Annotated in this window: 60 protein-coding genes and 10 pseudogenes; 48 read left to right on the top strand and 22 right to left on the bottom strand. The window is 34.4% G+C overall.

All coding sequences use genetic code 11. The features are described 5' to 3' along the window. Window positions 1–282: 282 nt before the first annotated feature. Window positions 283–858, bottom strand: a complete 576-nt coding sequence (locus JCM19055_RS12695; protein ID WP_042359992.1) for a helix-turn-helix domain-containing protein — start codon at window positions 856–858, stop codon at window positions 283–285. A gap of 345 nt (window positions 859–1,203) precedes the next feature. On the opposite strand from JCM19055_RS12695, the gene JCM19055_RS12690 reads away from it, so the two are divergent. The 29 genes and pseudogenes from JCM19055_RS12690 to JCM19055_RS12565 all read left to right on the top strand — a co-directional run bounded on the left by JCM19055_RS12690 (window position 1,204) and on the right by JCM19055_RS12565 (window position 21,667). After that, window positions 1,204–1,419 carry a gallidermin/nisin family lantibiotic gene (locus JCM19055_RS12690; RefSeq protein ID WP_042359991.1) on the top strand — a complete coding sequence of 72 codons (216 nt, stop codon included), beginning with the start codon at window positions 1,204–1,206 and terminating at the stop codon, window positions 1,417–1,419. Between the two features lie 15 nt (window positions 1,420–1,434). Next, complete coding sequence (locus JCM19055_RS12685; protein WP_042359990.1) at window positions 1,435–1,995, top strand: lantibiotic dehydratase; 561 nt, start codon at window positions 1,435–1,437, stop codon at window positions 1,993–1,995. 25 nt (window positions 1,996–2,020) lie between these two features. After that, window positions 2,021–2,275, top strand: a complete 255-nt coding sequence (locus tag JCM19055_RS31820; protein WP_370543116.1) for a lantibiotic dehydratase — start codon at window positions 2,021–2,023, stop codon at window positions 2,273–2,275. After that, window positions 2,268–2,711 carry a lantibiotic dehydratase gene (locus JCM19055_RS12675; protein ID WP_081833671.1) on the top strand — a complete coding sequence of 148 codons (444 nt, stop codon included), beginning with the start codon at window positions 2,268–2,270 and terminating at the stop codon, window positions 2,709–2,711. Before JCM19055_RS31820 ends, JCM19055_RS12675 begins: the two co-directional genes overlap by 8 nt. Continuing rightward, window positions 2,689–3,336 carry a lantibiotic dehydratase gene (locus JCM19055_RS31815; RefSeq protein WP_081833670.1) on the top strand — a complete coding sequence of 216 codons (648 nt, stop codon included), beginning with the start codon at window positions 2,689–2,691 and terminating at the stop codon, window positions 3,334–3,336. Before JCM19055_RS12675 ends, JCM19055_RS31815 begins: the two co-directional genes overlap by 23 nt. Then, complete coding sequence (locus JCM19055_RS12670) at window positions 3,305–3,721, top strand: lantibiotic dehydratase (RefSeq protein WP_042359987.1); 417 nt, start codon at window positions 3,305–3,307, stop codon at window positions 3,719–3,721. Before JCM19055_RS31815 ends, JCM19055_RS12670 begins: the two co-directional genes overlap by 32 nt. Continuing rightward, window positions 3,687–4,379, top strand: a complete 693-nt coding sequence (locus JCM19055_RS12665) for a thiopeptide-type bacteriocin biosynthesis protein (protein ID WP_042359986.1) — start codon at window positions 3,687–3,689, stop codon at window positions 4,377–4,379. Before JCM19055_RS12670 ends, JCM19055_RS12665 begins: the two co-directional genes overlap by 35 nt. Further along, on the top strand, window positions 4,322–4,591 hold the full coding sequence (locus JCM19055_RS31810; protein ID WP_152549874.1) for a lantibiotic dehydratase C-terminal domain-containing protein: 270 nt from the start codon (window positions 4,322–4,324) through the stop codon (window positions 4,589–4,591). The genes JCM19055_RS12665 and JCM19055_RS31810 overlap by 58 nt, the downstream gene beginning before the upstream one ends. A gap of 22 nt (window positions 4,592–4,613) precedes the next feature. Continuing rightward, a complete protein-coding gene (locus tag JCM19055_RS12655; RefSeq protein WP_042359984.1) occupies window positions 4,614–5,951 on the top strand; it encodes a lanthionine synthetase C family protein in 1,338 nt (445 codons plus the stop codon). A gap of 12 nt (window positions 5,952–5,963) precedes the next feature. Further along, window positions 5,964–6,344 carry a flavoprotein gene (locus JCM19055_RS23920; protein WP_052366294.1) on the top strand — a complete coding sequence of 127 codons (381 nt, stop codon included), beginning with the start codon at window positions 5,964–5,966 and terminating at the stop codon, window positions 6,342–6,344. A gap of 1 nt (window position 6,345) precedes the next feature. Continuing rightward, window positions 6,346–6,600, top strand: coding sequence for a hypothetical protein (locus JCM19055_RS23915; protein ID WP_052366293.1), 255 nt, complete (start codon window positions 6,346–6,348; stop codon window positions 6,598–6,600). A gap of 59 nt (window positions 6,601–6,659) precedes the next feature. Beyond that, window positions 6,660–7,371, top strand: a pseudogene (locus tag JCM19055_RS12645) (ABC transporter ATP-binding protein). A 1,658-nt stretch (window positions 7,372–9,029) separates the two neighbouring features. After that, on the top strand, window positions 9,030–9,704 hold the full coding sequence (locus tag JCM19055_RS12630; RefSeq protein WP_042359981.1) for a response regulator transcription factor: 675 nt from the start codon (window positions 9,030–9,032) through the stop codon (window positions 9,702–9,704). Beyond that, a complete protein-coding gene (locus tag JCM19055_RS12625; protein ID WP_042359980.1) occupies window positions 9,697–10,260 on the top strand; it encodes a hypothetical protein in 564 nt (187 codons plus the stop codon). The genes JCM19055_RS12630 and JCM19055_RS12625 overlap by 8 nt, the downstream gene beginning before the upstream one ends. Beyond that, window positions 10,253–11,116 (top strand): HAMP domain-containing sensor histidine kinase, encoded by an 864-nt coding sequence (locus JCM19055_RS12620; protein ID WP_042359979.1) that lies wholly within the window; start codon window positions 10,253–10,255, stop codon window positions 11,114–11,116. The genes JCM19055_RS12625 and JCM19055_RS12620 overlap by 8 nt, the downstream gene beginning before the upstream one ends. A gap of 602 nt (window positions 11,117–11,718) precedes the next feature. Continuing rightward, a complete protein-coding gene (locus JCM19055_RS12615; RefSeq protein ID WP_042359978.1) occupies window positions 11,719–12,129 on the top strand; it encodes a nucleotidyltransferase domain-containing protein in 411 nt (136 codons plus the stop codon). Further along, the gene (locus tag JCM19055_RS12610) at window positions 12,119–12,523 is read left to right on the top strand and encodes a DUF86 domain-containing protein (protein ID WP_042359977.1); all 405 of its coding nucleotides are present in this window, start codon (window positions 12,119–12,121) and stop codon (window positions 12,521–12,523) included. Before JCM19055_RS12615 ends, JCM19055_RS12610 begins: the two co-directional genes overlap by 11 nt. A gap of 87 nt (window positions 12,524–12,610) precedes the next feature. Continuing rightward, window positions 12,611–12,988: a hypothetical protein gene (locus JCM19055_RS12605; RefSeq protein ID WP_042359976.1), complete on the top strand. Its 378-nt coding sequence runs from the start codon at window positions 12,611–12,613 to the stop codon at window positions 12,986–12,988. A gap of 839 nt (window positions 12,989–13,827) precedes the next feature. Continuing rightward, window positions 13,828–15,309, top strand: a pseudogene (locus tag JCM19055_RS31805) (spore germination protein). A 12-nt stretch (window positions 15,310–15,321) separates the two neighbouring features. Continuing rightward, window positions 15,322–15,612, top strand: a complete 291-nt coding sequence (locus JCM19055_RS23910) for a GerAB/ArcD/ProY family transporter (RefSeq protein ID WP_052366292.1) — start codon at window positions 15,322–15,324, stop codon at window positions 15,610–15,612. 7 nt (window positions 15,613–15,619) lie between these two features. Continuing rightward, on the top strand, window positions 15,620–15,856 hold the full coding sequence (locus JCM19055_RS31800; RefSeq protein WP_370543115.1) for a GerAB/ArcD/ProY family transporter: 237 nt from the start codon (window positions 15,620–15,622) through the stop codon (window positions 15,854–15,856). Further along, a complete protein-coding gene (locus JCM19055_RS25515) occupies window positions 15,825–16,382 on the top strand; it encodes a GerAB/ArcD/ProY family transporter (RefSeq protein ID WP_370543114.1) in 558 nt (185 codons plus the stop codon). The genes JCM19055_RS31800 and JCM19055_RS25515 overlap by 32 nt, the downstream gene beginning before the upstream one ends. Further along, a complete protein-coding gene (locus tag JCM19055_RS12590; RefSeq protein ID WP_042359975.1) occupies window positions 16,340–17,467 on the top strand; it encodes a Ger(x)C family spore germination protein in 1,128 nt (375 codons plus the stop codon). Before JCM19055_RS25515 ends, JCM19055_RS12590 begins: the two co-directional genes overlap by 43 nt. Before the next feature lie 480 nt (window positions 17,468–17,947). Continuing rightward, window positions 17,948–18,445, top strand: a complete 498-nt coding sequence (locus JCM19055_RS23905) for a spore germination protein (RefSeq protein WP_052366291.1) — start codon at window positions 17,948–17,950, stop codon at window positions 18,443–18,445. After that, window positions 18,430–19,389 (top strand): spore germination protein, encoded by a 960-nt coding sequence (locus JCM19055_RS23900; protein WP_081833666.1) that lies wholly within the window; start codon window positions 18,430–18,432, stop codon window positions 19,387–19,389. Before JCM19055_RS23905 ends, JCM19055_RS23900 begins: the two co-directional genes overlap by 16 nt. A gap of 14 nt (window positions 19,390–19,403) precedes the next feature. Continuing rightward, window positions 19,404–20,492, top strand: coding sequence for an endospore germination permease (locus JCM19055_RS12580; RefSeq protein WP_042359974.1), 1,089 nt, complete (start codon window positions 19,404–19,406; stop codon window positions 20,490–20,492). Next, window positions 20,489–20,917: a hypothetical protein gene (locus JCM19055_RS12575; protein ID WP_042359973.1), complete on the top strand. Its 429-nt coding sequence runs from the start codon at window positions 20,489–20,491 to the stop codon at window positions 20,915–20,917. Before JCM19055_RS12580 ends, JCM19055_RS12575 begins: the two co-directional genes overlap by 4 nt. Beyond that, window positions 20,883–21,203, top strand: coding sequence for a hypothetical protein (locus JCM19055_RS12570; protein WP_265182103.1), 321 nt, complete (start codon window positions 20,883–20,885; stop codon window positions 21,201–21,203). The genes JCM19055_RS12575 and JCM19055_RS12570 overlap by 35 nt, the downstream gene beginning before the upstream one ends. A 5-nt stretch (window positions 21,204–21,208) precedes the next feature. Continuing rightward, window positions 21,209–21,667 carry a Ger(x)C family spore germination C-terminal domain-containing protein gene (locus JCM19055_RS12565; protein WP_265182102.1) on the top strand — a complete coding sequence of 153 codons (459 nt, stop codon included), beginning with the start codon at window positions 21,209–21,211 and terminating at the stop codon, window positions 21,665–21,667. 223 nt (window positions 21,668–21,890) lie between these two features. Here the strand turns inward: JCM19055_RS12565 and JCM19055_RS12560 are convergent. The 11 genes and pseudogenes from JCM19055_RS12560 to JCM19055_RS31795 all read right to left on the bottom strand — a co-directional run bounded on the left by JCM19055_RS12560 (window position 21,891) and on the right by JCM19055_RS31795 (window position 29,400). Continuing rightward, window positions 21,891–22,705 (bottom strand): annotated as a pseudogene (locus JCM19055_RS12560) (hydroxymethylglutaryl-CoA lyase). A 62-nt stretch (window positions 22,706–22,767) separates the two neighbouring features. After that, on the bottom strand, window positions 22,768–23,973 hold the full coding sequence (locus JCM19055_RS12555; RefSeq protein WP_042359970.1) for a CaiB/BaiF CoA-transferase family protein: 1,206 nt from the start codon (window positions 23,971–23,973) through the stop codon (window positions 22,768–22,770). Further along, a pseudogene (locus JCM19055_RS12550) lies at window positions 23,927–25,488 on the bottom strand (tripartite tricarboxylate transporter permease). Before JCM19055_RS12550 ends, JCM19055_RS12555 begins: the two are co-directional and overlap by 47 nt. Window positions 25,489–25,741: 253 nt before the next feature. Further along, window positions 25,742–25,963: a hypothetical protein gene (locus tag JCM19055_RS12540; protein WP_042359967.1), complete on the bottom strand. Its 222-nt coding sequence runs from the start codon at window positions 25,961–25,963 to the stop codon at window positions 25,742–25,744. Between the two features lie 12 nt (window positions 25,964–25,975). Further along, complete coding sequence (locus JCM19055_RS12535) at window positions 25,976–26,230, bottom strand: hypothetical protein (RefSeq protein WP_042359966.1); 255 nt, start codon at window positions 26,228–26,230, stop codon at window positions 25,976–25,978. Next, a complete protein-coding gene (locus JCM19055_RS12530; RefSeq protein WP_042359965.1) occupies window positions 26,221–26,967 on the bottom strand; it encodes a tripartite tricarboxylate transporter substrate-binding protein in 747 nt (248 codons plus the stop codon). The genes JCM19055_RS12535 and JCM19055_RS12530 overlap by 10 nt, the downstream gene beginning before the upstream one ends. Before the next feature lie 12 nt (window positions 26,968–26,979). Next, complete coding sequence (locus JCM19055_RS30925) at window positions 26,980–27,228, bottom strand: hypothetical protein (protein WP_305047347.1); 249 nt, start codon at window positions 27,226–27,228, stop codon at window positions 26,980–26,982. Next, window positions 27,197–27,370, bottom strand: a complete 174-nt coding sequence (locus JCM19055_RS30920; RefSeq protein ID WP_305047346.1) for a hypothetical protein — start codon at window positions 27,368–27,370, stop codon at window positions 27,197–27,199. Before JCM19055_RS30920 ends, JCM19055_RS30925 begins: the two co-directional genes overlap by 32 nt. Window positions 27,371–27,481: 111 nt before the next feature. Continuing rightward, window positions 27,482–28,717: a 3-isopropylmalate dehydratase large subunit gene (locus JCM19055_RS12520; RefSeq protein ID WP_042359964.1), complete on the bottom strand. Its 1,236-nt coding sequence runs from the start codon at window positions 28,715–28,717 to the stop codon at window positions 27,482–27,484. Next, the gene (locus JCM19055_RS12515) at window positions 28,698–29,318 is read right to left on the bottom strand and encodes an IclR family transcriptional regulator (RefSeq protein WP_042359963.1); all 621 of its coding nucleotides are present in this window, start codon (window positions 29,316–29,318) and stop codon (window positions 28,698–28,700) included. Before JCM19055_RS12515 ends, JCM19055_RS12520 begins: the two co-directional genes overlap by 20 nt. Continuing rightward, the gene (locus tag JCM19055_RS31795; protein ID WP_370543123.1) at window positions 29,305–29,400 is read right to left on the bottom strand and encodes a helix-turn-helix domain-containing protein; all 96 of its coding nucleotides are present in this window, start codon (window positions 29,398–29,400) and stop codon (window positions 29,305–29,307) included. Before JCM19055_RS31795 ends, JCM19055_RS12515 begins: the two co-directional genes overlap by 14 nt. A 931-nt stretch (window positions 29,401–30,331) precedes the next feature. On the opposite strand from JCM19055_RS31795, the gene JCM19055_RS25510 reads away from it, so the two are divergent. Next, a complete protein-coding gene (locus JCM19055_RS25510; protein ID WP_081833665.1) occupies window positions 30,332–30,811 on the top strand; it encodes a transposase in 480 nt (159 codons plus the stop codon). Between the two features lie 220 nt (window positions 30,812–31,031). Here the strand turns inward: JCM19055_RS25510 and JCM19055_RS12500 are convergent, their stop codons facing one another. The 5 genes from JCM19055_RS12500 to JCM19055_RS31780 all read right to left on the bottom strand — a co-directional run bounded on the left by JCM19055_RS12500 (window position 31,032) and on the right by JCM19055_RS31780 (window position 33,292). After that, window positions 31,032–31,487, bottom strand: a complete 456-nt coding sequence (locus tag JCM19055_RS12500; RefSeq protein ID WP_042359960.1) for an STAS domain-containing protein — start codon at window positions 31,485–31,487, stop codon at window positions 31,032–31,034. Beyond that, complete coding sequence (locus JCM19055_RS12495) at window positions 31,462–31,863, bottom strand: hypothetical protein (protein WP_042359959.1); 402 nt, start codon at window positions 31,861–31,863, stop codon at window positions 31,462–31,464. The genes JCM19055_RS12500 and JCM19055_RS12495 overlap by 26 nt, the downstream gene beginning before the upstream one ends. 508 nt (window positions 31,864–32,371) lie before the next feature. Further along, on the bottom strand, window positions 32,372–32,614 hold the full coding sequence (locus JCM19055_RS31790; RefSeq protein ID WP_370543122.1) for a hypothetical protein: 243 nt from the start codon (window positions 32,612–32,614) through the stop codon (window positions 32,372–32,374). Between the two features lie 28 nt (window positions 32,615–32,642). Next, window positions 32,643–32,825 carry a phytanoyl-CoA dioxygenase family protein gene (locus tag JCM19055_RS31785; protein WP_370543113.1) on the bottom strand — a complete coding sequence of 61 codons (183 nt, stop codon included), beginning with the start codon at window positions 32,823–32,825 and terminating at the stop codon, window positions 32,643–32,645. A 281-nt stretch (window positions 32,826–33,106) separates the two neighbouring features. Continuing rightward, a complete protein-coding gene (locus tag JCM19055_RS31780) occupies window positions 33,107–33,292 on the bottom strand; it encodes a hypothetical protein (protein ID WP_370543112.1) in 186 nt (61 codons plus the stop codon). A 472-nt stretch (window positions 33,293–33,764) separates the two neighbouring features. Between JCM19055_RS31780 and JCM19055_RS23895 the strand changes: the two genes are divergently transcribed. The 8 genes from JCM19055_RS23895 to JCM19055_RS29580 all read left to right on the top strand — a co-directional run bounded on the left by JCM19055_RS23895 (window position 33,765) and on the right by JCM19055_RS29580 (window position 40,016). Further along, window positions 33,765–34,217 (top strand): hypothetical protein, encoded by a 453-nt coding sequence (locus JCM19055_RS23895; RefSeq protein ID WP_052366289.1) that lies wholly within the window; start codon window positions 33,765–33,767, stop codon window positions 34,215–34,217. A gap of 1,602 nt (window positions 34,218–35,819) precedes the next feature. Further along, window positions 35,820–36,212, top strand: a complete 393-nt coding sequence (locus JCM19055_RS12480; RefSeq protein ID WP_042359958.1) for a helix-turn-helix domain-containing protein — start codon at window positions 35,820–35,822, stop codon at window positions 36,210–36,212. Between the two features lie 49 nt (window positions 36,213–36,261). Continuing rightward, on the top strand, window positions 36,262–36,441 hold the full coding sequence (locus JCM19055_RS12475) for a hypothetical protein (RefSeq protein ID WP_042359957.1): 180 nt from the start codon (window positions 36,262–36,264) through the stop codon (window positions 36,439–36,441). A 957-nt stretch (window positions 36,442–37,398) separates the two neighbouring features. Beyond that, complete coding sequence (locus tag JCM19055_RS12470; RefSeq protein WP_265182101.1) at window positions 37,399–37,956, top strand: MerR family transcriptional regulator; 558 nt, start codon at window positions 37,399–37,401, stop codon at window positions 37,954–37,956. A 202-nt stretch (window positions 37,957–38,158) separates the two neighbouring features. Next, window positions 38,159–39,103 (top strand): hypothetical protein, encoded by a 945-nt coding sequence (locus JCM19055_RS12465; RefSeq protein WP_265182100.1) that lies wholly within the window; start codon window positions 38,159–38,161, stop codon window positions 39,101–39,103. Beyond that, a complete protein-coding gene (locus JCM19055_RS29585) occupies window positions 39,100–39,288 on the top strand; it encodes a hypothetical protein (RefSeq protein ID WP_265182099.1) in 189 nt (62 codons plus the stop codon). The genes JCM19055_RS12465 and JCM19055_RS29585 overlap by 4 nt, the downstream gene beginning before the upstream one ends. Next, window positions 39,288–39,566 (top strand): hypothetical protein, encoded by a 279-nt coding sequence (locus tag JCM19055_RS12460; RefSeq protein ID WP_042359955.1) that lies wholly within the window; start codon window positions 39,288–39,290, stop codon window positions 39,564–39,566. The genes JCM19055_RS29585 and JCM19055_RS12460 overlap by 1 nt, the downstream gene beginning before the upstream one ends. A gap of 288 nt (window positions 39,567–39,854) precedes the next feature. Then, entirely contained in the window at window positions 39,855–40,016 is a 162-nt protein-coding gene (locus JCM19055_RS29580; protein ID WP_265182098.1) for a hypothetical protein, read from the top strand. Between the two features lie 1,865 nt (window positions 40,017–41,881). Here the strand turns inward: JCM19055_RS29580 and JCM19055_RS12455 are convergent. The 4 genes and pseudogenes from JCM19055_RS12455 to JCM19055_RS12440 all read right to left on the bottom strand — a co-directional run bounded on the left by JCM19055_RS12455 (window position 41,882) and on the right by JCM19055_RS12440 (window position 47,000). Next, window positions 41,882–42,994 (bottom strand): hypothetical protein, encoded by a 1,113-nt coding sequence (locus JCM19055_RS12455; RefSeq protein WP_042359954.1) that lies wholly within the window; start codon window positions 42,992–42,994, stop codon window positions 41,882–41,884. 1,312 nt (window positions 42,995–44,306) lie between these two features. Further along, window positions 44,307–45,407: a hypothetical protein gene (locus tag JCM19055_RS12450; RefSeq protein WP_152549871.1), complete on the bottom strand. Its 1,101-nt coding sequence runs from the start codon at window positions 45,405–45,407 to the stop codon at window positions 44,307–44,309. Window positions 45,408–45,495: 88 nt separating this feature from the next. After that, the gene (locus JCM19055_RS12445; protein ID WP_042359952.1) at window positions 45,496–45,729 is read right to left on the bottom strand and encodes a hypothetical protein; all 234 of its coding nucleotides are present in this window, start codon (window positions 45,727–45,729) and stop codon (window positions 45,496–45,498) included. Window positions 45,730–46,095: 366 nt separating this feature from the next. Then, window positions 46,096–47,000 (bottom strand): annotated as a pseudogene (locus JCM19055_RS12440) (manganese catalase family protein). Between the two features lie 502 nt (window positions 47,001–47,502). Between JCM19055_RS12440 and JCM19055_RS12435 the strand changes: the two are divergent. From JCM19055_RS12435 to JCM19055_RS12420, 8 genes and pseudogenes are all read left to right on the top strand, one after another. Next, window positions 47,503–49,027: pseudogene (locus JCM19055_RS12435) on the top strand (BCCT family transporter). A 626-nt stretch (window positions 49,028–49,653) separates the two neighbouring features. Further along, window positions 49,654–49,935, top strand: coding sequence for a transposase (locus JCM19055_RS31775; RefSeq protein ID WP_370543121.1), 282 nt, complete (start codon window positions 49,654–49,656; stop codon window positions 49,933–49,935). Window positions 49,936–50,142: 207 nt separating this feature from the next. After that, the gene (locus JCM19055_RS31770; RefSeq protein WP_370543111.1) at window positions 50,143–50,253 is read left to right on the top strand and encodes a zinc ribbon domain-containing protein; all 111 of its coding nucleotides are present in this window, start codon (window positions 50,143–50,145) and stop codon (window positions 50,251–50,253) included. A 10-nt stretch (window positions 50,254–50,263) separates the two neighbouring features. Next, window positions 50,264–50,350: pseudogene (locus tag JCM19055_RS31765) on the top strand (zinc ribbon domain-containing protein); the annotation flags it as partial. Window positions 50,351–51,207: 857 nt separating this feature from the next. Next, window positions 51,208–51,378 carry a hypothetical protein gene (locus JCM19055_RS27405; RefSeq protein ID WP_193745417.1) on the top strand — a complete coding sequence of 57 codons (171 nt, stop codon included), beginning with the start codon at window positions 51,208–51,210 and terminating at the stop codon, window positions 51,376–51,378. Window positions 51,379–51,730: 352 nt separating this feature from the next. After that, window positions 51,731–52,024 carry a hypothetical protein gene (locus JCM19055_RS12425; protein WP_042359951.1) on the top strand — a complete coding sequence of 98 codons (294 nt, stop codon included), beginning with the start codon at window positions 51,731–51,733 and terminating at the stop codon, window positions 52,022–52,024. Window positions 52,025–52,079: 55 nt separating this feature from the next. Continuing rightward, window positions 52,080–52,220 carry a lmo0937 family membrane protein gene (locus JCM19055_RS26470; RefSeq protein ID WP_152549870.1) on the top strand — a complete coding sequence of 47 codons (141 nt, stop codon included), beginning with the start codon at window positions 52,080–52,082 and terminating at the stop codon, window positions 52,218–52,220. Between the two features lie 168 nt (window positions 52,221–52,388). Further along, entirely contained in the window at window positions 52,389–53,210 is an 822-nt protein-coding gene (locus tag JCM19055_RS12420) for an STAS domain-containing protein (RefSeq protein WP_042359950.1), read from the top strand. 226 nt (window positions 53,211–53,436) lie between these two features. Here JCM19055_RS12420 and JCM19055_RS12415 read toward each other — a convergent pair. Further along, window positions 53,437–54,387: pseudogene (locus JCM19055_RS12415) on the bottom strand (IS30 family transposase). A 1,789-nt stretch (window positions 54,388–56,176) separates the two neighbouring features. Here JCM19055_RS12415 and JCM19055_RS12410 point away from each other — a divergent pair. Together JCM19055_RS12410 and JCM19055_RS12405 are read left to right on the top strand one after the other, a co-directional pair. Continuing rightward, window positions 56,177–56,690, top strand: a pseudogene (locus JCM19055_RS12410) (DUF3231 family protein). A gap of 97 nt (window positions 56,691–56,787) precedes the next feature. Beyond that, window positions 56,788–57,646: pseudogene (locus tag JCM19055_RS12405) on the top strand (manganese catalase family protein). The last annotated feature ends 25 nt before the right edge of the window (window positions 57,647–57,671 follow it).

Below are 57,671 nucleotides of genomic sequence, written 5' to 3'. Positions count from 1 at the left end.
AATTAAATCAATGTATTGTTTATTATTAAACAATTTAATTAACGTAAAAGCTTGAGTGTAATACTCCCTTACATTTTTATAATTACTAGACTGTTGCTCAAGACTTGCACCTTTATAATATAAAAGCTGACCTAAAAAAAGCAGTAAAAGTCGTTTTTAAAGATAATTCAATTCCTAATTCGACTTCAGTTAGAGTACAGTTGTATTCTTTAATTTGGTAAAAGTGCTTAACTTTCTGATACGTCACATAAATTTTTAATAGATCATTGTATGAAGGCGGAACTAACGAGTTATTAGTGTCAGAAGCAAGAAGATCAAAAGACAGTTGAAAATAATGCTTAGTATTTGTTGGCTCGATTTTTTTCTGAATCTATAATAGCTAAAAATAAGTAAGTCCTTGCTAATAAAAAAATTCGTGAGTTGCTGAGATTCGACTAACTTTAATAATCGATTTTCAGCATCTGTCTTATCAATAGAGCTACATTTATACTCAGAGAATATATTATGGATCTTTAAATAGTGAAAATATCTGGTGTTTGTTAACAAAAAGTTACCTAGCTCTGAATTGGTCATTTCTAGAACTTCTAAATACATTTCATTTATAAAACAGTACTCTAAATATCGATATGATTCGTCAACATATTGAGGGTTGTCGTAGCTCAAAAATCTTGAAAAGTAACTACTACCAATGCCAAGTTTTAATGAAATTGATTCTAAAACTTGAAGACTGGGCACATACATTCCATTTTCTATTTTACTAATTGCTGCCTGGGTTACTATGTCTGAGCTGATATTTTCCTGAGTAAGACCTTTTTCTTCACGTATTTTTTTTATTTCTATTCCAATCTGCTTTGACATTTATCATCTTCCTTTGCATAAACCCAGTAATAAACACCTAAATAAATATTAAGAATAAAAAATCAAAAAAAATCAAAAAAAGTAATTTATACTCATTAAAATCCTTCATTTTTTTATTTTTATTTGTTTTTTTTCTAAGTTAATTAGCACTAATTTTTATAACTATTATCATAATTTTTTTAGAAAAATAACGTTAAAAAGAATAATCATTGGTTTTAGTTAAATTAATCGCTAAATTTGCCCTTAAATACAACTTTTCATTAGATCTGAGAGTAATTATCTTAAAGGTGTGAATCGGGAGAGGAAAATCCGGTTCAAAAAAAATTATTAGAGGAGGCAATTATTATGGCAAATCCTTTCGATCTTGATGTTGAGGTAGTAAAGACTGAGGCAAATGATGTAGAACCAGATTTCACGAGCGTAAGCTTTTGTACACCTGGTTGTGGAACACAGGTAGCTTTAACAGCTTCTGTTGTTAATCACAAGGATCGCCTGAACTTTAATTTGATAAAAACAACTTTAAAGGATCCTCAGGCGATCCTTTTCTTTATTTTAACCTAAGGAGTGTGGAGATACATGAATAAATACAGTTCAGGAATCTTTGAAACGACTGACTATTTCATGCTGAGAACCCCCTTACTATCAATATCTAAAGATTACGAGAACATCAATGTGGATGATTTGGTAAAAAGATTAAAAAATTATACAAAAGAACCTTATATCCAAGAAGCTATTGCTATTTCAAGCCCAACATTGTTTAATTCTTTGGAAAAGCTTGATGGTGATCCTTCATCAAAAAAAACTAGAAATACTATTTCCAGCCTTTTAAAGTTTTTAATTAGAATGTCTAGTAGGCCTACTCCGTTTGGGCTCTTTGCCGGGATAACCACTGGGGAATTTACAAATAAGGCCTCGTCAGGCTTTCTGTCTTCTATAAAACATCACAAAAAGCGCACTCGCCCGGACATGGAGTGGCTCTTAGGAGTAATTGCAAAGGTTGAAATGGACGAGAGCATTTCAAAGCATCTAAGAGTAATTAAAAATAGTGCTACATTTTCCACAGATGAAAGAATCCATTTAAGTTATTATTCAAACTTTGGTCAGATACGAAAAAGCAAAGAAAAAAAGAAAAGATAACATTTCAATAAGAAACACTGTAGTTGTGCAAGATGTGCTTTCATTAACAGAAGATTACACTAGCATGAACGAAATAATTAGCTTCTTAACAGAAAAGTATGATACTGCATCAATTAATCAAATCACCAATTTAATTCTACAACTAGTCAAACAAGAATTCCTCCTTAGCGAATTAAGACCCCCCTTTACTAACCATGACCCGTTAGAACATGTCATAAATATAATCGGAAATATCGAAGAAGCTGCAGAGCTTCATCAAAATTTGAAAAAAAATAAGTGATGTAATTACTTCTTACGATAAATTAAGTATTGGAGAAGGACTTCCTGCTTTATCCGAAGCTAGAGAATTAATGCAAAAGATGTACAATAACTCCAACTACTTACAAGTTGATTACAGTGTGAGCATGAAGGAAAAACTAACTTTGAATAACAAAATTAAAGAGGATATAATCAATGCTGCAGATTGGTTATGGAAATTATCTGATGCAAATATTGGGTTAAAACACTTAACTGAATATCATGTTGAATTTCTAGAAAAATATGGTGTTAATAGAGAAGTTCCTCTATTGGAATTATTAAGTGAAGAAAAGGGACTAGGTCCTCCTCCTACCTACAAATACCCTAATGGAACTAAGAGCTATAAAAGCAATCAAGATTCTACTGTTGCTGTAAAATCTTTACTTCAAAAAAAAGATAATAGAATGTCTAAGGGCTAATAAAACGGAAATTAACTTAACTAACGAAGAAAAGGAACTTTTAGCAGATAAAGAGACTGAATACAAATACGCTCCTGACTCAGGAGAAATATATGCAGAGGTCTTAGCTGAGTCGCTAGAAGATATAGACCTGGGGAACTACAAGATCGCTATTGGAAATAATGTAACTTCTTTTGGTATTGGTCATACTTTCGGTCGATTTTCTGACCTATTAGACAACAATGTCAAATCGAAGATAGAAGATTCGAATAACCACATTGACAAAACGTTTAACCATGAGCAGGTTGAAGTTGTTGAAGCAAGCTTTTTACCTCAAAGCGGTAGGGCGAGTAATGTTTCCTTAACGAGTTCAGGTAGGAATTATCAATTTGCACTCTCAACTAATGGTAACGATGACAAAGAGATCATACCTGCAGATGATATTTTTGTTGGAGCTACATTAGGTAAACTCTATTTAAAATCGAGAAAATTAAACAAAAGGTTAATATTCACATCTAACAATATGTTTAACTTTGAGAATTCTCCAAACCTTTTTCGGTTTCTAAGAGAAGTCTCATTAGAGGATACCAAAAATATCCAAGGATTTACTTGGGGTGATCTTGAAAATTTTCCTTTTTTTGCCTAGAGTTACTAGCAATAAAATTATATTAAGACCAGCTATCTGGAAATTAAATAAATCAAACATAGATTTATTTGATTTTGACACTTCATTTAATGAATGGAAGGGAAAATTTAAAGAATGGAAAATGGAAATGAATGTACCAGACAATGTACATTTGACTTTTGGTGATAACCGTTTATTTATAGATTTGAATAACGATACACACCTAAAAGAAGTTAGATTAGAGTTACGAAAAAAAGGACGAATTCAGCTTCAAGAAAAGATTAATAATTATAAGAAGAAATTATGGCTATACAGTAACGACGGAGTGCATAGCTCTGAAATAGTAGTTCCCTTCAAGAAAAAGGACCATATTGAAAAAAAAGCCATATGTTATTTTAAATACTAATCCAGAGATCTCTTTATCAGACAGAGAAAAGGAAATGGGTACCGATTGGTTGTACTATAATCTATATGTCCCGCCATATAAGCAAGAAGAAGTAATATCAAAAGAATTATACCCTTTAATACAAAACCTTTATAAAGAGGGACATATATCAAAGTGGTTTTATATTAGATATTATGAGAATGAACCACATATTCGTCTAAGGCTACAAGGTGAACCACGAATTTTAATAACCAATGTAATACCGATTATTCAATCATGGTATCAAATTAACAAAACTAAAGGAAATATTATAAAGATTGATACTCGTATCTACGAAAGAGAAATAGAAAGATATGGTGGCATTCATTTGATGAATGATATGGAAACTTTCTTTGAAAAAGATAGTAACCTAACCTCTACTCTACTAAGCATGAAAAAGAACAATCAATTAAAGTACTCTCTTGAGATTACTGCAATGATCAATATTGTATATCTAATGGATATACTTTGGAGTTTCGATGAGCAATATGAGTGGATCCAAGGTTTTGACTCCAAGTTATATAGTGAAGAATTTAGACCGATTAGAAATGCTATGTTAAAACTTCTGAACCCAGATAATGGATGGGAGGTTTTAAAAAAAAGGAACAGAGAGATTTGTTTCTACTACTTCAAGATATGAACGTAATCACCACAAAATTAGCCAAGCGATTACGTAGTGAGCCATTATATAACGGTAAAGATAGGATTATTGGCAGTTTGATTCACATGCATTGTAATAGATTATTAGGTACAAATAGAGATGCTGAGATGAAAGTAATGTCATTTGTAAATCAGATCCTAAAGAGTCAAAAACATTTGGTTTATAAAAATATACAGAAGCTGAAGGTGTAAACCAGAAAGGATATAAGAAATTATGACAAATCAAGCGGATATTCTATATAATAGCGATGCCCAAAAGATTATCTCCGATCTAAGCATAAAGCTTAATGATCCTCAAAAGATTAGAGAGATCGTCATGGATAAAAACAACAAAACAATGCTGGGCAAAATTAACCCATGGGATCCAATCACACTATCCCATGGATACCCTGGTACTATACTTTTTTATTCAGAGTTACATCAGCATTTCCCGAATAATCACTACGATTCCATAGCCCATAACCACATTAAAAGCCTAAGTAATTACATTTCGGGAGGAATTAGTTCAATATCTTTGTTTGGAGGCATTGCAGGAATAGCTTTCTCTGTCTTAGGCTCGTCCATCAAAGGACAAAGATATACAAAGCTCCTGCAGAATTTAGATAATGTCTTAGTCAAAGAATCTAAAGCATTAATAGAACAGGAAACAATCCGTAAAGAGGATAGTGCTTCACCTCAATTTTATGACGTTATTCAAGGGTTCTCTGGTGTTGGAAGATACTTCTTGGAAAGAGTCGATTATGTTCAATCACACCAAGAATTAATTGTAGATATCCTAAAATTATTCACTCGATTCTCTGAACCATTTATTCTAAATGATAAAGAAATTCCAAGTTGGTATGTTTCTAAAGATCATCAATTTTTAGAAAAAGACATGCGACTTTATCCAAATGGCAATTTCAACTTAGGACTAGCGCACGGCATTCCTGGACCATTAGCATTTCTCTCATTATGTACACTTAAGGGCATCGAAATCCCAAAACAACGTGAAACTATAGCTATTATATGTGATTGGCTTATTGAAAAATCTACATTAAATAATTATGGTTACACAGTATGGCCACACAGACCGAGTCTAGAAGATATACTTAATAACAATTCCGAGTCAAATAATGAGAGAGAGGGTTGGTGTTACGGTAACCCTGGAATTGCGAGATCGCTTTACCTAGCTGGGCTTGCTCTTAAAAATGAAAGCTATAAAGAGATATCTTTGAATTGTTTTAAAGGGATCTGTGATAAGCCATTTGCAGATTTAGATCTAATTAGTCCTACCTTTTGCCATGGAAAAGCCGGGCTTCTTCAAATATTGAAAAGGATGAAACAAGATACACAGAATAACTTATTTGACAGCCGTATAAAAGAATTGACTAACACATTAACTTCTCAATATAGTTTTGATTCACCTTTGGGATTCAAAGATCTAGAAATTAATGACAATACTAACCGTTTAGATAAAGCTGGGCTCTTAGAAGGAAGCTCTGGAACTATATTAAGTTTGTTACCACTAATAAAGAATGAGACTTATTGGGACAAAGCTTTCCTAATTGCTTAAGGAGGTTTGATTTTGAATAAAAATAAAGCAAATATATTGGTTGGTGTCTCGGGATCAATATCATTAATTAATGTTCCTTCCTATCTTGGTTATCTGAAATATAAATATGGAAATGTCCAAATTATCATGTCACATTCTGCTAACAAGTTAGTACCTGCTTCAACGATGCAGTTATTCTGTGATGCAGTACATTTAAATGAAGAGAATCATGCTTCAAACACAAACACACAACATAATACGATGAGCCATATTGAGCTAGCACGTTGGGCAGATGCTTTTATCATAATACCAGCAACTGCTAACAAAATTAGTGAAGCAGCGGCTGGGCTAGGCGCAGACCTGATGACAACAACATTATTAGCATATAAAGGAAAAGCAATTTTTTTGTCCTAATATGAATGAACTCATGTGGGGAAATCCTTTAATCCAGCAGAATATACGTAAACTTAAAGAAGTTGGACATGTTGTTATGGCTCCTCAAAAAAAAGAAGCATATGAAATTGCTTCCGGGACCCTTAAATTAAACTACATTATTCCACCAATTAATGAAGTTGTAGATGAAATTGAAAAAAAATTTAGACTTAAAATCCTTAAGCAAAGTGTAGTCAAACAGACTACGCTTTGTTTTGTAATTTTTGATTTTTTTTGAAAACCTTTTTCTATAGTTAATAGAAGTACTGATTTATTTTTAAGGAGGCAGGCAAAACAATGAAAAACATGATTGAAACGCATTCTCTGACTAAGACTGTAAAAAGTATCACATTGGTTAAAGATATTGATTTTGCAATTGGAAAAGGTGAAATTTGCGGCTTTATCGGACCTAACGGAGCAGGCAAAACTACAGTTATGCGAATGCTAACTGGATTAATAAAACCATCAAAAGGAACAGTTAAAATTAATGGCTTTGATATAAATGTTGATCGAAGGCAAGCTTTAAAAGGTATTGGGGCAATAGTTGAATCTCCAGTTTTCTTTGAATACATGACAGGGAGAAAAATGCTATTAAACTTAGCAAGGCTCCATGATTTAACCGGAACACAAAAGACAAAAAAAAGTGGAAGAGGTGCTTAATATTGTAGGCCTAGAAGGTAGAGGGAATGACAAAATCAAAAATTATTCCTTAGGAATGAAACAAAGACTTGGTATTGCTCAAGCTTTACTCGGCAACCCTGAGATAATAATTTTAGATGAACCTGCAAATGGATTAGATCCCATCGGTATGCGCCAATTAAGAGAATTGATTATTGAGTTGAACATGGATAATCAAATTACTTTTCTCATCTCCAGTCACCTTTTAGATGAAATTCAAAAGATATGTAGCGATTTAATTATAATAAAAGATGGAAAGATCCTTATGAAGGGGAAAAAGGAAGACATATACAATGCGGAGAATAATGATTTAGAAGAACTCTTTTTTTGAGATGATGGCAAAATGAAAAACTTAATACTGAGCGAATGGGAACGTATATGGGCGAGAAAAGTAATATTTATCCTGTTATTCTCTACTCCTTTTCTAGTTTTAGTAACAGGTATATTCTTCAATAACCAAAATACAAATAAAATTTCAACAGAGGTAGATTATGCAACTACTCTAAATTTTCCTATCCTAAGTATTTCAGAACATTTATTTATCACTTTTAATATCTTAATCTTATTTTTAGCAGCGAATATTGTAACAGAAGAATATCAAACTGGACAACTAAAATTAATTCTCTTGAGATCTTATAATCTTAATCAAATTTTTTTTATCAAAGTTCATCGTAATATCTATAACATTATTCATATTTATTTTGTTATATTTTATATCCTCATTAATTGTTGGTTTATTTCTTTTTGATATTCCAAATCACTCTAAAATGTTCCTCACAGAAGAGCAAATATCAAACGGAACAATGTTTGCTAACACTTTAATATATTACCTTTTAGCGTATCTTACAGGTTTAGCAGTGATGTCATTGGCTGTGTTTTTTTGCAGTTATCTGCAGGTCTATTAATTCAATATTAGGTTTAGGCCTAACCTTCTTATTCTTTTCTACAATAGTACCTCAGTTATTAGAATACTCAACAGCTTTTACAGAAAATTCCTATCAACTAGTTTATATAATTTACTCATCAATCACTAAGATACAGTACACTGGGATTTTATTATTTATGACCGACAATAACTTTAATTGGCTTTCCATTATTGTAATTGCATATCTTATTGTATTTTCTCTACTTGCATATTTATTGTTTACAAAAAGAAGTTACTTTATTTAAAAGGAGTTTAATATGCTTAACTTAGTCATAAGTGAATTTGAGCGGCTTTGGAGTATGCGCTTATTTAAATTATTGGCTTTACTTTTTATCTTTATATCAGGTTTTTCAGTTTATTTTTTAACGTTATTTGATATCGGTTTATACACTGCAGAGAGCGATACACCTTTAAATGCAGTGAATTTTCCTTGGTTTTTACTAAGAGAAGTTTCGTTCTTTATTACACTTTTCTTCATGCCACTACTATATGTTATAGTATTAAATTCATCTTTAAAATCAAGAGCATACAAGTTAATTCTCTACAGGCCTTACAAAAAAAAGTTGCGTTTCTGGTATCCAAATGGATAGTTTTAATAGTAATTACAACTATCGCCACAGGCTTTGTACTAATACTTGGATCGATATCCGGTTTGATACTTTACCCTATTCCTGACTTTATAACGACTTACAACGATTCTAATATCTATTCCGTATTTTCTGGCTACATCTATACTGTTTCTTTATATTCATTATTTTTATTAGTATTAATACTGATACTGTCATTATCAAGTGTAGTTTCACTAATAACACCAAATACAATAATTGCTTTTTTTCACGTTACTAATATTATATGTGGTACCAATATATTTCTCTAATGAGTTCATATTCCTTCTTACACCAACACAATCAATTTTTGGTGTATTATCAGAAGAAGGTTGGAGTCCTCTCTATAGTATATTAATAGTAGTAACTACAATTTGTTCTATCATGGCTTGCTTGATATGGAATAGACATGAAGCTAAGTAAATTTATACACTCTATGTAATGCCTGGGGGATAAATTATGGAGCATATATTATTCGTTGATGATGAAATTGAGATTGCAGCAATAGTCAAAGAATTGCTAGAAGAAGAGGGCTATAAAGTTACCTGTCTTCATAGCCCTACCTCAGTAATAAAGAACGTCAAGAATCATACCTATAATTTGATATTGTTAGATATTATGATGCCGAATATTAATGGATTCGATTTATGCAAATCGATTCGAGAAATTACTGATGTTCCAATTTTGTTTTTAACCGCAAAAACTGGAATGCATGATCAGATAAAAGGATTAAACGTAGGTGCAGATGATTATATAAACAAACCTTTCAGCCATGAGCAACTCTTGACAAGAATTAATGCCCACCTACGTAGAGAAAGACGTTCCAAAACGCCTGTTAAAAATATTACTTATAAGGATCTAACCTTAGATAACTCTAGACATGAACTACAATATAAACAAGAAGCTATTTCTTTAACTAATAAAGAATTTAAACTTTTAGAAGCGTTAATGTCTAGACCAGGACAGATATTTTCTAAAGACCACTTATATGAAATTGCTTGGGGGCGAGAGGCTTCTGGGCAAACACATACAGTTACTGAACACATTAGGAATATTAGAGCGCGAATACAAACAATTAAAACAGATTCAGAGGTTATTCGTACTGTTTGGGGGGTAGGATATAAGGTTGAGTAAAAAAAGAAAATCAATAAAAAGTCAAATTAGTTTATCAATCTTCAAAACCATTTTTTTTAGTTTTATTGCCACTATTTTGTTTACAGCAATAACTTTGTTTTTTGTTTTAAATTTAGATGATCGATATTATGCTAATTACTATGAAAATCAAGTGCCTGAAATAATCTCATTAATTCATACACATGGAGAGGATATTATAGAAGGCAGTAACATTGCACTTGAGAGGTTAGATAATTTCATTCCTTATCCAGGTATGAGATACTCAATAACCGATAGAAATGGTAATAATTTATATGGCACAATTAATGGCGAACTTAATTATACAACTCAAGAAATAATGTATAAGATAAACAGCAGTACATTATATGAGAACGAAGTAACACAGTATATTCCAATTATAGATGATGATGATCAATTGGTAGGTAGTGTTATTTTAACGTACAAGATTGAATCAGAAATTGAAACTTTTTTTTACTGTATTCATAATAATCTGTATTGTATTCCCCTTTATTTGTATATTGTTTTTCACTTATTACTATGGAAATCGAATGGGTAAAAGATTTCATGAAAGGATATTTGAGTTAAAATTTGCAACTGAACAAATTAGGAGAAATAACCTAGAAATTGATATTAAAGATCAAGGTGTTGACGATGAAATGAGTGACCTTATAAACTCTTTTAATTTAATGAAGGACGCTCTTCATGAATCTTTATTGAAGCAATGGAACCTAGAAGAAAGTAGGAATGACTTTTTGAATTCTATTTCTCATGATATTAGAACACCACTAACAATCATTAAAGCAAACGCAGAAATGATTAATAAGAGAGCCGATGCTAAACACCAGCGATATATATCAACCATAATTAAAGAGGTAAATAGAACTGAAAAACTCATTGAAGAGTTTGATAAACTCTATATATTGGAAAAACCAGATTTCACTATGAATTATTCTGAGATAGAACCTCTTAATTTCTTTCAAAGTGAATTAAACAAATATAAATTTATGGTAGAAAAGAAAGGCCTATCATATGTGATAAATTTGCATAAGTCAGAGAACAGAAGTACTGACTTATTAAAAGTTGATATCGCTAGAATTCAACAGGTGCTAGATAACTTAATTTCAAATAGTATACGTTTTAATGAACCTGGAGGCACTATAAATGTTACTTTAAAGGTTGAAAATGATTATTTTTGTTTGAAAATATGCGATACAGGCAAAGGTTTTTACGAAAAAGATCTAAATAAGTTGTTTGGTAAGTATTATCAAAACAACAATTCAGATGAGGAATATCACAAAGGGCTTGGGCTTTATATTGTAGAACAAATTATAAAAAATCATAAAGGGTATGTAAAAGCTTGGAATTCGAATGGTGCTTGCATTGCGATCTTCTTACCGATGGAAGAAGATTAAAATTTCTTTTAATACTTTCACCAATGTAGTAATGAGAGTTTAACTTCATTAATAAAGGAAAGATTAAAAAAATACAAGAAATTTGCATTTAGCGAGGTAATTGAATTGGTCGTAAACTGTTTTCTAATTTGCAAATTCTAGCCTATTTACCATTCAGAAATGATGTAATTGAACCTGGTAAAGGCTTACATTTTGTAATGAATGATCTCAGAATTGAAATGCTCAGCGTTCATGAGAAATTCATTGATATTTGAGGTTACAAATTCGGAAATCTTATTTTAAATTCCGTAAGGCTGCACAAGAACAAGGCGGTGAAAATATTGCTTAAATACTGCATCAATCATTGTATTATACCGACGTAGGTAATGTTCCCGCTGATAGTTCTATTTCTTTATTAGACTCAAAGAACCGTAACAACTCATTTGTTACGGTTCTTTGTTTACCTTTCAGTATTTACATTTAAACACGGGTAATTATAAAGTTTATACTTTAGTTAACGCTATTACCGTTATCCTTCTAACATAGGAGGTAACTTCCTTGATATGTTATTAAAAGAATTTAAACTTTGTTATACTAACACTAAAAAGGAGGGATATTGATGGATGAAAAAAATGAGAGCCGATATCACGAAGTACCTTATTGAAAAACTAAATCCATCCTTTATAATATTATTTGGTTCATTTGCAAATGGTACCCACCGTGAAGAAAGCGACCTTGATTTAGCCTTTTATCCTAAAGAAGGATTCGATCCTCCAACACCATATAAAATATTCATGATATCTCAAGATCTTGCCCATAAATTCAAGCGAGAAGTAGATTTGGTAAACCTTAAGACAGTATCAACCGTTTTTAAAGCACAGATCTATGCAACAGGTGATCTATTGTTTTCAGAGAACAAAAATTTGTTTGCTCATCAACAAATGACAGCATTAAGCATGTACGCTAAGTTAAATGAAGAACGTAAGAACATTTTAGATAAAATTAATGAAAGAGGGTCTATATATGAAAAGTGACGTGATTCTAAATAAAGTTACTACGATTGAGCGTTGTCTTCAACGAATAGAAGAGGTATATGCCGGAAATCCAGACCACTTGAAAGATTACACAAAACAGGACTCCATCATATTGAATATACAACGTGCATGTGAAGCTTCTATAGATTTAGCGATGCATATTGTTTCAGTCGATAGGCTGGGCCTTCCGCAATCAAGTCGGGAAGCCTTTGATATGTTGGAAGTGCATGGATATATTGATACACCTAGCGCCAAAAGCTTAAAAGCGATGGTAGGCTTTAGAAATATTGCTGTTCATGATTATCAATCCATGAACTTGGATATTTTAGAGGAAATTGTAAAGAATCACCTTGCAGATTTTACTCATTATGCAAAACAGATAATAAAAGGATAGTTCTCACACCATCAATTTAGTCAATGTGTTTCTTATAAGAATAATAACTCTAATATATTCAAAAACCTATAGTAAAGGAGCTTAAAAATGTGGATTTTAGAGAATGGCAGACTAACCCAGACAACCGATACATCCCGAGTGAAATTCAGAACAAATGTAAGCAACTCGATTCTAGATCAATTGAATACATTGGCTACTCAATATGACACACATCCTAATTATTTATTAGAGTCAGGTTTGCAAGTTGTTTTAGAGCAAGAAGTCATCCACTTCGACAAAAATAATCGACCAAAAGATCGCATTCAATATAAAACAACCTATGATAAAGATTTGCTTGGCAGCGTAAAGGAATTTGCAAAAGAAAAGAAACTATACGTCAGTGACTTGTTAGAGTATAGCGTTCAGTTTATTGATTTTAATTCTTTGAAGAAAAGAAGCAACAAACACCGAGTAGAAAAGTTATAGGCTTTAAAAGCCTATTTTTACGGCATTTCATAAAACGCCCCGAACATAATGTATCTTATCGGAAGTTAAATAACTGATCGTTGCTATAGAGTTAATCATCTTCATATTACTCTCGCCTGAATGCTGCGCTTTCACTCCGTTTAAGCATTAGTACGATTCCAAGCTTTATTCCATTGCTTCTGCTATATTCTGTTATCTGCATTTATGCTATTGATACACCTCAACAATGGAAAACAGATTGTAATGATTAGCAAAAAGCATATTTTTTTGGTGTTTTTAGCATTCATTTTACCTTTATATAATCAATATTTAGATTTTTCGTCTCCTTACCTACTCACAGTGTTTGAGAAATCCGCAGTTATTGCTTTTCATTTAACACAAACGTTTAGCAATTTATTCTCGAGATAACAAGATTAATTGGCTTATCATCGATCAACCCCTCCTTCTTATTTGTTTACAAATATTTTGTAAGCATCCATTTTCTCTCAACAAAGTTCAGTGTTTCAACCTCTTAATACGTTATATACTGTTTCACTAAAGTATATTATGTTTACTTCATTCTATTTGTATCCCATACCAGCAGGATAAAAAGAGCCATTGGGCTGTGTTCCTACCATTAAGGTTATAAGTTAAAAAGGCCTTTCTTGATATATCATGCTTTTTAAGCACTCTTTTTACACCGGAACATAATCTCTTCTCTTTTAATTTTTATTTTACTAAAGACCTTACCACACCATTCCCCATTCTTTTTATTTATCCAATTAAGGTATAAATTCATAAAAATAGTAAAGCGTAAGTGTATTGATGTAAACCGTGGGTGATCTAATGTTCAAAAAAACATGTACATAAAAAAACTCGAATTACAAAAAGATAAAACATTGGAAGGTCTTATACAGGCATGCCAAAACTCTTTCGACTTTGTCTCATATAACGCAACAGAAAAAGCCCCATTTCAAATCCACTATGTAAAATCTTTAGTGGATGAAAAACAGATCGACTCTCATATCAGTTCATATACGAAAAGCCCTGAGTTACAAACTCTTATTGATCTTAAACGATTGATTCCTATAGAAGGAACCAAAATCATTCGAAAAATTGAAGAGATCGAACACAATTTGTTGAGTGGTCATGTAATTATTCAAGTTACGAATCATGATAGTGAGGTTCTTTCCATACCTGCCCAACAAAAAGAACAACGATCTGTGGACATACCAGAAAATGAATTTACAGTAATTGGTCCTAAGGAAGCTTTTATCGAATCCCTTGATGTAAACCTTAACTTGATTCGCAAACGTCTTCCAGTTTCTGATTTAGTGATTAAAGAATTTATTGTTGGAAGTATAAGTAAAAGTAGAGTTGCGATCCTTCATATAAATGACATTACGAACCCTCAATTGGTTCAAACTTTAACCGAGCGTATTAATAGACTTGATTATGATGAAATCGTCGATAGCTCCCAAATCAAACAATTGATTTCAGATAATCCGAATACCTATTTCCCACAATTGCTAGAGACGGAACGACCAGAAAGGGTAGCATCTGCTTTAGTTGAAGGTAAAGTAGTCTTCACCATGGAAGGATCTCCTCAAGCGATGATTGGACCTACTAACTTATTAGAGTTCTTCTCTTCTCCAGATGACCATTACATGATGTGGCCCCTATCCATGTTCTTTCGATTAATTCGGTTAGCTGGGGTTTTATTCTCAGTTTTAGCAACTTCTGTTATATCGCAGTAACAACATACCATCATGAGGTTATCCCTGATGTTTTATTAAATACAATGGTTGCTTCGAGGTTGGAGGTTCCTTATCCCCCAATCATAGAAGTAGTCCTACTTGAAATTACTGTTGAACTATTAAGAGAAGCAGGAGCACGGCTTCCAAGTCGCATCGGTCAAACCATTGGCATAGTAGGTGGCATTGTCATAGGAACAGCTGTTGTTGAGGCTTCCCTCGCCAGTAGTGTGCTGCTTATCTTAATAGGACTTACAGCGCTCGCTTCCTTCACCACACCAATTTACCAAATGGGGAGTACGATTCGCATTCTTCGTTTTCCTTTTATTATATTTGCTCAGTGGTTTGGCTTTTTTTGGTATGGCCATATGTTTGGCTATTCACCTTCTTCACTTAATTAAGCTAACATCTTTAGGCTATCCTTACTTATCTCCCCTTTACCCGTTTAGGGTCAAAGACTTTAGAGACGAGATTTTCAGGTTACCAATTCAAAAGCTCGAGAATCGACCAGAGGTGTTACGCCCTCAAAAGAAAAAGCGATTCATTTCAAACTCTAAGAAACATCCGCCTAAAGATATTGAAGAATAAGGAGGCGAAGAAGTGAACACTCAAACTAAAGTTACAAAACAGGTTTCACCGTTTTTTGCTTTTTTTATCGTGACTGTTATGCAGGTAGGTGTAGGTATTTTCACCCTTCCACGCACAATGATTGTAGATGCTGGTCATGATGGTTGGATAGCAATTCTGTTCTCTGCAGTTTTAATTAGCATAATCATTAGGATCATATACGCTACCCTGAACAAGGGAGAAACTATCGTCACTATTCAATGTAAAGTATTTGGAAAAAAATTAGGATCATTTATTAGCCTGTTTTGGGTTTTTTTATTTTAGTCTGTTTGTGCTAATTACCCTGGTTGCATATGTCGAAATTCTTCATGTATGGCTTTTCCCAGATGTCTCACTCTGGGTTTTATATCTTATTTGTATGATACTAGCATATAGCTACACTACATCAGGATTTCGAGCAATTATCGGAGGTAGCTTATTGGCAGTTCTCTTCGTCCTTCCTTTTCTTTTTTTTCAGCCACTTACCTCAGAATCAATTGAACTTTGGCAGTTTGTTCCCTGTATTTGATCATTCGCTCCATGAAATGTGGCAATCAACGAAAACGATGACATTTCAATTTTTAGGATTTGAAGTCCTATTAATAGCTTATCCTTTTATTAAGCAAGCACCACGCTCACATAAATGGGCACAACTTGGTTTGGCTTTTAGCATGGTTATTTACCTAATAGCCTTTATTCTCCCTGTTCTTTACTTTCACGAACGTCACCTTTTGACTATTGAATGGCCAACTTTAACAGTTTGGAAAATGGAATACATCGGAATGTCCATGTGGCTACTTGTTTTATTACCAAATATGGCATTAGGCCTGTGGTCCGCCAGTCGTATTGTTAAACAGACATTTAACTTCTCTCAGCGTCATTCCTTAAGAGCAATTTCTATAGCTTTATTCGGCTGTGCTCTATTATTTACGACTCGAATAGAGATTCAATCTCTTTCTACCTTTACAAATCGTTTAGGATTTTACACGATTTTCATTTACCTCCCTATTTTATGCCTTTTGCAAAGATTTATTTTAAAAAGGAGGCGTCTATAATTTATAAAAATTTATGTATTATCACTATCGTTGTTATTTTATTATTGGTCACAGGTTGTAATCCTCAAAGTCATTACATTGAAGATATCCAATACCTTCAGGCAATGGGATTTGATTATATCGATGGGGAAGTTCAGGCAAACGGAACTACCACCATCTTTATGCCTGATGCAGAAATACCAAAAAGCGAAACTATTAACGTTTCTAGAGAAGATCTAGAAGACCTCTATTCACATATGCAAGCAGAATCCTCTCGTTACATAGATACTAGCCGAAGCCGCGTTCATTTGTTTCATAGTGATTTAGCAATAAATGAAGGGATTTTTGGGGTTATAGACACTATTCAAAGGAACCCCATGATCAATCAAGACTTAAAGGTCGCGATTACAAAGGGACCTACCAAGGATATTTTGAGTGCGGATTATCCTTTTCACCTAACTGTCCACGAATATTTAGTAGAGTTAATTGAATTTAATCAAGCTGAACAACTACCTCAAGCCGATTTTCAAGAGTTTTTGTACCATTATTATGCTGAGGGTGCAGATCCGTTTCTCCCACTATTGGAAAAAGCAGAAAATCATGTAGATGTAGTGGGCATAGCTCTATTCAAAGAAGATAAATATATTGATGAATTAAGTTTAGACAAAACTCATGTTTTCAGGAAGCTTATAAATAAAACTGAAGAAGGGACAGTTAATATCGATATTGATGAAAACCATGGAGTGGCTCTTCATCACCTATCTTCCAGTCCCAATTGGACAATTAAACAAGAAGCTGATGAAATTTATGTCAAAGTAAATGTAAATATTCAAGGGCCTCTGCGAGAAGCAAGAAATATTGATGTATCAAGACCGGAAACAATTCTACAATTGGAAGAATTGGCCGCAAAAGATTTCGAAATGCAGATGAAAGAGATTATATATTTCTTTCAAAAAAATGAGATTGATCCACTCGGTATTGGAGAACGTATAGGTCAAAAAGTGAGAAACTTTGATATTAAAAAGTGGGAAGAAGAAGAATATCCTAATTTAAACGTAGATATAGAAGTTAACTTTACAATTGAAAACACTGGTGCCGTTATCTAAGACTTAACTATGTACTAGATCATAAACAACTTTTTAGCAAAAATAAAAATTTCTAGGCTTTTTAGGTTAGCGATTAACTAATACACAAATAATAAACACCTAATAGACCATGAAGGCAAAATCAATCTAACTTAAAATTATTTTTCCATCCAAAATGAGTGGTGTAACATCTGAGAAGCCGGGGAATCAATCTCTTCACACATTCGACTAAATATTTGTTGATCATTTACTAAGAAAAAAAAATTTCAATTATAATATTGTTTGACTTGAGATCAACTATTATTTCTTTCTTCAGGCTCACCTCCCAGAGTAATTTAATTTCATGAAAATCAAATTTTATAACAAAATTCGAGTGTCCGTTGTTCCATATACTTACAATAACTTTTGATTAAAATTCCATATGTGCTTTTTATCTTTCCCAGTGAATAATTCTTATCAATTTCACAAAGGATACTCTAAAAACGAGAAAGGAGAGGCACAATGGTTTCTATTGATGAAATTAAATCTGTTGCTTCTAACTACTTTTATTGCACAGATGATTTGGTAGTACAAGAACTCCCATTTAAAAACCGAAAAGCATTATTAATTTATTTCAATACAATGACAGATATACAGTGGCTTGAACAGTCCTTTGTAAATGTTATTTCCCAAGAAGAGGCTCACAAAAATAACTTCTCTATAACGGAATGCTTATCAGAGTTTCCTTTAAAGCAACTAAATTCTATTACGGAAGGACTTCCAGACCTCCTAACAGGAAGTTATATAGTAATTGTAGAAAATAAAGATCTACATTACTTTTTAGGTAACGCTCCTAAATCAAACACTCGTTCAATTGAGGAACCTATTAACGATCGAGCACTACGTGGTTCACATGCTGGTTTTATAGAAGATTTAACAACGAATATTAATTTAATTCGTTACCAAGCAAAAATAAAAGAGTTAAATATTAAAAAAAACATACAATTGGAAAGACCCTAAAAAAAGATGTAGCACTGCTATACATAGAAGGCAAGGCTTCCCCTAAATTAATTAAAGGTGTGACTAAGAAGTTATTGTCAATTAAACAAGATTTAATTAGCTCGCCGGGATCCCTAGATGAACTTCTGCAAGATCCAAAAAAATCATTCTTTCCCCAATTACTATACACTGAACGACCAGATACTGTGGTAGGAAATTTGCACGAAGGACGAATAATAATATTAATTGAAGGTAACCCTACAGCATTGATCATGCCAGTATCATTTTTCAGCTTTATGCAATCTACTGATGATTATAACTCGCATTTTGTATTAGGGAGTTTCTTAAGAATTATAAGAACGATTGCATTATTTATTTCAGTGTTTTTTCCTTCTATCTATATATCATTGATTGCTTTTCATTTTGAGATAATTCCACAGCCACTCATTATTTCTGTAAAAAGCTCCTTACAGAATATTCCATATCCCCCTATAATCGAGGCAATGATCATGGAATTTACCATTGAATTAATCAGAGAAGCTGGGATAAGATTGCCCGCACCAATTGGTCAAACAATTGGAATTGTTGGAGGCCTTGTCATTGGAGAAGCTGTAGTAAATGCAGGGCTTGTATCAAATATTATGATCATCGTGGTCGCAATAACAGCTGTTTCCTCATTTGTTATTCCAAACCCCGAAATGAGTTCTGTGATTCGACTGTTAAGATTCCCACTTATGCTAGCAGCGGCGACTTTTGGGCTTATTGGAGTAATTTTATGTACATTTACTATTGTAATGCACCTTGTAAAACTTGAGTCTTTTGGAATGCCTTATTTAAGCCCTGTAGCACCATTTGATCGTAAGAAACTAAAAGATACAGTTATACGTTTTCCGATGTGGTTGCTTGAAAAAGACACTATTTTTACTTCCAATAAATTAAAGACAAAAAAAACAAAAAAAAGTTAATGGGAGGTACGTAAGTGAAGAACTCCACTCTTTTGGGAAGAACACAATTATATTGGTTTTTTGTTCATGCACAAATTGGAGTTGGATTATTCTCCTTATCAAATAGTGTCTATAATTTTGCTAAAACCGACGGGTGGATCTCTTTATTCATAGCCGCTTTAATCGTACAAGCAGTCCTTTATTGCTTATACCGATTAAACAAACGGTTTCCACATGACTCTTTATACATGGTTATTGAGAAAGTATTTGGTAAAGTTTTTAGTAAAATTATTATAGTGATTTTACTAAGTTATTTTATTTTGATTGCTGCACTTGTTCTAAAAGGTTTTTCACAATTAATAGCTATATGGATTTTAAACTTAACCCCAGAACCTATATTCTTAACTCTCTTTTTGTTTGCTTGCCTCTCCTTGTTAATGTCATCACTAACTATAATTGGTAGGGTAATGGTACTTACTGCTCCAATCATTCTTTTAATCCCCATAATTGCAAGTTATGCTTTTGTTTATGGAGATTATTTAAATCTCTTACCTTTAGGACTTGCAGATTCACACGGTATATTTCAAGGTATTTTTGCATCTATGTTTGCAATTAATGGTTTTATTGTAACTTCTGTCGTTTTGCCTTATACAGAGGGTACGCCAAAGCAAAAATACAAAGTAATAACTTTAGCTCATTGGAGTGTTACTATTATTTACATCATTGTATTTTTAACTTCATTACTAACTTTTAGTCATGGTGAAATGAAACTTTTACCTGAACCTTATCTATACATGATTAAGTCCTTTTCCTTAACAGTAATTGAACGCCTTGATTTAATTTTCTTATCGATTTGGTCAATCAGTATTATCACCACATATGTAATTTTTGTTTATTGTGGTGTGATGGGGTTAATGAAGATATTTGGTACAACACGCTATCGATTACTTGCTTTTATAACAGTCATCATTACCGCAGTGCCGAATTTAATGCAGATTTCCACTTATCAATATGAGCATTGGCTAAAATTTATTAATATCCCTAGCGCGTACTTAACCTTTTTATTACCCTTATTTTTATTTATTATCGCCAAACTGCGACGTATTAAGGGGGCAAGTCTATGAGAAAAGTGCTTATTTGCTTCTCAGTACTCTTGTTATTAACCGGTTGCTGGGATCAAAGACTTGTTAAAGATATTAATCTTATCTATTCACAAGCACTTGATCAAACTGATGATGGCTTAATTGAAACCACAATCGTTACAATTGGTGGAGCTCAGATGCAAAGCGGCTCTCAAAGTGAAACATCAACAGAGCCTGCTGTTATTTCAGCCACTGGGTATACGCCACGCGATAGTCGAATGAATTTGGATCGAAAAGTTTCAGGTCAACTATTCACTTCAAAGAACCGAGTAACCTTACTAAGTGAAGCTATTGCTCAAGAAAATATATATTCTGTACTTGATGTTCACTATCGATCACCTCTATCCACCACAAATGCACATATTGCAGTGGTTGAGGGAGAAGCTAAAAAAAGTTTTAAACGTTAAAAACGTAGAAAGCCCCCTTGTGAGCGATTATATAGGTGATTTACTTTATAGTTTAAAAGACAATATGCTTATACCTGACCCTTCATTGGAAGTAGTAATGAGTGATATTTTTGACGAAGGTCTAGACACTGCACTTCCTTTGTTAACAGTTGTTGACGATGAAAGTGTTGCTTTAAAAGGCTTAGCACTGTTTGACCAAGATCAAATGACTGGAAAAATTGATGCAGATCAGACATTAAGACTTTTACTGATGGATAAAAAAAAGAGTAAAACCTCGACGATTTAATATACGTGTTAACGATAATGAAAAAAAATCCAATTGAGAATTACGTTACGGTTGATGTGGAGGAGAAAAAGCGTGATTTAAAAATTATCAAAGAGTTTAATGGGGAGTATTCAGCCAATATTGATTTGACATTAATGTTAAACGTTGTAGAGTACCCTAAAGACACTTTGTATATTGAAGAGCACACAGAAAGGTTAAATGAAGCAATCAAAAACAAATTACAAGTAGAGTGTGAAGAAGTGATACGCTTAATACAAGAAGCAAATTGTGATTACTTTGGAATTGGAAAGCATATTATGGCTTATCATTACGAAGATTGGAAACAGATGGATTGGGAAGAAAAATATCAACAAATGACAATTAATACATCGGTGGAAACCGAGATCATCTATCATGGCATTGTAACTAAGGTTGCTAATAACTTAGTGTGTCATGATATAAATTACTCTCCACACCCAAAATGAAATTTCTTTTTTTTCTCCTCAACAAATTAGTAAATATAAAAGAAAATCAAGCGCTCACTTAGATTTTTTTAAGTCAGCGCTTGATCGATTGATAAAACTTCTCTATCTGCAATCCTAACATTGATATAACAGTCTACTGGCATTATATCTTAAAAAAACTTTTACAGTCAGGTCACTCGCTGCTTACCCGGTGCTTTATGCAGATCTTTTGCTTTCCCAGCTTTCAACAAAAACTATCGACATACTTAGGGAATAGTTTTTCAAGATCTCTAGCAACTCCCAATACCTTATCAAGGTTCACCCCTGTCTCTATACCCATCTCTTCAAAGCCATGTACAAGGTCTTCTGTAGCAATATTTCCACTTGCATTTGGGGCGTAGGGACATCCGCCGATTCCACCTGTTGAGCTATCAAAATCCACCACACCTTCTTCCAAGGCAGTGACAGCATTGGCAAAAGCCATTCCACGCGTGTTGTGCAAATGGATAGAGAAAGTAAAATGAGGGTATACATTCATGAGATGGCGAAGAATTTTTCGCACATTTTTGGGGTTGCCCATTCCAGTTGTGTCAGCCAATGAAACATTTGTAATGCCTAATTGTGCATACTTTGCACAGATTTTTTCATGGCGTTCAATTGGTATTTCTCCTTCATAAGGCATCCAAAGGCCACTGCAATACTACCAGTCATTTTCATATTATAAGTTAAAGCTTTCTCCGCAACACTTCGATATCGTTCTAACGCATCAAAAGTATTAGCATTTGCATTATATAAGCTATGTGAATCACTGCCAGATAGCATGAGCTTTACCTTTTTAATGCCTAAGGCATGCGCTCGTTCCAATCCTCTTTCATTTGGTACAAGAGCTCGAAGGATAACTGGTTGATTCCGATCAATTTCTTTAATAACTTCATCAGCATCTTGTAACTGCGGTACAGCTCTTGGACTTACAAATGACGTTACTTCAAGTTCATGAAATCCGCATTCAACTAATCGATTAATAATCCTTACCTTCGTATCTTTATCAAAAGACGGCATACTTTGAAATCCATCTCTTGGACATACCTCATGAATATTTATTTTCATATTATTGTACCTCCTTAAATAACACCTTGTTGTTTTAAAGCTTGGATTTTATCTTCTTTCAATCCAATCATGTCAGTAAGAATCTCTTCGTTATGTTCACCAAGGTCTGGTCCAACGTTTGTCACTTTTCCTGGTGTTTCTGAAAACTTTGGTACTACACCAGGCATTTTCACGTTACCTAAGCGAGGATGACTCATTTCTATTATATTTTCACGTGCTTTGTAATGAGGATCAGAGAAAATGTCTTCAATACTATTTATCGCACTAATTGGAACACCATACTCATCTAGGTGAGCTAAAAGCTCTTGACGATTCCACAACTTTACCCAATCAGCAACGATACCATTCGTCTCTTCAAATCTCTCTAGGCGTACTGAGTTTGTGTAATAACGTTCGTCCTTAAGCATATCATCTCGATTCATTGCTTTAGCTAAACGGGCAAACGTAGAATCAGAACTTGTGACAAGAACAAGCCAATGACCATCTTTGGTTTGGAACGTTCCCGCTGGACTAGAATGTCCACTTAACCCTGGTGATCGCTCTTTCACGACTTCATTTTGATCGTAATCTGCAACCAGGAATTCCATCATACGAAACATAGACTCATATAAACCAATATCAACGATTTGCCCTTCACCCCCTTGCGCATCTCGATAATATAGCGCTGCACATGCAGCGAACGCTACATACACACCAGTAATATAATCTAACAAAGAAAAAGAAGGGCTAATTGGAGGACGATCCGAGTACCCTTGTAAATACGTATAGCCGCTAAATGCTGTAGCCGGTGTCCCAAAGCCTGCCTTTGGTGAGTACGGCCCTGTCTGTCCATATCCGGTGACACGAATCATTATGACCTTTTCATTATATTGCTTTAATTGTTCATAGCTTAAATTCCATTTCTCCAAAGTTCCAGGTCTGAAATTTTCAATAATTAGATCAGATTCTCTAACTAATTGTTTTAAAATCTTCTGTCCTTCTTCATGATGTAAATCAAGTGTCAATGATTTCTTGTTTCTTGCGAGCCCAGGCCACCGAAGTGGCTCCCCATCTTTAAAAGGACCCATACTACGAAGGGAATCTCCTTTACAGGGCATTTCAACTTTAATTACTTCTGCACCAAAATCTGATAGTAACGTGGCTCCATAGGGTGCAGCAATCATGGTAGATAGATCAAGGATTCGTATACCGACGAGAGGTCCTGAACGTTGCTGAATCATTTAGAGTTCTCCTTCTGTTAACTTTTCTTTTTTTTCTAGCCCATATCTTTTGCACGAGAGGTAGAATAAACAGTAACATTGTAATTACAAACATCGTCGTAAAAATTGGTCGCTCAAAAAGTGATAAGTATTGTCCTTCATAAATCAAGAGTGTCCTTGTCATCTCACCATCAATCGTTGCACCAAGAATAAGACCTAAAAGTACAGCAATCAATGGATAATCAAGCTTACGCATCACAAGAGCAAGAACTGCAAAACCTAATGTTAGTACGACATCTAAATAAATACCTCTTACCGAGAAAGCACCTAGTAACGAGAAAATTGCCACAATAGGTATGATAAGACGCGCAGGGGCCAGTACTAACTTACTGAAATACCAGACAAAAATAAAACCAATAAATAAAAGAAAGAACGCCTGAATAATGTTTCCAATAATAACAGCGTACGTCAGATCCATATGGTCACGAATAAGGTATGGTCCTGGTGTTAAACCATGAATCATAAACGCCGCCATTAACACGGCAGTTGCACTACCTCCTGGTATGCCGAAGGTAAGCATTGTGGCCATGCCTCCTCCTTCTGAAGAGCTGTTGGCAGTTTCTGCAGCAATTAGACCACTGTCTTCTCCTTTCCCGAAATTATCCTTGTTTTTCGAGAAAGTTTGCGCTTGAGAATAGCTAACTAAAGAAGCCACTGTAGCTCCTGCAGCAGGCAAAACTCCAATAAAGATTCCAATGATAATGGAACGTATAGTGTTAACCTTCTGCTTAATAACCAACATGCAACCTTTCACAAAGTCTTTTAAACTTCTCTGAATATGAGTCGTTTTATCACCAACAATGAACTTTTGCTGTACAAGATAGAAAAGTTCAGAGATAGCCAAAAGCCCCATTAAAGCAGGAACAATTTGAATACCTTCATATAATTCAATTTGACCAAATGTCCCTCTTTCACGTCCGTAAGCCGTTGCTCCGATAGACCCTAGAAGTAAACCAAGAAACCCAGCAATGAGTGCTTTGGATAGGTTCCCTTTAATCATGCTAATAATTGAAAGAGCAAAGACAGCAAGCATTAACATTTCAGGTGCTTGAAAAAGTAAGACAAAGTTACCCATTGACTGAATGAGAAAGAAAACGACAATATAACTCACCAAACACCCAATTACAGATGACATGAGACCAGCCCCGAGGCTTCATTCTGCCGCCCTTGTTTCGTCATAGGGTAACCGTCAAGTGTAGTAGCAACAGCACCTGGCGAGCCTGGAATATTAAGCATTACAGCTGTAATGCCGCCTGCATATACAGAACCTGTAAACATTCCCGAAAGAAACATAATGGCATCCAGTGGCTGCATTGTATACGTTAGCGGTAAAGTTAAAGCGATTCCAAGCGCTCCAGATACTCCAGGAACTGCACCGAGAATTACACCGACAACTAAACCTAAAATAATAAATAGGAGTACTTGCCAACTCAGAACAATTTGTAAACCGTCTAGTAAAGCAGGTACATCAATCAAATAAACACCTCCTCATTAAATCAATAATCCAGTTGGAATATTAACTTGTAAAAAAAATACAAAAATTAAGTAAATGATTGATAGAACAACTATTGGAAGTAGTGTCATCTCCCAAACCTTTCTACTTTTTAGATAAAAGTTAAGTCCAATAAAAAAAGAGTATGGTTGATGAAAAAAAAGCCTAAAATTGGGATTGAAATTACATATAGTACCAGTGACAGCAATAGCATTGCTTGCTTACTCGCAATCCAAATCATAAAATCTCGAACAAGCGACGTTCGTCATTGCGAAGGCGTATCATCTTATAAACTGAGAAACTACCTCTTAAAAATATTAAAACCATTAACCCTACGGCTATAACTTCAACTAGTACTCGCTCTTCAGGTTCAGGTAATGACTGTACATCAATGTAATAATAGGCTGTAAATGACCCCACAAACAATAAAAATAGAAATTGTTTCATTTCTGCTGCCATGTCACAAACCACCTATTCAAATAGATTGCGATATTCATTCATCAGTTGAAAAGTATCTTCTAAAAGAACATGTGTATCTTCTTCTGTTATCCAAGTAAAGTACATATCCTGTGTTTCTCCCCATTCGTTAAATTCCTCACTCTTTGCTGCGGACTCTATCGCTTCTGCTAGTATTTCATACCGTTCTGGATATTCTTCTCTAAAACTTGCTTTCACTTGAGCAAAACGGCGGTTAGAGATAACAGGCATCTCACTATTTATACCCATTTCGTCGAGTTCTTCATTGATGAGAGGAATTTCTGGACGCTGCTCATAAGGCTCATCAGAGAAGACTGCCAAAGCACGTAAATCATCTCCCCACCTGCAATTGTTCCTTCAACATCCGATGCCATGAAATCTACTTCTCCGCCTAGTAAAGCTGTTCTTATTTCTGCCCCACCGTCGTAAGGGATGTCCCTAACTTCTAAACCCAATTCATTCGATAATATTTTAATAGAAGTATCTGACCAAGAAGATGAAATCATAGAATAACTTAGAGTATTTGGATTCTGCTCAATGTCTAGGAGTAAATCTTCTAACGTTTGATATTCAGAGTCACTAGGCACCCATATAGCAATTGGCGATTCATGAATGATTCCCATATAATCAAAATCCTCGAATTCATAAGACGCTCCACGTAGAATAGTTGCTTCAAAGTGAGGGTGCGAGTTATAAATGAAGTATGTTCCATCGTTTGAATCTTGTTGAAAATGGCTTGTTGCACCAATAGCACTTGCACCACCCTCGCGATTGTCAACAAGAATTCTTACACCCAACTCTTCTCCCATTACAGAAGCTAATGCCCTTGCTTGTCGGTCAGCAGTACCTCCAGTCGGAAAAGGAACCACCATTGTAATTTCTTCATCGGGCCATGTAGACGATTGAGCATCAGAATCCGCACTTTCATTACAAGCAGACAATAAAAGTATTGTACACAGAATTACTAAATGATTTTTCTTAAACATTATTTAACCTCCTTATAGTTGATAACTTTTATATTTTTTTAAGTAATCATCTAACCCGCCTTCTTCAAAGATTCGAATCATTATGTCAGGCATCACAGTCCCTTGATATTCTTCTTTGGTAGTAAGATTAAGAACCGTTCCTTGTGAGAGATTAACCTCAACAGAGTCCCCTTTTTCTATCTTGTGATTGGGTACTTCAATAACCGGCATACCCACATTCACTGAGTTTCTAAAAAAATATCCTTGCAAAAGAACGAGCAATAATAATTGAAATCCCTTTTGATTTAATCGCGAGTGGAGCTTGTTCTCTTGAGGATCCACAACCGAAATTCTCCCCTACAACAAGGATGTCACCATTTTTGGCTTTTTTTTGAGAATCCAGGATCCAAATCTTCAAGTACATGTTCTGCAAAACTTGAATAATCTAATGTTTTAGTATACTTCCCAGGAATAATTCTATCGGTATCAATATTATCAATTTTATATACATGTGTGTTTCCTATATATTTCATAATTAAAGTGATCCTTTCTTTTCATAAGTAATCTCGCCATAAATCATTGTTTGGGCGACAACACTAGGCGAACTTAAATATACATTTGCTTTTGGATTCCCCATTCTGCCTGGAAAGTTACGATTAGTAGATGAAATGACATTTTCTCCATTCCCTGGTACCCCCATATGTGTACCTACGCACGGACCACATCCAGAAGTTAAAAATGTCGCGCCCGAATTCATTAAAATTTGTGCCGTACCATCTGACATAGCATCATGAAACACTTTTCTAGATGCTGGGGCAATTAGTAGTCTAGTACCCTTTTTAATCTTCTTCCCTTCCAATACTCGAGCAGCCATTTGCAAGTCTTCAAGTTTTCCATTTGTACAACTACCGATAAATCCTTGATGAATTGTTGTTCCAACGAGGTCTTTTATATTTACCACGTGGTCTGGTGAATGAGGGACGGAAACTTGAGGCTGAAGGATTGAAGCATCGATTTCGTGAATGCTATCATAAACAGCATCTTCATCCGCAATGATACGCTCGAATGGTTCGGACCATTTTAAATTTTCAGTATCTACTATTCCTGCTTTCGCCCCCATTTCTATAGACATATTTGCAAGTGTCATTCTACTTGAAAGTGACATAGAACGAACTGCTGTCCCAGTGAACTCGATTGCTTTATAGGTCGCTCCCGAAATTCCTAGCTTACCAACAATATGTAAAATAATATCTTTACTCGAGACATCTTCAGGTAATTGACCATTTATTTCTATCTTTATTGTCTCCGGAACCTTAACCCATGTCTGACCAGTTAACCATACACCAGCCAAATCCGTAGAGCCTACTCCAGTAGCAAATGCGCCTAGTGCTCCATAAGTTACAGTGTGAGAATCTGCTCCCAGCACGACTTGACCTGGTTGTACATGATGATTGTCAACCATCAGCTGGTGACAGATCCCTTCCCCCACATCATAAAGTCGAATATTCTGTTTCTTTGCAAAGTCACGCATTGATTGATGTAAGTTCGCTATCCTTTCATTAGGTGCAGGTGATGCGTGATCAATTACAAGTGTGATGGATTCAGGATTTACAACCTGCTCTCCACCCATTTCCTTAAAACTCTTCATAGCGATAGGAGCAGTGGCATCCGTTGCCATAGTTGAATCCACATTAATAATAGTCATCTCTCCAGCATAAACTGATTTCTTACTATGATTGGAAATAATCTTCTCAATAACTGTTTTTCCCATGTTGTACCTCCAACTTTTTATGTCCCATTTTATTTGAAATTTCGCTTGTTGCCTTTTTAACTTTTTCAATCATATTCTGTTCCATTTCTTCATCGAGCCTACCAGCATGCCCTGATATAGTTAGAGCAGCAATCATGGTATCGTTTGCATCAAATATTGGTGAAGATATTGAATAAGCACCCATTACACGATCATTTTTACTTACAGCTACTCGTTGTTCTTTAAAATAATTTAGCTCCTTGTAATAAATGGAGCGGTCAATTTCTTTATTATGTTCTTTTTCCCATTCTTGAATTACTTCTTCAGTAAAATTCCGATCAGAATAAGCAAGAAATATCTTGCCAGACGCCCCTTTAACAAGCGGGTAATGAATGCCTAATCGAACGTAATGAGTTAAATCTTGTGTGCCATCTAGCTTATCAATACATATACGTCGATTAGCTTGTAGAATATTTAAACTAACAGATTCTCCCAGTTCCTGAGAAAGCGCTTTCAGGTTTTTCATTGCAGCTTGCCGTACATTTAAAGATTCCGTTACAATCTGTGCAAACCTGATAAAAGGAAAGCCTAACTTGTATTCTCCCTGATCAGTTTTTTTCAATTAGCCCTTTTGTTATTAGTGTGTTAAGTAAACGAAAAACTGTTGGTCGTTTCAAACCTGTTCTTTCTATGAAATCTTTCATAGTTAAGGTAGGCTCCGAAGTAGTAAAGCAGAAAAGCAAATCCATTGCTCGATCAACCGATTGTACTAATTCCTTTTCTGTCATTTGTATTCGCCCTTTCTATGTCCATAATGCGGTCATTAAGTTCATAATACGGATTCTTTTTGTTATCTTAATGAAATCGTTATTTAATGTCAAGAGCTTGTTCAAACAATATTTTAAAACTCTTTGAAACAGCTACTAATTGAATATCATTATTAATAATTTGCACAATAAATTCACATACTATTTTTCTATGTCTTTTTGTTAAGAAATTAAATTAAGTTTAAATTTAAAAAGTAAAAAGATAAGACCTTTGATAAAAGTTATCTTAAACTTAATAAAAACAGAAAATTCAGTTATTTAATGGTGATTAAATGGTATTATCTTGGTTTACCACACTTATAAAACAAACATAGCTATTTAAAATACGGATTTATATCCTCATAAATGAAAATTCAATCTGTTAACGTATCAAATTACCTTGTTTCGATTAGCCGAATTCAAACAACGAAAGTAGATCGATCAGACACGGACAATTCGTCTCCAAACTGTCCGTGTCTGTGTGCCTGGGTTGTGCAATACCTGAAAAGGACTGGCCTCTTAGATGAATATATCGATCGTTGCATCGCTATTCGTGGAATTTAAAAAACAAATACATGACAACAGTAGATATAGCTTAAAACTAGATCAACGAGGAATAGTGAAAAACTTATGGTTCTATTTATAAAGTAAGGCAGAACACTCATGACTTCAGTCGTGAGTGTTCTGCCTTGAGGTCTTGAATTACCGGACACCGGAGTTTTATTCCATTCATAGTATACTTGTCATAAGAATATACATTTTCAGAACGTACATTCGCCTCGATATTAAAAGTCGAAGCTGATGCGCAGCCGTTGGTGTAGACCTTGGCATAACCGACTTCGCCATTCTTTCGAGCAGACTAAAAATCGACAACAATTGCTTCACAAAGGCGATGCGACAAAAGCTCGCTCGTGAGCAACGCAAATTATCACATCGAGCCATATGTAGCGAGATCCCGTTACACATGGCGAAAAACTACCAAAAGCAAAAGCGAAGCGTCGCTCGGCTCCATGAAAAAGTCGTTCAGCAACGAAACGACTTTTTGCATAATCTATCACCGAACTCATCCAAACCACGATGTGATTGTTGTGGTATTGTGGAAGACCTTCATACAAAAGGGATGCTTCGCAACCGTAAGCTGGCTTCTGCCATAGTAACGCCTTCTGGTCAACGTTTGTCACACAGCTCACGTACAAAGCCAACTGGTATGGGAAAACGATCATTAAGGTTGATCGCTAGTTCCCATCCTCACAGATCTATTCGAACTTGGCCATCGACATCACGACTGAAACATCAGCGCAGCCGTTAACATCCTTCAAAGGACTTAGAACAGCTGGACCTGCGGGGATCGCCTAGTCATGAATGAAACCCGCTGTCCAACATCCATCATGCTCGGTCAAGGTTTTTGCTTCTAGGAATCTCGGTACTTTTACTTTAGTGCCGAGTAGTTCAAACTCGCTCATCTGATTTAGAACCCTAGAGTTATTCTCTTATACTTAAAACTTTACCTTCCTCCATTTAAACTTCACCTAAAAATCTAGAGCGTTAAGCGCCTCATGAACATTTCGATATATTCTATATGATCTTATATTATGACCGAATCGAATAACCATACTAGCTAAATCAGATCTAACCCCAGTAATTATAGGCTCAATGCCTAACAATTCTAGTGATGAAGCTATATTGAAGCAACGTTCAATCACTTCATTATTTAGACGATACACTCCTGAAAAATCAAGAATTATAGTTGAAATAGACTGCTCTTTAATCATTGGAATTACATGATTGTAGATGTTCTCTGTATGACCCTCTGTTATTTCCCCAATAAGTGGCAAAACATTAACAAACTCTCTTACAGGAACTAGGGGTGTAGATACTTTAACGATTTCTCTTCTCATAATTTCAAGAGTTTCTTCGTTCTTACTATTATAATTATCAATAGAATCTATAATTGCTTGATCAAAAATTTGAATCGTTTTGTCCATAAGTATATGGCTGTTTTTTTGTAGAAACATTATTTTCATAACATTCCTCTTGTATGTAATGCAAAAGCTCAGAGCGATAAATCGTCAGTAACTCTACCATTGAACTTAAAGCTACATTCATTTCTGCTACTTGATTTTTAGGATCATAATCTAGGTTATTACTGCTTTCATTTACTCCTGAAAACTTTATAAGCTCACGCTTTATTTTTTTTATTAGTTTTTCTAACAATGTATAATGAATTTCAACAATGTCACCTTTAAAAAGGTGAGAATCGTCAATCTTACTTTTAGTATTTTTGAGTAGTTTTATCGTTAGGCTATCAACATTTTGAAATATGCTGTTAGATATTTCTGTAAGCTCTTTTGATCGTCCCAATTAATACCTACCGTCCTTTTTATCAAAAGTCTCAACCACATCAATACCCCCTTTTTTATCAACATAAACATCTTTACGTAACTTTATTCTTAATTTACTAAAACGTTGATATTTATTTATCAAATTCTCTTTATAATAATTCAATCAAACCTTTTTTAAAATAACCTTAAATTGCCTGCCTATCTTCGTGGAGATATTCTCTCGAATAGACTTTATGGTAACCCTAACAGCTGAATGGAAAATACTTTAATAAGTTAGGAACACCCTTACAAAAGCCAATGACAACATTCTCTTAGTCATTGAGGTTTATAAACCTAAGCTCTATTCATTAATAAGTACACATATTAAAAGACTGTTGAAAGGTACTATTTCAACAGTCTAGGATGAAAGGGGATGGTATACTTTTTCCCATATTAAAATTCCTTAAACCTTTTACATTAAAAATAATTAATTGAAATTTGTATAATTTATACAAAAAAAAGAAATCGATTAGTATATTCTTTTTATACTAGAATTTTTTTTCTTTAAATGTTGGTCGCGGTTCGAGAGGTTTTATAGGTTCTATGCGGTTACCGAGAAATTCTGGTCTTGCCTTTGCGTCACCAAAAGGTTTCTTTAATTTATTATAAATAGAGTTATACACAAAGAATACATTACTCCTAGGTAAAGGAGATATATTCCCCGCAGATCCATGCATAATATTACTTTCAAAAAAGAGTACCATACCCGCTTTGCCTGTTGCAGGAGCTATTTGTTGTCCATCCTTCTAAATTAAAAATTCAAACTACTTCAGGTATACCTAACTCTTGTTTCTGCAAGGATTTATTATAATTCTTATCCGGTGTTTCACCCGCACAAGAAACATACCATTTATGTGAACCAGGTATTAGCATTAATGGGCCGTTATATTCGTGATTATCCGTTAATGTGATAGACCAGCTAACAGCTCGGGGGCGTGGCATTCCGTCCTCCACATGCTAAGTTTCAAAATCAGAGTGTCAATAGAATTTTTTTTCCATGGTATCCAGGTTTAAAATTAATTCGAGATTGGTGTATATATACCTCACTGCCAACCAGTTGTTGAGCAGCTTTAACCAAGTAATCATTTGTTGCTAGTTTACTGAAAAAGTCACTATTTTTATGAATTTCAAAAACTGATCTATCTTCTTCCCCATTGGGTTCAAGTATTACATTATCTGCTCGTTTTCCCTTTTCTTCCTCTAAAGTTTGATGTAATTGCTAATCATTGTATCGATTTCATTTTTCGAGACAACTCATCCATAATTAAAAAGCCATTTTTTTCATATAAGTCAATGTCTGAAGAATTGAGAGGACCTTCAAATTTCCCACGATTATAAATGATTGGGTCTTCTCTTTTAATTACTTTTGTTTCATCAGATAAGCGTGATGGGTAATAATCTGTAATCATAAAGATTCCTCCATTCAGTTAAAAGTGTATAATTTGAGGACTCAAAAAAATTATTCCTCAGACTTAATAGTGATTAAACATTTAGATTCCTTAAATTATAATACTAATTATTTGATATTATTTATTAAATCTTTTATATAATTACTAGTGGACAATACATTATTTATAAAAAAATATCTAATTAGAGGCGATATATATGTTTGGAATTACTGATATACCACGTTTACTCATGTCTGCTTTAATAATATTACCTATTGTAATGATAATTCGAGAGAGTGGCTATTATTTAGTGGCAACTTTGTTAGGAGCAACAAATAAAAAAAATGACAATTGGGTGTGGCCCAATATTACTTAAAACTAAAACATTAGAGGTTAGAAAATATTTTTTTATGAACAGTTGGGTAGAATATGACGAAATTCGGCCGATAGTAAATTTTGGCATGGGTTAATATACTCTGCACCAATTATTAGTATGCTCGCAGTTGCCACTTTAATTAATTTCTTAGTAGGACAAAATGTGTTACCAGCAAATACATTTTGGGATATATTCTTATTCTACTTATTTTTTTATATATTGTTCGATGTAGTACCTGTCTATAATGCAGACGGTCAACCCACAAATGGACGAGCAATTTTTGATTTAATTTGGCATGGAGAATCATCTGATTTTGTTAAACCTGACGCGAATACTGAGAGTAAATCTATGCAACATATATCAAGTTATGAAGATGGCCTAGAAACAACCACTAATGCTCAAGCTGAAACAATAGCCAACATGAATAGAGATCAAAGAAACCGAGGAGATCACACTAGACCCGAGACATCATCAGAACATGATAATAGCACTTATACAGACGCACAAAATAAGACGATTCGAAACCGTAATCGGGATATGAAAGAAAGAGATGATCACAAATCCTTTTAATTAAAAATGCATTGTTTAACTATATAAATATATACCTTTCATACAAAAAACTTGCATTTAGAAGCAAGTTTTTGTATGAAAGGTGTATAGTAATTTTTACAGTGTACCACTACTGAAATTTTATTTTTAGAAAAAAAGCTTCTTTACAAAAGTTACAATATGCATAACATTGTTCAGAAATTAACTTTTTTTACGTATTCTTCGTTGTTTAAAAACTCTCTTTTTGTTTCAACAATACATTTATGTGAGCATTTGTCATTAATAAATCGGGTTTTATGAATTTTTTTTATGTCGTGATCAATTAGATAATTACTCACACAATTGACCTCCTTATATAAAATTAAAAATAAATCAATACTAAAAACTTTACTTAGCTTAATTTTATATAGAATATATCCCGGTCTCTCTAAGCATTATTAATGATTAAAATATACCAAAATGAAAGAATTTTTACTATTGAACTCCTTACAAACCGTACTATTATCACCTGTTTTTAGTAATAAATTCATTTTAGCTATTTATAGGCACCCTACAAATAAACTAAAAATCTAATTTAAACATTAGTTATTAGGAACTATTTTTGAAGGAAGAAGCAGCAAACCATTATATGGCTTACTGCTTCTTCCTTCAAGATAGATGTTGCCTGATGTAAATTAAATTTAAGAATTCTCTAGTTTATGTATTCCAAAGCTGTTTTTACATTTCTATAAATGATAAAACCGGAGAATATCACAACTAATTGAACCGTTGGTTAGGCATTTCTGGTCGAAGATCAGTTACTTAGTTAGGAACGAGATGATATTATAGCGCCTTTCTTATTGTAAATACAAATAAAAATTTAACCAAAATCGACCGTGAATTAAGTATGAAACCAAGTTAAAGTTTTATTAATATGGATTCAAATGACCAAAAAATTCATCGAATACGAACAGAAAGCCGAAAGACTTTACATTGGTACGTCTCTTATTAAAGTTGTACTTTGCATTCGTAATAACTTCCCCCACTCATTCTTCCACCAATCGATTATTGGATATCAAAGGAAAGAAATAAACCACGAGATTTATTAGCATTAACCTGTTTAAACTCTAATGCAGAGATCACAGTTGGCATATCAACAATGGTCTTAATTAAAGGTAATTATTATCGGCTAGCAAATTACTAGTTTTTTTATTTTATAAATTATCGATTACTTAAATGCATATTGGACCTATCAATTTCATTTAATCATCTACCCAATTGATAGTCGAATTGTAACTTGAATTTTATGCAGTTACTTTGTTTCACAACGCATAGCGAATTCTTCGTAAGGCCCTCGCACTTATGAAAGCATTGATTTAATACAAAAGCGAAACTTTTGTAAGGCTATGAATAACTCTAAAAAAAATTAACTTATATAAAATGACTTCTGTTATGATAAACATAGATACTTTTATAATAGCATTTCGTAACATTCCGCGATAATTTTTTTAAGCTTATGAAAACTTCGCAATGACCTTACGAATCGAGGTTGTGAAAAGAACGCGAAATTATTATAACCCTACGAAAGGTTGTGAACGTATATGGATGATGTAGAAGTTTTAAGAACATACACCCTAAAACAAATTGAAAAAAAAGTATAATATTAAAAGCTCTACAATACGAACTTGGGAAGATAAATATGATTTATTGGTTTTGCCGCGTGATCAAGAAAATCATCGGTACTTAACTAACGACGATGTCGATAACATACTACAAATAAAACAATATCGCGATGAGGGTCACTCAATTCCTACAATAAAACAGTTACTCGAAGAGGAAAAAGGCAGCAGGAAAGTGTCTAAAAGTGACAATGAGAGCAACAACCCTGCACCTATACTAGAAAGTAAAGATCAATTGGGAACATTTCTTTCTACCAAACTTAATGAAATTGCAAAAGCAAACCAAACATTTACAAGAGAATTATTAGAAAAAAAAGATCAACCGTTACTTAGAAGATCACAAACAAGAAGTAATTAACATACAAATAAGATCAGAAATTATTAGAAATGAACTCCGAATAGAGGCTTTGAAAAACTGGAAAGAAAAACCTGAAGAAGAACGCTATTATATTAATAAGAGATTCTTTATGACGTCTTATCAAGAAAAAACAGATGATAAAGAGATCTTTGTTAACCAATATATCGCTTCTAACCTTCCTTCAAGGTTAGAAGAAAATCATTTCAGTGACTTCAATGAGATTGAATGATCAATTAAAAATAACCAGGCCTGGTTATTTTGTTTAAAAGTAAGAATATACAATATTTCAACGACAGTCTTTGTATATAGAATCAATATGTACGGTGTGAAATTTCGACCGCATTCCCTCGTCACAAAATCTCTTATTTGTGAATTTCCGATATACATAGCGATAACTTCCGGTTTGTAAGTTCCACATCATCATTAATGAACATAGGGAAGATATGAATATATTCCATGTCCTCTTACAATCCCCTAGCTTATCTACCTGATTTGTGGAAAGATTGTCAAGATGAATTCAGGCTTCTTAACGCTAATTCATTACGCACAACTTCATGACGTTCTTCTTCCCTGTAATTTTTTTATAAAACGCCTGTAGTTTTATTTATGTATTAAATAGATGCACACCATTCTCTAGCTAGTCGCATGATCTCTTCGAAAACGATCTTATCTTTGCCTACTGTATCTTCTTAGATGATGCTTTAATTGTATCCCTTTGTATTTTCCTTTGATCTTGGCTATTTATAGCAATTTTCTTCTTCTCTTCCGTTTAAAACTCCCTCAAACTTGTACGCAGTCATTCTTTCCTTAACAAAATTTAATTGGTTAGACCTATATCAGTACAAACAACTTTCCAGGTCTTGAACCCTCCTCTTCCCAACCTTGATTCTTCACATCAATCATTTGATTTTAACTAAATTTGATCAATGCTATATTTTGAACCTTTGATTACAAAACTTATAAAAAATAATGTCGGGCGGAACCGAGACGGTCGGATGGATTTTATCGAATACAGGTTAATGTCGGACGGACGGTTTGTGAGGTTAGTTTTCGTTGGACGAGGTTATTATTGCTGTTATAATGGGGTTTATAAGTCTAAATGCGTTATGTCGGTCGACAAAGACGGCGGCCGGTAATTTTAAAAAACGGAGGGTGAGTTAATTTGGACGATAAGATATTGTATCGAATGAAAGATATTGTCAATGAAATGAATCTACCTCGAAGTACAATAACAGATTGGTTGAGCGATTTTCATATGTATATTCCAATACATCGTAATGGTTCAAGGAAATTATATAAGCGTGAAACAATAGATGTCCTCAGAGCAATACATGAATATCGTACAATGGAGATAGACAAACAGGAAATTATGTACAGACTCAAAGAGCGCTTTCCAATAGTTTTAGATGATGAAGATGATCGAGAAGCAGTAATAAAACATTTGGATCATATTCATTCAACTGACCAGGCGCATCCTGACTTGATGAATTTTATGCGACTTCAAGCAACAACAGTACGAGATCTACAAAAGGAACAAATTAAACTAAATGAGGTACTAGAAGAGCAAGAAAAAACTATTGCTTCATTAACTAATGAACAAGGGGACCATACTGCTAACTTGAACATTTTGGAAAATCGTATTAAAGAAATGGAAGATAAACATAGCAGGGAATATCAATCACTCAAGACCGAACTGGAAACAGAAAAGAATAAAACATGGTTGCAAAAGCTTCTCGGAAAGTGAATCATTCTCAAAAATCCTCTTATTATCCTCTATAAGGACAATAAGAGGATTTAAAATAGCGGAAATTTAATTTCCGAGGCTTATTATCCTTATTTTGTCCTTATTAAATACTTTTAAGTGATAAAAAGAGGACAATTACTTGCTAGAAAAGGAAAATCATGGCATTATTAAATTAATAAAATACTAATTGGAGGTTGACGAGATGACCACAACTAAAAATACTACAAAAGGTAACTCTAAAGGAGTTCAACCTAAATATAACCGTGTAATAGGGATTGATATTGGCAACGGGCTACTCAATATCCGCTCAGTGACTAATGAAGGGCGAAATTATTCACTTACATTACCAAGTGCCTTTGCATTTTACAAAGATGTAGGTGCGGCTGTATCAAACAAAGAATTAGATGTTAGCAAATTTGAAATTGAAGGTTCTGAGTATGCGTGGGGAGAAGAAATCAAGAAGATCTCGAAATTACAGTATAGTTATGGTCATGAAAATCGTTATCGTACGGATGCTTACAGTGTAATGGCAAAGATTGCTTTGGCTCGTGCTTATATGGACCTGGGAATTAAGCAAAATGATAAAGTATTAATCGTTACAGGGGTTCCATCTGGAGAAACCGGAACAATGCGTGAACATGAAATTGAAGCAGCATTCCTTGGCAAAGATGTAGACGATCCAGAATCAAAACCAGTCATACATGATGTAGTTGTTGATGGAAATCAAATTTATTTTAAAGTCGATGCTGTTAAAGTCTTACCACAGGCATTAAGTACAGTGCTTGGACGCTATTTAGATTTAGAAGGCATGGTAGAAGATGATGACTATGAAGAGATGAAAGTTGCTGTTATTGACATAGGTGGCGGTACAACGGATTTGGACATCGTGGACAACCTTCGACGTCTTAATGAGTACCAAAGCATCCCTAGAGGCTTTAGAGACGTCTATAACGCAATACGTGAGCAAATCACACATGATTTACCTGGACATCAAGTATCCGACTATAAATTACTCGATGTGCTCGAAGAGGGGAAAGAAAAAAAAGAGTATATTTATCTACATCAAAACGAGTTGATGGCGTTAATTTTACGAATACATTCAACCGTACTGTTCGTGAAATATCAATGGAAATCCAGGAATTGGTGACTTCAACTTGGAAAGATCACAGCGACATAGACGAAGTTCTGTTAGTCGGTGGTGGTGCTCACCATTTTGAACAACACATCACTAGAATCATTACGGGAATTACCATCCCAGATAATAACGGTAGTTCGAACGTAGAAGGCTACTATCGTTACGGAATTTATAAAATCAGCGAGGATGATGAATAATGGGTACGTATCGTTTGCCGCTTGATGATAAAATGGACAAAGATATTATTGAATGGCTTGATGGAATCTCTAACGGCCGTAAAGCCGAGATTGTAAGACAAGCTCTGCGCACTTACATTCAGGAATCCAATGCAGCCAACAGTTACTATATTAATCGTTTTCAAAGTGGTACGATTGATACATCAAGCACAACTGAAGTAACTAACACTATTCAGCAACCAAAACAAGATGAACCAGAACAATTAAAAAAAAGGAAACGACCAAAGTTAAATTTTTAAGAAAAGCCTCTTTTTAGGGGCTTTTTCTTTGCCCATAAATGAATATATCCAAAAACCAATTCATATAGTTCACTATGAACTCATTTCACGGTTTCACGGTTTCACCGTTTCATCATTTCATCATTTCACCAAGAAATCGTGAAACCATTTCCGGGGATAAATCATATTTTCAGGAGGTTTTGACGTTGAAAAAGGTAAAAGTAGAAGTAGCAAGAAAAGAGCGCTCCGATAAAAAAAACTCGAGTAAATGCTGCACTCGATCAAGATACTCATGAAAAACTTAAGAAATTGGCTATTAGTTGTGATATGCCAAAAACAATTCTTGCTGCTCACATGATTGGTTTTGTTTTAAATCATCCAGATCTAATCAAGTTTTATCAAGATCAATTCAATACCGATGATCAGTACCGTATTCGTCCTATTAATCAAGGAGGAAAAATCTATTATTAATTAATCCAATAATTCTTTGCAGTCTTACCGATTTTTCGATATTGCTTATAACATGGAATACAAAGTTTAAATGTTGATTTTGACGCTTCTTTATTACCGCAATGTTTACATTTCATATTGATCCCTCCCGTCTATTTAACATCATTGTTGACCAAAACACAGTTATATATTCAATAATCGATAAATTCATATAATTATTTTTTCTTAATAACAGTGCTTTTTCATGATTAACAAGGTTAGTTAAATAGAAATTGTTCTTTATAAACCAATACATCATCTAATTTTTTTTAAAAAAAAGATAACTCGGAGATCTATACAAATGCTTTTAGATATTGCGCGCTAGGTAACTTGTCGCTATCTGGTAAAACATACTTGTTTAATCGACAGTCCAATTCGTTCGGCAAGCACCTTTTGTAAATAATAAAGGTTCTATATAAAAGAAGAGCACTTAATACAGTTTCTCTCCTGATCAAACCTGCTTGTGCATTATGGAGTCAATTTTTATATTAATCGTCTCAGTGTTCCTTAACATTTTTTCTTTCAGCGTAAGCTCCGATGTATTGTTCATTTTCCCATCGTTCATTCTTCGTACGATAGGGAGAGATGATATAACGGCATAAAAACACTCGAGTTTTTATGCTTCTGGAACGTTTGAAACACATCGCCACATTTTAATAGCATTGACTGTTGACCTTTAATAAATCCGTGGCTTGAGCAACACAATCGAGGTTTTACCCTGATCTTTAAACGACAGTGCTTAATTGCATTAGCCTTACTTTGAGTAACAGTCATTCGATTGTTAATTACTAGATATTATTTTGTATTTATATATTTTTATATAGTTAGATGTCTACTGTATTACAACCATATAGTGATTCAACAAGAAAAGATTCATTGCTGTGGTTGATGCCATAATGTAACGATTAACAGGAATCATTGATTGGTGGTAGTTATATTAATGTCGTAGCTTTTCTTTTAACAAACAAAGAACTCTAGAAGGCTATATGAACATTTAAGTACCTCTTTTGAATGGTTTGAAAATAATACGATGCATCAAATGATTTTGGAATAAGGATAAGATGATCATGCGAGAAGAATTCAATGATACAATTAAAGATTGTCGAGGATCATTCAAGCTTGGTTTTAAGAAGTTTTAATTAGCATATGATAAAGTTAAAAAAATTTGTGGTCATTATAAGTAGTTCGATACGTTTGATATAACAACTAATACATTCATTAATCATAAATTAAATAGAAATTACTACAAAGATTAATTCAATAGTTATAACAGTAATTATAACAGAGATTAGTAAATTAAAAAAACTCTCGTAACCATTGATATAACTGGGTTATAAGCTTTAGCTTCTCATGAAAAATATGATTGTTTATGAAAAAAAACTTTTTAGGGATGAAATTTTTCTTCTTCCTAAAGTTTTTTTTATACCTTTATTTATAAAGAATATTTGTGAATGATTTTTCTTAGATTGAGTATGAAATAATTATGATTATTGATTAATTAATTCTATTGAGCATGAAAAAATCTTTTTGTGGATAATTTCCTATAATTTCAAGGTATTAAAACGTACACTAAACTTCAATATTAGTAGAAAATACAACTGTATATGGTTTTTTTTCATCATGTGAATAAAAAAATGGTCATCTCATCGTCTTAAATTGTGATTGACTCGTAGTTATACACAGCGCGATCGACAATGGTTATGCTTACTAGTAGAGAATTTCACTAATTGATCCATTGAATGTAATGGATTGTTGAAGGATAGAAGGCATAAAGAATCACCAATGCACGACAAATAAGCCTACTAATCGTAGGCAAAAATGCAGTATTTGATTATAGGTGGTTATATTTACGCAATAAGTGATTGTGATCGTAATATGCGAATTTGTGTACGAATATAGCCACCAGGGTTAACGATGGAAACACCTTTTCCAATCGCTTGATCCATGATGTTCAGTGCTTTTGAAACTTCATATGGTGAGTATTCAAAACAAAAATGCACATATGTATTGATTTCTTGCTCCGTGGCTTTGTAATGTTGCATTTGCTTTTCTAGAACCTTTGACAATCCACTCTTGAAGTCTTTTTCACGTTGCACCTTGACTTTCTGGCCATCAAAATCTTCATTAACCGAAACATATACATGTCCATTAATGTAAGAGGTATCGAATGCAGAAGTCTCCGTTTGAGTAATTTCAGTAAGCTTTCGATGGAAATGAGTGTATTTTGGTAGCATTAATTTTAAGTCATGCTTAGTTATTCGAGACGGTTCAATAGGTTGAGTAGGGTTGTAGCGTTCTTGAGCTTTGGCGTTATCAGTCACAAGGTAATAACGAATGTGCGTTCTTAATGAATTTACATTCAACTCCACTAATTCTTTAAAACCGATCCAAGGCATCCAAAAATATCCCCCTTCTTTATGGTAATTTTGGTAATTTGGAAGGAGAACATTAATATGTCCTTTGCCACAGTTTGATAAAGTGATTAAGCCTAATTCAGATAGGCGCTTATTACTATATTCAACCGTTTTAGTTGTACATTTAAGTTTAGCCGCAACTTCTTTTACATTCACTTTTTCAACAATACCATCTTTGCCCATTTGATGTACAGGTAAGAAATGATAGATAAGGTATGTTAGGATGGCGTATTTCGGTAAACGGACGTGACCTTTTATCAAATCTGCAGAATCAACTTCTTTCTCTGCAAATGCTGCCTTATATTGATTCATGTTGCGGTTGTTCTTAAGCTGTTGTTGGATACGTTTCATCTCTGCTTGTAGTCGATCTTCAGACACACGTAGCTTGGATTCGTTGCTTACACTAGTGGTTTTAGATATAGATGCCCCAGAAAACTCAAAAACATTCGTATTGTTCTTATGAGAAGAATGGACATACGTCTCCACCTTGTCATAGAAGTTACGTAAAACTCCTTTACCAATCTTTCCTAGTTCGCGTACTTGCATTTATATCACCACCATAGTTTGTCTGAAAGTAGGGTTGTTTCTGGTTTATAGTCAAATATTGAAATTAGTATAGCAAGATCTTCTAAATGAGTAAAAAGTACGCAAAACTTCGCCCAAGTTCCTGTAACCCTTGAAATATCAACGTTTGAAAAAGTACGCAAAACTTCGCCCAAGTTAAGGAACCCTTCTATAATAGGGTTTTCAAAGGTATGCATATTTGGAATTCACGATTTTAGCTCAAAAAAAGTACGCAAAACTTCGCCCAAGCTGCTAAAAAGTACGCAGAATATCGCCCAAGTTCAAAAAAGTACGCAAAACTTCGCCCAAGCTGTTAAAAAGTACGCAGAATATCGTCCAAGTGAAAAAAAAAGTACGCAAAACTTCGCCCAAGTTTTGAAAAAAAAATTTCGTTTTTAAGTAGATTTATAGAAAAATGAGTGTTTTTGCTAAAAAGTACGCAGAATATCGCCCAAGGTGAAAAAAAAGTACGCAAAACTTCGCCCAAGTTCAAAAAAGTACGCAAAACTTCGCCCAAGTTAATGCTTATGTATAATAACTTTTGTATAAGATTAAGTGGAATTAATAATTGAGGTTAATGAGGTAATCGTTTGCTTCTTTTTATAAGAAAGAGATACTAGGGTTCAGCCAACTTATTTAGGAAGATCGATAATATGAAAAAACCTTGGTTGGCTGGATTATTGTCACTTATTTATGTGGTAATCAATACACGTTAATTTAATGATGAAATGGCTGAGGAATTGACTGAGGAATTGTTGATAAGGTATTCAATACTATGATTTATATAAAAACAAACGAATAACACTTAATTTCTTGCATTTCTTAATGTTTATGCTGTAACTTCAGATCAAGGCGAGGGGAGCATACATAAACTTTAGTTTTTTTGAAGTAAATCTTGATGATTCAGAAACTGTCGATTTCATTCTATCTCAGATATCTGAAGAATTGGTGTCGTCACAGTTAAGCAAAGTGAGGTCGACGCTTTTTAGTATCGGATCAACAGTTAGAGTTATTTACCACTATGATAAAGCTTTTTTCAACTAGAAGATGTAATGTCTAACGACCTTGAAGGTGAGAATGACAATAAATAATTTAAAAATGCGCAAGACAGGCTAAAAACCTGCTTACGCATTTTAAAGTGTAGTTACTGTACATTCACTATAACCCAGACACGATAGCTGTCACAGCTGATTTAAAGATAATGACCATTAAGTTTCACAGTTTCAAAAGCCCCTTAATTAGTGTATAAAAGTCAAATCAGTTTTGCTTTAAGTGTGAGTAGAATAAGAGGACTCTATTGTAACTTAATTGGTCCTAGATCAGCCAACTCCATATCAGTGATTGGTAAGAATTTCACGTAAAATACATCTTGTACTCTTCTGTAATCTTTAATACAGATATTGTTCCCAATAATCTCTTGTAAAGCCATTTCAATTATGCCCATATTTGTTTCTTGATTTCGCGTGTTAAATGTAATTCTCCGATTAAAGAAACCATAGTCATATTGTTGCTCTTCGTCTAAAGCAATACTCTCTTGACTGTATTCAGCGAAACGCTCTTTTTGTAGGATAAATACAATGCTTCTTGAGACATTGTTTGATAAACCCTGAAGCATTTCACTATATATTTTAGTTGTTTGTCGTTCTACGAATTGTTGATGAACGTAGCTGTTGATCGTAATCTCTGCTATTTCGGTGCTATCTTCATCATAATACTCTACTTTGTCTAGGAATCCGAATACAGCTGTTTCTTTACCTTCTTGGACCAAACGAAAAGTTAAAGAACGAAGTTTTGCTAAACGGTTTCTCATGTTTTGATAATATCTGCTGCTTTTACGTTGGCCATGAACGTCTCGAACTAGTTCACCAAGTTTCACTGTAATGATTCTTGTTTTGAGGAAGTTTGTTGAACGGTGGTTGATGATTGCACCGAAGACCTCTCGATCTATCGGGTCCATGGCACGTTGGACGTCAAGTTCTAATGAACCTTGAGAACCGAACAAAATTTGAAAAGATTCATTTTGTTCAAAGTCTCTCTCACTAAGCAATTCCAGTTGTTCACCACCTTGATCAACTAATGTTTGTGATCGTTTATAAGTAATTTTTTTTGGGGTACTTACTGGATTTGTAATATAAGCATCTGGCTCTTCTGAGATAAGCCCTTTTATTCCTCCTGGATATGAGGTTAAGATTTCTGTTATTTCAACGATTAGATCTGATTCAAGTACAGCCTTTACTTGATAATCATGCTTTTCACGAATGTACCTGTAGTCAGACATTTTTTTAGAAGGATCTTTAGCCCAAGCTTCAATCTCTTCCAAAATTTTCATGGTCGCTTCTTCAACAGTTAATGAGTGAAATTGTTTCTTAAATTCATTACTACCAAACCGTTGCATGTATAAGTTCATATTATCTATATCTGCTAGAATTTCAGTTCGTTTCTTAGTAGGGTTTTTAATTTGATTTCTAAGTGACGTTAACCACCTACGTTTCTTTTTTTTGTCGGCTGTTATTAATCACTTTTGATTTTAAATCTTTAGCGTATTTGTCAGTCATGGAGGGATTTTGATGGACAGTAAAGTTTTCTTGGATAATTCTCTCGATATAAGTGGTCAGAGACACATGATGATATTCATGGAAAAGAGCAATGAAATCTTCTCCTAATTGATGAGGTATCGTCTCTTTAATAAATTTTTCTGGAATAATTAGCTCTCCCATTACTTCACCACCTTAAAGGCAATTATATCAAAATTAATTTTTCAAAGATATAATTTATGTACATGTGTACATAAAAGCTAATTAGTATGTGGAATTAGGGGAGGGTTTTAGTGTGTGAAGGGAGCTTACAATATAAAAAGTCTCTTTTCAATGTAATTTATTTAATCATTGAATGAATAAAGAATGATGGAAGTGTCAACGTTAACTTGCTAAGGAATATCAAAACTATAAGGACTTTGAGAAGTGATGAAATTAGAAATAGAAGACGACTTAGAACTGACGAACTTGTTGGAGTTGTCAGCACTAAGTCGTTAAGATTAGTGAATATTCTTATGATTGATACCTTATAACAAATTAATTTTTAAATTACATACCAGCTTCATATTGGAGACGCTTAGACAGCTCTCTAAACTGCTCTTCATCAAACCCTGGCGCATATTCTTCAGGAACATGCTCAAGATCAGGAATCTTTCCGCCTTCTGGTAGTTCATCAACGACTTCTAACTGTCCTTCTGGTCCAATTGGAGCTGGGCCTTTCCAAATTCGATCCAATAAATTATAGTCGTTATCACTAAATCGATAGATTTTTCGATGAATTCCTTTTGCCTCATACTTTTGTGCGTGCTTAAATTTAGAGTTATCTAGATCAGGAACTGGCAACATCTTCATCATATTCACACCAGTTATCTCTTCTAGTGCTTTTGCATATGCAATAGCATGTGTAGAACCACGAACTAATAAATATCCCGTGAGTTCACGAGCAGTCTCATTATCGGTCATTTGATATACTCTCATTTTATGATTCTAGCCCCACACTCTAAATAAAAGTTGTGTAACAAATCATTGACTAAATTACCACTTGAAAATACATTATCTCCACTCCATGGTCTGCCAGTAGAATCAACGGGAAGTGCGTTTTGTCCTCCTGCAATGAAATTGAACTTATTATCGAACCCCATTACCGGTGCAAGTGGCGTATCATCTGGATTTGTACTCCCATTCCCTACAGAACCATCTAAGTTCAAATTAATTGTATTTGCTACAAGCTCCACATGACCAAGTTCTTCTGCAGTTATATTAGCAATAATATCGTAAAATGGTCTTAATTTTTTTTTACTTCTAAAATTAAATGACTGAAAAAGGTAATTGTTTAGCGTCGACATTTCCCCGAACTTACCACCTAATAATTCTTGAATTACACCTGCAGCTTCTGGATCTGGTTTATTCGGTTCTGGAAGATCAATTTGAAGTCGATCAATACGTTTAAACATAAAATACCCCTTTTGAATAATTATTGAAAGCTAAGACTGGCTTTAGTCTGTGGAGCTACAATAGCTCTAGTTCTGGAACAAAAGATTAAATTTCCGATAAAAAAAGTTTGGGGAAGCATTGATAGTTTCTTAAAATCTATTTTATTAGTAATCATTCCTCCTTTAAAAGGCTTTTGAATTTTATACCCATTTATTCTTTCAACAAAACTAAAAATTCAAATTATAGCAAACGTGGAAGAATGATTATTTATTGAAGTGAAAATAGAGTTGAGATTATTACTTTCTCTGAAAACACTAATCAGAAAGTTTATTCTCAGCTTAATTCGGGAAGCGTAAAATGTTTAATCCTCTTATAAAAGGAATTAGGATCAAGAAATACACATGCGCATTGAAGTCTAAGTCATAGAATTTCTATTATATTTTTCCATTAGGATGCAACCCTCATTTAATTTTTTCAAGTAATCAAGATAGGAGATCATTACAGCATGAAAAACAGGTTTCTATAATTGATCATAATATATTTTTACCTTCTTTAATCATCATAATTATAGTGAGTACTTTATTTTCGCTATATACTGTACAATCGATGGAACTTTTAGAAACTGTTTTTAATTCTATAGTCACTTCATTTAAGTGGGGGTATCTTTGGTACGCCTTGCTAATCATTGTAGCTGCTCTCTATATGTCATTTTCAAAATACGGTAATGTCGTATTAGGCGATCCATCTGATAAACCTAGGTTTACCTTGTTTGAATATGCATCCATACTTATTGCAATGGGGGTCGGGGCTACATTAATGCGTACTGGCCTAGTTCAATGGAGCGAGGTAGCAATCGACCCTCCATTTGGATTAGAAACAGGTTCCTCAGAGGCCATACTAGCAGGTAACTCATACAGCATGTTTTTATGGAGTTTTCAAACGTTTGCTGTTTTCGTGATGGTTGCTCCAGCTATGGGATATATTTTACATGTTCGAAAAAAGTCAAAGATGCGTATTTCTGAGGTTTGTCGCGTAATTTTTGGGGATCGTTTTACTGATGGAATTGGCGGGAAATTGTTAGATATTTTATTTATGGTAAGTATTTTAGCAGGAGCAGCAGTAACTTTAGGACTTGGAACTCCCATTGTCACCTATAATTTAGCGGCCTTGTTAAATATTGACGTGACGTTTTGGTTTACTATGATCGTTACATTGGTATGGGTTACTATCTTTACGATTAGTGCTTACGTAGGGATTGAAAAAGGTATTAAGAAATTAAGTACTTTAAATATGTACTTAGCAGGCTTGTTTGCGTTATTCATATTAATCATAGGACCCGGTGTGTTTATTTTGAATTTCTTTACTGATTCTGTACGATACTTAGTATCGAATTACTTTAATTTCTCACTGTATACCAATTCACTCAATCCGGAAAGTGGAACACACATTGAAAGTCATACTGTATTCTGGTTTGCTTACAATGCTACGTGGGCAATGCTACATGGCGTGTTTGCTGCTGTAGTTTCGCAAGGTAGGACAATTAAAGAGATGATCTTAACTTACCTTTTAGCACCTACATTACTTGCTTGGATCGCTACTGGTATTCTTGGAGGACTTAGCGTCCACAGCTATGTAAGTGGTGAGGTTCCCGTCTTAGATATTGTTCAGTCCGAAGGGTTAGAAGCAGCAATCCCAGAAGTCCTATTATCACTACCAATCTCCTCTGTAGTTCTTATTGTCTTTGTCATCATAGCTACAATTTTTTTTAGCAACAACATTAGATTCTACCACTTATACGATTGCATCTTATACGACGAATAAAGATATGAGTAAACAAGCACCACCAAAAAATGTGCGAGTGATTGTAGCAGCTGTTATTACTGTTCTTGCATTATCGTTAATGAATATTGGTGGTTTAGCTCCATTAGAAGTTCTCTCTGGACTAATGGGTATCCCAATAATTATTATTCAATTTCTGACGATCTTTGCGGCGAAGAAAATGATGGATGAAGATCAAGCATGGCAGTTCAACATAAGGAAAAAATAGTGGAAAGTAAGAAAGTCTTGTAAAAGGGTTTCAGTGACAACAAATTTAATAAAAATTTCAATTATCTAATCGGTTAGTGAGTAGAGCGTGTGTTAAATCACGCTCTTTTTGTCAAAAGCAATTACCTCCATAAGAGTAATTGACTTTTATAGATTTTATTTTCTTATCCATAACTATGTATCAAAATATATGTAAACAATAATATCAGAAAATTATTGTTATTTTCTAAAATATAAAAGTACAATGGTGATTTTTTTCATTATGGTAAATTTTACTTTAGTTATTATATTGCTAACGATGATGCACCAGTCGTGAGAAAATTAATTGATGCTGGTCGTTTGTCTACAACCGGTTCCGTTCGACCTGACAACAATCATATAAAGAAACGGGCAAAGGACTGATTTACACAACGTGTGCGAATCAGTTACCGAAACTCAAAGACAAGTATCTTTTTCTGAACGACGTTGACAGTAGCGCCTTGCAAAAGTCGGTGCGGTCGCTTGCCAATGCGTATTACCGATTCTTCAAAAAGCAAGGAAAGTACCCACGGTTCAAGAGTAAGCGAAACACTGTAAGTTACAAACACAGTCACGTGCAACCGAATTAAGCTACCTAAACTCGACTTGGTGAAGATTCGAGGGAGCCGCCACATTCAAGGAAGGATCGTTGCGGCCACAATTACTCGCAAAGCCAACGGTCGCTTTTACGTAGCTTTAAAAGTCGAAGCCGATGTGCAACCGTTGCCAACCACCGGTCAAGCCATCGGTGTAGACCTTGGCATAACCGACTTCGCCATTCTTTCGAGTGGACTAAAGATCGACAACAATCGCTTTACAAAGGCGATGCGACAAAAGCTCACTCATGAGCAACGCATTATCTCGTCGAGCCAAAGGAGCGAAGCGCCTTAAAACTCCTTTGCATATGGCGAAAAACTCTCAAAAGCAAAAGCGAATCGTCGCCCGGCTCCATGAGAAAGTATCTCATCAATGAAATGAATTTTTACATAAGTTATCCACTGATTTCATCAAATACCACGATGTGATCGTTGTGGAAGAACTCCATGCTAAAGGAATGCTTCGTAACCGTAAATTAGCTTCATCGATAAGTTACGTCTCTTGGTTAACTTTTTATCACAGCTCAAGTACAAAGCGAACTGGTACGGAAAAGCGATCGTTAAAGTAGACCACTGGTTCCCGTCCTCTCAGATCTGTTCTAGTCTGTTCTAGCTGTGGCCGTCGCGATAGCAAAAAGAGATTAACGGTCCGTGAGTGGTCTTGCCCTAAATGCCATGCCTATCACGACAGAGATATCAGCGGCTGTTAACATCCTCCAAGAAGGACTCAGAACGGCAGGAGCTTTGGGAATCGCTTAGATATGAACGAAACCCGCTGTCGAGTATCCATCATGCTCGTTCAAGGTTTGTGCTTCTATGGAGATAATCTTCTTCATTAGTAGCTTCTGCTTTTGGAGTAGGATAATTAACAGATGATATTATATAATTCGAATACTAAGGTTGGGTCAAAACCCTTTTTAATAATTAATGATTCATGTCAAATAAGATACTTGGATAGTACATTCACCATAAAAAAAAGTAGAAAAATCTCTAACAACATATTAAATTTATATCATCTCTATCCCTATGCACTAACCATTACCGATTTTTTTATTGCAAGATGATTTCCCACAAAAATAGACCTTCGTTGGTCTATTGTGGGAATTTATAGCAACCTTTATAAATATATAATGTATGAACAGAAGAATTGTTTTTCTTGATTTTAGGTAGACTAGAAAAAAAGCCATTTTAGATAATGATTTTAACTTGGTGTTATGTTTCTACGAGGATAGTTAGTTAGATTCATTAAAGCTAGATGTGTCGTTTATTATGGAAAGTATTACAAAAAACAAATTAGAGGCTGGAAAAAAGTATTTTGAGAATAAGAAAACCGCACTTATTTATTACTCTACAGTTAGAATAAGTGCGGTTTTTTTCTATTATAAGACTTTAAAAGCTGTAATATTTAACTTTAATGTTGGTAACTTTAGTTCTTCCTAGCTTCTTACTGTGACAAACAGTGGATAATACAATTAGAAGTTTTATTAGGGAATAGACTTCTGTTTTGTTTTTGTTTAGTAATTAAAATTTTAAGATTTTGGTTTATTGTGTTTAAGGCTAATTTTACATGGGTACTAATAAAATAATTAAAAATTATTTAATAGTGAGGAGAGGTTATAAAATGGGTAAAAGAGGAGAAGAGCGTTCACAGGAACAAAATAAAGAATATGGTCGTCAAGGAAAGTACGCAAAAGGAAATCAATCAGAAGAGAAAGATAAAAGTAACAAAGACTCTTAAGCCTTTATTAAGAGAGGAGATAATAATAATGCCCAGGGTGAAATTCACAGTTGGAAAGAAGAACCTATTTTAGACTTTTATAAAAGTTATGATGAAGTTTCTCAAACCGTTAGCTCTTTAGACGATACTCTATCAAACAATAGCTTTGTTTCTTACACAGATTCTAACAATACACAGGTGTTAGTTCGCTCCGACAACATTACGCATATTCATGTATGTGAAAATTAACAATGAGATTAGTTTTCAAGTAAAAATATAAGATTTCTTATTGTAATATATCACCAGAAATTACAATAGACTTAATATTGAATTAAATAGTCTAAAACTTATTTTATTCTAAAGGAGCTTTACGTTGAGTAAACCTATATTTAACGACTATAAAGACGAGAATTTAGCATTAGAAGCTGTTCAGAAAATGAAAGCTAAGTACTCGTCTACGTGTATTTATGTTATTAATCCTCAACCTCTAGATTATCAGAAAATGGGTAGTGAAGAATACGGTCTTCCAGAGAAAAATGTTAATTATGGTAAGAGTCAGCACGAATTTCAGTCTAGGTTAATAGAGTGTGGATTTAAGGCTCAAGAAGTAACTCAAATGGAGAGAGAAATTGAGCCTGGAACTATATTAGTTATTGTATGTGCATAGTTACGTTAAAAAGGATTTGATCAATAGAGCAGTACAAAGGAGTAAGAGTTGATATATGTTTTGGACCGTTATTATTCTTCTCTTGATTTTATGGATACTAGGATTTCTGGGAGAGGTGGGTGGAGGGTTTGTACACACTCTGCTTGGCATAGCACTAATTTTATTTGTTATTCAGGTTATAATACGCAAAAGATAACATCTAAATTAATAGATCTCGAAAAAAGACAATCAATAGTTTAATTATAACTATTGATTGTCTTTTTAAGTATAGCAACACCACGTTGTTTAATAAAGTAGTTTATTGCTTATAGAGATGGGGTAAGAAGTTACGAAAACTGTATATAGAGAGAGGGTTTAATTAACTATGCACAATGAAATGATAAACTTATCCAATATTATATTTCATAATGGTGACGATCTAACGCTACGACTACTCGAAAAGGCTAAAGTTGAAATCGATGATAATACTTTCTTTGATAAAGATGACTTTATTAAGCATCACTATAAGCTGTTAGAACACCTTATAAAAAAAATAAAGTTTGAGCTTATAAAATCCACAGGAAAAAGTAGTGAATTAAACCTAGATTATGACCCAAAAAATCAAATTGCAGATATGGATGTACCATTAAGTTTTATGGTAGAGTTGCTGATTAGCTATCGTTCAGAACTTTTACATTACATACAAGAGAAGTCCTATGGCAATAATGTCTCTACTAAGACATGCCAAATACTTATGCATAAAACAATTCAAATATTTGATCAAGCTGTTATAGATTCTATAGATAATTATGACAGTAAGAATCAAGGGGCTCTTGCTACTATGAAGAAAGAAATTGTTAAGGTATCTACACCTCTGGTACCGGTGGGAGAGAACGTTTCTGTTCTTCCCTTAATTGGAGAGATAACAGAAGATCACACAGTGAATATTTATGATCATGTTATTCCAGCTATTAAAGAGCAGTCAATACCAATAGTAATTCTTGATTTTTCAGGTGTATATCGCCTTAATAATGAGGTAATAAAGCGATGCTTCGACATTGCCAAGTTACTAGAGTTGTTAGGAATTGAGCCAATTATTACTGGCATTAGACCTGACTTATCACAAATGGCTGTTCAAGCGGGCTTTAGTATAAAATCGTATCAAATATATCGAAATGTGAATGAAGCACTTAAAGTCATTGCTTGATTTCTGAATATGTTTATTGTTTGTCAGTTTTATGGGGTTTGCCTTTCACTTGATTTTCCAGTAGTCTAATCTTGGTATATTTATATGGTGGCTGGTATGTTTTACTATTATCGACGTATTAAGAAAATATGTTATAAGTGCTATAATTAAGGTGTGTCATTTGCTCGCAATGGTCGAGCGATTACCCCGTTACCTAACCGGACGGGGTTTTTTATATGACGGTTTGTCAATCTAAGTGCAACAGTTCATGTTGAAAAGCCTCGTGCGCCGTTTTCCAATTTAAACATTTGCGTGGGCGTCCATTAATTAAACGAAGGGCATTCTCCATTTCTCCCTCAGATACAAGACTTAAATCATATGCTTTCGGAAAGAACTCGCGCAGAAGGCCATTGGCATTCTCATTACTCCCACGTTGCCAAGACGAGTAAGCATCTGCGAAATAAATGCGTAGAGCTTGCATACGTTACTGCCGTCCGGAGCTCTGAAAACAGCGACCGTGGATCGAGGAAAAGAATTTGCGTGCTATTCAAGGATCGAAACCGATCTCCCACTTTAATCGCTGACTCCATAGAAGCTGCCGTACGATTCGGCATCTTAAAGATGATATACCAACGTGTCTTGCGCTCAATAAACGTAGCCATACAACCTTTACTTTTTCCGCGGCTCGAGACGACCGTATCGAGTTCCCAATGACCAAATGTTTCACGTTTTCGAATGTCTTTCGGTCGCTTTTGAATGGTCGTACCGATGTTAAAGCGCCCACGTGTTTCTTTCGGTTTCTGACGTTTCCCTTTGTGGCGCAGGACGCGAATATTACGTTCGAGAAACCCTTGATAAAGCCATCTGTACAAGGTCTTGAAAGATAACGTTTTAAAAAAAATAGACGATTTACAATCTGCTCTGGAGACCACGTTTGATCTAGCTTTTCTTGTATAATCCGAGCGAGCTCAGGACTCCACTTCCCATCAGGGCGACAAGCTAGGCGCCGCTTATGAGCGATGTCTTGTGCAATCTCAGAACGGTATTCTTGAGTAACGACAGTATTGCGACGAAGCTCCCTTGATATCGTAGAAGGACTTCTTCTTAGTTCATCGGAGATTTTCCGAATCGAGTATCCTATTTTCTGTAGCGTATCAATACGCGCTCGTTCAAATGTGGTAAGATGTTGATAGCTCATGACAAAGCCTCCGTAGGTGTATTTGTGTGGTTACAATCCATCTTACACAAGGCTGTCATGAGCTGTCTTTATTTTTAGGTGTTGCACTTGATTTTACAATTCGTCATATAAAAAAAGGCGCATTCAGTAGAATGCGCTCAATGAGAGAAGAACTCGTAACCCTTTTTAGGTATTAGATAGTATATTAAATTAATTTATTTTTATACATGGCGGTTTGTCAATCTAAGTGAAACAGCTCTTATTGAAAGTCATTTAGTTTTCAAATTTTAATAATTACGTTGGGGTTATAAAATAATTGGAAAGCATCTTCTACTCCTCTCTCAAATGCTCATTATTTCCGCGTTGCCATGACTAATGAGCATCTGAAAAATAGCTCTGTAGTGGGGATCAGCTTCTATACTGGGATTGCATAAATTCTTTTCATCCATCCACTAGCACTATTTTCTACGCTCCTGGTTATGTAAGCTTTTAAACACAGGTTCCATATAAGCTACAGCACGGTTCTGCAACGAGAACTACCTGTCCCCACTTAATGTCTTTGACATTTAGCATGGGGTCTACAAGAGTCGTTGTTACTTTCCCTAGCTGTCTTAGTTAGTCTGCTTTTTCCAAGATTTTTTGATTCTACTTACTTGCTTTGTATCAAGCGCAAGTCTTCTGCTTTGATGCTTAAGGTAGCAATAGCATCGCGATCGAGCGATACGCAAAAGGGCAGTTGTAAAACTTTGAAGACACAGCCATCTATCAAAATAGATTGAAAATTATAACGTATCTTTGTGTCACATATAAAAACACGCCTCAATTAAAATGAGGCGTGTTCAACCATAATTCCATTACGTAAGGCTGCTAAGAGAGAGGCATTTATAGAATGCCCAAGAGTAAAAGTAACTATACATTAAAAATTAGTGGAGGGATTTGGAGGTGTCTAAGTATCAACGGGAGGATTAGACGTTGCCCTCCACAGTCAAAGTATATGAGTAATAAATATAAATGTGAAAGGCACGCTCGAAAGAACGTGCCTAAGAAATTAATACAGGTCTATGGAAGAACCTTGATAATACGGTTTCCAAGTTAAATTAGCTTATACCGATTAATTGAAATTTTCTTGGCATCAGGAAAAATAACATTTATTTTAAGCGGGAATAATGGTTCGATATTGGCTTTACATGATTAGTATTGAACTGAATTAGATAAAGAAAACACGCCAAGGAGTCAAGGCGTGTCAACTAAATATCATAACCTAGGATTATCTCGTTAGAGACATTTTTAGTATGTGGAATAAGATATTAAATATGCAAATAAAGTACGATTCGTAGTGGGACATGTTAAAAGAGATATAATCACATGCGGATCGGATTAGACAAATAGAAAATGAATGTTCATGAATTAAATTTTTATGAAATAATAATTTTGGCGGAGGGTTCGCAGCATCTAAGTCCCTAAGAGGTGTTAGACGGCACCCTCCAAAATCATTATATGCGATTAAATTATAGATATGAAACAAACACCTCAAATGCGTGTGTCTGAGGGAAGCCTAAGAAAGTTTATGCGTGCATAAAAAAACCAAGTACTACTCTAAAGCTGCTTATGTAGGAACTGTTACCATATAGTCATCGGAAACAGGTGCAAACACTTATTCATACTCCGAAAATTTCACTGATAATTATCGCTAACGGCAATTATCTTTTTGTAGATCATGAGGGGATAATAAAAATTTTTATGGAAACAGTAATGTCGTGTGCAATTATGAAAGGTGGCACAACAAATGGACTTACTTAGGAGGATTAAAATGGGAATAATGAGTGGCAACCCCCAAGATGAACCCATGCACTATGGTGAGGTATTTAGTACGTGGAATTACGTAATGGCAACAAATGGTGCGATTGGTAAATATCAAATGTTAACTAATCACGTCGGCGATGATGATTTGAAAAAGTTACTTCAAGAGTCTGTAGAGAAAGCTCAAGAAGAAGTAAAGAAAGTTGAGGAACTCCTAAAAGAGAATGGAATTGCACTTCCTCCCGCAACACCGGAGCCTCCTAAAGCAGATCTTAATGACATCCCAGCAGGAGCTCGTTTTCAGGATGCTGCAGTTTCTGCAGCGACTACAGCAGAAATGGCTGCAGTTAGTAACTTGCAGTACAATTATTGGACAATCTATTCGTGAAGACATTGCCATGATGTTCGGTCAGTTCCATATGGACAAAGCCGCTTTAGGTGCAAAATTTCTTAAGTTAAATAAGGAAAAAGGTTGGTTAATTCCTCCACCACTTCATCACAGTAAACTACATGATGATGAGTAAAGCTCATTAGTTAGGGTTTTTAGAGAACCAATAAGTCAGATGATTTATTGGTTTTCTCATACTTTTAATCTAAATGTGATATGAAAAGGGGCTTTATATGTTTTATTACAAGGAAGAATTAATTAATATTGTCAAACCAGATAAACCTGATCCTGCAGCAGCAAAAGTTCTTCAAGAAATACTTGGTGGTCATTATGGTGAAATGCGAACAATGATGCAATATTTCTTTCAAAGTTCTAACTTTAGAGGGAAGGAAAAACAATATAAGGATCTACTCAAAGGTGTTTTTCTTGAAGAAATCGCTCATGTGGAACTTGTGCAAAATACAATTAATGCATTACTGGATGAATCGGGTGAAGCCGGTGTTGGAAATCAAGGTTCTAATCAAGCTCCATTAGACAGCGCCTTAAAAGATGCTAATCCCCATCATTATATTATAGGAGCTCAGTCATCGTTGCCTGTAGATGCTTCTGGGAACTTGGAATGGGGAATGCTCATGGGTTTATAATCATGGAAATTTGATTGCAGATCTGTTGGACAATATCGTGCTTGAATCAACTGGAGTTTTGCAAAAAACTCGAATATATGAAATGAGCTCTAACGCAACTTTTAGAGAAACATTGGCTTTTCTTATTGTTCGAGATAATGCTCATCAAAATGCTTTCGCTAAAGCGTTGGAATCACTGGGAGTAGAGTGGGGCAAGATATTTCCAATACCTAATTATGATATTAACAAATATCCTGAATGTAAGAAGTTTATTGATATGGGCTATCATAATACTCAATTTAACTTTAGGCTTGACGAAACTCGTATGGGTGAAATTCTTCAGGGCCTTACACCAAGTCGTAACGGAGGCGAATTTACAGTCAGCTCTCCACCAAATGGCTTTCCTATGCCAGAAATGTCTGAAATGCCTAATGAGCACAGTCCAGGTCTTAAAGATATGAATGAATAAGTATCGTTTATACTGATTCTATGAT

The organism is Geomicrobium sp. JCM 19055, from assembly GCF_000698185.1.
In the GTDB taxonomy this organism is placed as follows: Bacteria; Bacillota; Bacilli; order Bacillales; family Marinococcaceae; genus Geomicrobium_A; species Geomicrobium_A sediminis.
This window is presented reverse-complemented; position numbering and strand designations above follow the sequence as displayed.

Excerpts from the sequence above, each read along its gene's own strand:
- JCM19055_RS31780 (WP_370543112.1), bottom strand. The coding sequence starts at position 33,292 with ATGATTACAGATTATTACCCATCACGCTTATCTGATGAAACAAAAGTA.
- JCM19055_RS12445 (WP_042359952.1), bottom strand. The coding sequence starts at position 45,729 with ATGGGAGAGCTAATTATTCCAGAAAAATTTATTAAAGAGACGATACCT.
- JCM19055_RS23895 (WP_052366289.1), top strand. The coding sequence starts at position 33,765 with ATGCTCGCAGTTGCCACTTTAATTAATTTCTTAGTAGGACAAAATGTG.
- JCM19055_RS12590 (WP_042359975.1), top strand. The coding sequence starts at position 16,340 with ATGCCTTTTGCAAAGATTTATTTTAAAAAGGAGGCGTCTATAATTTAT.
- JCM19055_RS27405 (WP_193745417.1), top strand. The coding sequence starts at position 51,208 with ATGGGTACTAATAAAATAATTAAAAATTATTTAATAGTGAGGAGAGGT.
- JCM19055_RS12540 (WP_042359967.1), bottom strand. The coding sequence starts at position 25,963 with ATGGCAGCAGAAATGAAACAATTTCTATTTTTATTGTTTGTGGGGTCA.
- JCM19055_RS12605 (WP_042359976.1), top strand. The coding sequence starts at position 12,611 with ATGTGGATTTTAGAGAATGGCAGACTAACCCAGACAACCGATACATCC.
- JCM19055_RS31785 (WP_370543113.1), bottom strand. The coding sequence starts at position 32,825 with ATGCCACGCCCCCGAGCTGTTAGCTGGTCTATCACATTAACGGATAAT.
- JCM19055_RS12450 (WP_152549871.1), bottom strand. The coding sequence starts at position 45,407 with ATGCAACGGTTTGGTAGTAATGAATTTAAGAAACAATTTCACTCATTA.
- JCM19055_RS12455 (WP_042359954.1), bottom strand. The coding sequence starts at position 42,994 with ATGCAAGTACGCGAACTAGGAAAGATTGGTAAAGGAGTTTTACGTAAC.
- JCM19055_RS12695 (WP_042359992.1), bottom strand. The coding sequence starts at position 858 with ATGTCAAAGCAGATTGGAATAGAAATAAAAAAAATACGTGAAGAAAAA.
- JCM19055_RS12500 (WP_042359960.1), bottom strand. The coding sequence starts at position 31,487 with ATGGACAAAACGATTCAAATTTTTGATCAAGCAATTATAGATTCTATT.
- JCM19055_RS12470 (WP_265182101.1), top strand. The coding sequence starts at position 37,399 with ATGAAAGATATTGTCAATGAAATGAATCTACCTCGAAGTACAATAACA.
- JCM19055_RS12555 (WP_042359970.1), bottom strand. The coding sequence starts at position 23,973 with ATGATTCAGCAACGTTCAGGACCTCTCGTCGGTATACGAATCCTTGAT.
- JCM19055_RS12610 (WP_042359977.1), top strand. The coding sequence starts at position 12,119 with ATGAAAAGTGACGTGATTCTAAATAAAGTTACTACGATTGAGCGTTGT.
- JCM19055_RS12575 (WP_042359973.1), top strand. The coding sequence starts at position 20,489 with ATGAGAAAAGTGCTTATTTGCTTCTCAGTACTCTTGTTATTAACCGGT.
- JCM19055_RS12465 (WP_265182100.1), top strand. The coding sequence starts at position 38,159 with ATGACCACAACTAAAAATACTACAAAAGGTAACTCTAAAGGAGTTCAA.
- JCM19055_RS12630 (WP_042359981.1), top strand. The coding sequence starts at position 9,030 with ATGGAGCATATATTATTCGTTGATGATGAAATTGAGATTGCAGCAATA.
- JCM19055_RS23905 (WP_052366291.1), top strand. The coding sequence starts at position 17,948 with ATGGTTTCTATTGATGAAATTAAATCTGTTGCTTCTAACTACTTTTAT.
- JCM19055_RS30920 (WP_305047346.1), bottom strand. The coding sequence starts at position 27,370 with ATGTACTTGAAGATTTGGATCCTGGATTCTCAAAAAAAAGCCAAAAAT.
- JCM19055_RS12420 (WP_042359950.1), top strand. The coding sequence starts at position 52,389 with ATGCACAATGAAATGATAAACTTATCCAATATTATATTTCATAATGGT.
- JCM19055_RS12655 (WP_042359984.1), top strand. The coding sequence starts at position 4,614 with ATGACAAATCAAGCGGATATTCTATATAATAGCGATGCCCAAAAGATT.
- JCM19055_RS31795 (WP_370543123.1), bottom strand. The coding sequence starts at position 29,400 with ATGAAAGATTTCATAGAAAGAACAGGTTTGAAACGACCAACAGTTTTT.
- JCM19055_RS12460 (WP_042359955.1), top strand. The coding sequence starts at position 39,288 with ATGGGTACGTATCGTTTGCCGCTTGATGATAAAATGGACAAAGATATT.
- JCM19055_RS12520 (WP_042359964.1), bottom strand. The coding sequence starts at position 28,717 with ATGGGAAAAACAGTTATTGAGAAGATTATTTCCAATCATAGTAAGAAA.
- JCM19055_RS12690 (WP_042359991.1), top strand. The coding sequence starts at position 1,204 with ATGGCAAATCCTTTCGATCTTGATGTTGAGGTAGTAAAGACTGAGGCA.
- JCM19055_RS12620 (WP_042359979.1), top strand. The coding sequence starts at position 10,253 with ATGGGTAAAAGATTTCATGAAAGGATATTTGAGTTAAAATTTGCAACT.
- JCM19055_RS26470 (WP_152549870.1), top strand. The coding sequence starts at position 52,080 with ATGTTTTGGACCGTTATTATTCTTCTCTTGATTTTATGGATACTAGGA.
- JCM19055_RS12615 (WP_042359978.1), top strand. The coding sequence starts at position 11,719 with ATGAAAAAAATGAGAGCCGATATCACGAAGTACCTTATTGAAAAACTA.
- JCM19055_RS31810 (WP_152549874.1), top strand. The coding sequence starts at position 4,322 with ATGGGAGGTTTTAAAAAAAAGGAACAGAGAGATTTGTTTCTACTACTT.
- JCM19055_RS23915 (WP_052366293.1), top strand. The coding sequence starts at position 6,346 with ATGAATGAACTCATGTGGGGAAATCCTTTAATCCAGCAGAATATACGT.
- JCM19055_RS12685 (WP_042359990.1), top strand. The coding sequence starts at position 1,435 with ATGAATAAATACAGTTCAGGAATCTTTGAAACGACTGACTATTTCATG.
- JCM19055_RS12530 (WP_042359965.1), bottom strand. The coding sequence starts at position 26,967 with ATGTTTAAGAAAAATCATTTAGTAATTCTGTGTACAATACTTTTATTG.
- JCM19055_RS12535 (WP_042359966.1), bottom strand. The coding sequence starts at position 26,230 with ATGGGTATAAATAGTGAGATGCCTGTTATCTCTAACCGCCGTTTTGCT.